The organism is Puniceibacterium sp. IMCC21224, assembly GCF_001038505.1.
Classification (GTDB): domain Bacteria; phylum Pseudomonadota; class Alphaproteobacteria; order Rhodobacterales; family Rhodobacteraceae; genus Puniceibacterium.
Window position 1 is genome coordinate 3,564,201 of record NZ_LDPY01000001.1, and the last position, 54,382, is coordinate 3,618,582.

The 54,382-nt window shown below is 59.9% G+C and carries 63 protein-coding genes, 1 tRNA gene and 1 other RNA gene (1 of these 65 running past the window's edge); 43 read left to right on the forward strand and 22 right to left on the reverse strand.

The genetic code is table 11. The features are described from left to right. Positions 1–6: 6 nt before the first annotated feature. From IMCC21224_RS16585 to IMCC21224_RS26615, 3 genes are all read right to left on the reverse strand, one after another. The gene (locus IMCC21224_RS16585; RefSeq protein WP_047996287.1) at positions 7–1,122 is read right to left on the reverse strand and encodes a site-specific DNA-methyltransferase; all 1,116 of its coding nucleotides are present in this window, start codon (positions 1,120–1,122) and stop codon (positions 7–9) included. Positions 1,123–1,211: 89 nt separating this feature from the next. Beyond that, positions 1,212–1,844, reverse strand: coding sequence for a ribonuclease HII (locus tag IMCC21224_RS16590; RefSeq protein WP_047996288.1), 633 nt, complete (start codon positions 1,842–1,844; stop codon positions 1,212–1,214). 183 nt (positions 1,845–2,027) lie between these two features. Beyond that, the gene (locus IMCC21224_RS26615; protein WP_053079014.1) at positions 2,028–2,675 is read right to left on the reverse strand and encodes a hypothetical protein; all 648 of its coding nucleotides are present in this window, start codon (positions 2,673–2,675) and stop codon (positions 2,028–2,030) included. Between the two features lie 193 nt (positions 2,676–2,868). Here IMCC21224_RS26615 and IMCC21224_RS16600 point away from each other — a divergent pair, with 193 nt between their 5' ends. The 4 genes from IMCC21224_RS16600 to IMCC21224_RS16615 all read left to right on the forward strand — a co-directional run bounded on the left by IMCC21224_RS16600 (position 2,869) and on the right by IMCC21224_RS16615 (position 5,325). Then, positions 2,869–3,156, forward strand: a complete 288-nt coding sequence (locus tag IMCC21224_RS16600) for a hypothetical protein (RefSeq protein ID WP_047996289.1) — start codon at positions 2,869–2,871, stop codon at positions 3,154–3,156. Then, positions 3,128–3,844, forward strand: coding sequence for a histidine kinase (locus tag IMCC21224_RS16605; RefSeq protein WP_047996290.1), 717 nt, complete (start codon positions 3,128–3,130; stop codon positions 3,842–3,844). The genes IMCC21224_RS16600 and IMCC21224_RS16605 overlap by 29 nt, the downstream gene beginning before the upstream one ends. Positions 3,845–3,968: 124 nt before the next feature. Then, positions 3,969–4,808, forward strand: a complete 840-nt coding sequence (locus IMCC21224_RS16610; protein ID WP_047996291.1) for a neutral zinc metallopeptidase — start codon at positions 3,969–3,971, stop codon at positions 4,806–4,808. A gap of 4 nt (positions 4,809–4,812) precedes the next feature. Continuing rightward, on the forward strand, positions 4,813–5,325 hold the full coding sequence (locus IMCC21224_RS16615; protein ID WP_047996292.1) for a protein-tyrosine phosphatase family protein: 513 nt from the start codon (positions 4,813–4,815) through the stop codon (positions 5,323–5,325). 717 nt (positions 5,326–6,042) lie between these two features. Here IMCC21224_RS16615 and IMCC21224_RS16620 read toward each other — a convergent pair. From IMCC21224_RS16620 to IMCC21224_RS16665, 10 genes are all read right to left on the reverse strand, one after another. Beyond that, complete coding sequence (locus tag IMCC21224_RS16620) at positions 6,043–6,519, reverse strand: NYN domain-containing protein (RefSeq protein ID WP_053079015.1); 477 nt, start codon at positions 6,517–6,519, stop codon at positions 6,043–6,045. A 192-nt stretch (positions 6,520–6,711) separates the two neighbouring features. Further along, on the reverse strand, positions 6,712–7,503 hold the full coding sequence (locus IMCC21224_RS16625) for a crotonase/enoyl-CoA hydratase family protein (RefSeq protein WP_047996293.1): 792 nt from the start codon (positions 7,501–7,503) through the stop codon (positions 6,712–6,714). Beyond that, complete coding sequence (locus IMCC21224_RS16630; protein WP_047996294.1) at positions 7,493–8,377, reverse strand: hydroxymethylglutaryl-CoA lyase; 885 nt, start codon at positions 8,375–8,377, stop codon at positions 7,493–7,495. The genes IMCC21224_RS16625 and IMCC21224_RS16630 overlap by 11 nt, the downstream gene beginning before the upstream one ends. Positions 8,378–8,387: 10 nt before the next feature. Continuing rightward, the gene (locus IMCC21224_RS16635) at positions 8,388–10,382 is read right to left on the reverse strand and encodes a biotin carboxylase N-terminal domain-containing protein (RefSeq protein WP_047996295.1); all 1,995 of its coding nucleotides are present in this window, start codon (positions 10,380–10,382) and stop codon (positions 8,388–8,390) included. A 2-nt stretch (positions 10,383–10,384) separates the two neighbouring features. Further along, entirely contained in the window at positions 10,385–11,992 is a 1,608-nt protein-coding gene (locus IMCC21224_RS16640) for a carboxyl transferase domain-containing protein (RefSeq protein WP_047996296.1), read from the reverse strand. Between the two features lie 78 nt (positions 11,993–12,070). After that, positions 12,071–13,360 carry a TRAP transporter large permease gene (locus IMCC21224_RS16645; RefSeq protein WP_047996297.1) on the reverse strand — a complete coding sequence of 430 codons (1,290 nt, stop codon included), beginning with the start codon at positions 13,358–13,360 and terminating at the stop codon, positions 12,071–12,073. Positions 13,361–13,436: 76 nt separating this feature from the next. After that, the gene (dctP, locus tag IMCC21224_RS16650; protein WP_082135247.1) at positions 13,437–14,438 is read right to left on the reverse strand and encodes a TRAP transporter substrate-binding protein DctP; all 1,002 of its coding nucleotides are present in this window, start codon (positions 14,436–14,438) and stop codon (positions 13,437–13,439) included. A gap of 26 nt (positions 14,439–14,464) precedes the next feature. Further along, positions 14,465–14,956, reverse strand: coding sequence for a TRAP transporter small permease (locus IMCC21224_RS16655; RefSeq protein WP_231582109.1), 492 nt, complete (start codon positions 14,954–14,956; stop codon positions 14,465–14,467). Positions 14,957–14,990: 34 nt separating this feature from the next. Then, positions 14,991–16,127 (reverse strand): MaoC family dehydratase N-terminal domain-containing protein, encoded by a 1,137-nt coding sequence (locus IMCC21224_RS16660; protein ID WP_156178312.1) that lies wholly within the window; start codon positions 16,125–16,127, stop codon positions 14,991–14,993. Between the two features lie 36 nt (positions 16,128–16,163). Further along, a complete protein-coding gene (locus IMCC21224_RS16665) occupies positions 16,164–17,723 on the reverse strand; it encodes an acyl-CoA synthetase (protein WP_047996300.1) in 1,560 nt (519 codons plus the stop codon). Positions 17,724–17,871: 148 nt separating this feature from the next. Here IMCC21224_RS16665 and IMCC21224_RS16670 point away from each other — a divergent pair, with 148 nt between their 5' ends. The 3 genes from IMCC21224_RS16670 to IMCC21224_RS16680 are packed head-to-tail and all read left to right on the forward strand — an operon-like array spanning position 17,872 to position 20,309. Continuing rightward, entirely contained in the window at positions 17,872–18,657 is a 786-nt protein-coding gene (locus tag IMCC21224_RS16670) for an IclR family transcriptional regulator (protein ID WP_047996301.1), read from the forward strand. Positions 18,658–18,660: 3 nt separating this feature from the next. Next, positions 18,661–19,089, forward strand: a complete 429-nt coding sequence (locus IMCC21224_RS16675) for a PaaI family thioesterase (protein ID WP_047996302.1) — start codon at positions 18,661–18,663, stop codon at positions 19,087–19,089. Then, positions 19,086–20,309, forward strand: a complete 1,224-nt coding sequence (locus tag IMCC21224_RS16680; RefSeq protein ID WP_047996303.1) for a CaiB/BaiF CoA-transferase family protein — start codon at positions 19,086–19,088, stop codon at positions 20,307–20,309. The genes IMCC21224_RS16675 and IMCC21224_RS16680 overlap by 4 nt, the downstream gene beginning before the upstream one ends. 86 nt (positions 20,310–20,395) lie before the next feature. Here the strand turns inward: IMCC21224_RS16680 and IMCC21224_RS16685 are convergent, their stop codons facing one another. From IMCC21224_RS16685 to IMCC21224_RS16695, 3 genes are all read right to left on the reverse strand, one after another. Then, positions 20,396–21,565, reverse strand: coding sequence for a type III PLP-dependent enzyme (locus IMCC21224_RS16685; RefSeq protein WP_047997218.1), 1,170 nt, complete (start codon positions 21,563–21,565; stop codon positions 20,396–20,398). Between the two features lie 409 nt (positions 21,566–21,974). Next, a complete protein-coding gene (gene rimO, locus IMCC21224_RS16690) occupies positions 21,975–23,360 on the reverse strand; it encodes a 30S ribosomal protein S12 methylthiotransferase RimO (RefSeq protein ID WP_047996304.1) in 1,386 nt (461 codons plus the stop codon). A gap of 114 nt (positions 23,361–23,474) precedes the next feature. Further along, positions 23,475–24,074 carry a GcrA family cell cycle regulator gene (locus IMCC21224_RS16695; protein ID WP_047996305.1) on the reverse strand — a complete coding sequence of 200 codons (600 nt, stop codon included), beginning with the start codon at positions 24,072–24,074 and terminating at the stop codon, positions 23,475–23,477. 122 nt (positions 24,075–24,196) lie between these two features. On the opposite strand from IMCC21224_RS16695, the gene IMCC21224_RS16700 reads away from it, so the two are divergent. Next, entirely contained in the window at positions 24,197–25,006 is an 810-nt protein-coding gene (locus IMCC21224_RS16700; protein WP_047996306.1) for an ABC transporter permease, read from the forward strand. A 34-nt stretch (positions 25,007–25,040) separates the two neighbouring features. On the opposite strand, the gene IMCC21224_RS16705 is transcribed toward IMCC21224_RS16700, so the two are convergent. The 3 genes from IMCC21224_RS16705 to dapF all read right to left on the reverse strand — a co-directional run bounded on the left by IMCC21224_RS16705 (position 25,041) and on the right by dapF (position 27,989). Then, positions 25,041–25,745, reverse strand: a complete 705-nt coding sequence (locus IMCC21224_RS16705; protein ID WP_047997219.1) for a phosphatidylcholine/phosphatidylserine synthase — start codon at positions 25,743–25,745, stop codon at positions 25,041–25,043. Between the two features lie 160 nt (positions 25,746–25,905). Beyond that, the gene (mtaB, locus tag IMCC21224_RS16710; protein ID WP_047996307.1) at positions 25,906–27,159 is read right to left on the reverse strand and encodes a tRNA (N(6)-L-threonylcarbamoyladenosine(37)-C(2))-methylthiotransferase MtaB; all 1,254 of its coding nucleotides are present in this window, start codon (positions 27,157–27,159) and stop codon (positions 25,906–25,908) included. Beyond that, complete coding sequence (gene dapF / locus IMCC21224_RS16715; RefSeq protein ID WP_047996308.1) at positions 27,156–27,989, reverse strand: diaminopimelate epimerase; 834 nt, start codon at positions 27,987–27,989, stop codon at positions 27,156–27,158. The genes mtaB and dapF overlap by 4 nt, the downstream gene beginning before the upstream one ends. A gap of 140 nt (positions 27,990–28,129) precedes the next feature. Between dapF and IMCC21224_RS16720 the strand changes: the two genes are divergently transcribed. Next, positions 28,130–28,205, forward strand: a tRNA-Lys gene (locus tag IMCC21224_RS16720). A gap of 576 nt (positions 28,206–28,781) precedes the next feature. Here the strand turns inward: IMCC21224_RS16720 and IMCC21224_RS16725 are convergent. The 3 genes from IMCC21224_RS16725 to IMCC21224_RS16735 are packed head-to-tail and all read right to left on the reverse strand — an operon-like array spanning position 28,782 to position 30,781. Further along, positions 28,782–29,630: a DNA adenine methylase gene (locus IMCC21224_RS16725; protein ID WP_047996309.1), complete on the reverse strand. Its 849-nt coding sequence runs from the start codon at positions 29,628–29,630 to the stop codon at positions 28,782–28,784. Positions 29,631–29,678: 48 nt separating this feature from the next. Continuing rightward, positions 29,679–30,077: a hypothetical protein gene (locus IMCC21224_RS16730; RefSeq protein WP_047996310.1), complete on the reverse strand. Its 399-nt coding sequence runs from the start codon at positions 30,075–30,077 to the stop codon at positions 29,679–29,681. Then, positions 30,077–30,781 (reverse strand): S24 family peptidase, encoded by a 705-nt coding sequence (locus tag IMCC21224_RS16735; RefSeq protein WP_231582110.1) that lies wholly within the window; start codon positions 30,779–30,781, stop codon positions 30,077–30,079. Before IMCC21224_RS16735 ends, IMCC21224_RS16730 begins: the two co-directional genes overlap by 1 nt. Before the next feature lie 210 nt (positions 30,782–30,991). Between IMCC21224_RS16735 and IMCC21224_RS16740 the strand changes: the two genes are divergently transcribed. The 34 genes from IMCC21224_RS16740 to IMCC21224_RS16900 all read left to right on the forward strand — a co-directional run. Continuing rightward, the gene (locus IMCC21224_RS16740) at positions 30,992–31,306 is read left to right on the forward strand and encodes a helix-turn-helix domain-containing protein (RefSeq protein ID WP_047997221.1); all 315 of its coding nucleotides are present in this window, start codon (positions 30,992–30,994) and stop codon (positions 31,304–31,306) included. After that, positions 31,303–31,704 (forward strand): hypothetical protein, encoded by a 402-nt coding sequence (locus tag IMCC21224_RS16745; RefSeq protein ID WP_047996311.1) that lies wholly within the window; start codon positions 31,303–31,305, stop codon positions 31,702–31,704. Before IMCC21224_RS16740 ends, IMCC21224_RS16745 begins: the two co-directional genes overlap by 4 nt. Further along, positions 31,704–32,045: a hypothetical protein gene (locus IMCC21224_RS16750; RefSeq protein WP_156178314.1), complete on the forward strand. Its 342-nt coding sequence runs from the start codon at positions 31,704–31,706 to the stop codon at positions 32,043–32,045. The genes IMCC21224_RS16745 and IMCC21224_RS16750 overlap by 1 nt, the downstream gene beginning before the upstream one ends. A gap of 68 nt (positions 32,046–32,113) precedes the next feature. Then, entirely contained in the window at positions 32,114–32,953 is an 840-nt protein-coding gene (locus IMCC21224_RS16755; protein WP_047996313.1) for a ParB/RepB/Spo0J family partition protein, read from the forward strand. 2 nt (positions 32,954–32,955) lie between these two features. Then, positions 32,956–33,423 (forward strand): hypothetical protein, encoded by a 468-nt coding sequence (locus tag IMCC21224_RS16760; RefSeq protein WP_047996314.1) that lies wholly within the window; start codon positions 32,956–32,958, stop codon positions 33,421–33,423. Next, positions 33,420–35,687 carry a Mu transposase C-terminal domain-containing protein gene (locus tag IMCC21224_RS16765; RefSeq protein WP_047996315.1) on the forward strand — a complete coding sequence of 756 codons (2,268 nt, stop codon included), beginning with the start codon at positions 33,420–33,422 and terminating at the stop codon, positions 35,685–35,687. The genes IMCC21224_RS16760 and IMCC21224_RS16765 overlap by 4 nt, the downstream gene beginning before the upstream one ends. A gap of 39 nt (positions 35,688–35,726) precedes the next feature. Further along, entirely contained in the window at positions 35,727–36,497 is a 771-nt protein-coding gene (locus tag IMCC21224_RS16770; protein ID WP_047996316.1) for an AAA family ATPase, read from the forward strand. Beyond that, positions 36,497–37,084, forward strand: a complete 588-nt coding sequence (locus tag IMCC21224_RS28240) for a hypothetical protein (RefSeq protein WP_053079017.1) — start codon at positions 36,497–36,499, stop codon at positions 37,082–37,084. Before IMCC21224_RS16770 ends, IMCC21224_RS28240 begins: the two co-directional genes overlap by 1 nt. Next, positions 37,072–37,458: a helix-turn-helix transcriptional regulator gene (locus IMCC21224_RS28245; protein ID WP_053079018.1), complete on the forward strand. Its 387-nt coding sequence runs from the start codon at positions 37,072–37,074 to the stop codon at positions 37,456–37,458. Before IMCC21224_RS28240 ends, IMCC21224_RS28245 begins: the two co-directional genes overlap by 13 nt. Further along, on the forward strand, positions 37,455–38,084 hold the full coding sequence (locus tag IMCC21224_RS28250) for a DUF3164 family protein (RefSeq protein WP_047996317.1): 630 nt from the start codon (positions 37,455–37,457) through the stop codon (positions 38,082–38,084). The genes IMCC21224_RS28245 and IMCC21224_RS28250 overlap by 4 nt, the downstream gene beginning before the upstream one ends. 8 nt (positions 38,085–38,092) lie before the next feature. Continuing rightward, positions 38,093–38,695, forward strand: a complete 603-nt coding sequence (locus IMCC21224_RS26620) for a hypothetical protein (protein ID WP_053079019.1) — start codon at positions 38,093–38,095, stop codon at positions 38,693–38,695. 52 nt (positions 38,696–38,747) lie between these two features. Further along, positions 38,748–39,023, forward strand: a complete 276-nt coding sequence (locus tag IMCC21224_RS16795) for an HU family DNA-binding protein (protein ID WP_047996318.1) — start codon at positions 38,748–38,750, stop codon at positions 39,021–39,023. Positions 39,024–39,029: 6 nt separating this feature from the next. Then, an RNA gene (locus IMCC21224_RS27220) (hammerhead ribozyme type II) lies at positions 39,030–39,099 on the forward strand. Between the two features lie 9 nt (positions 39,100–39,108). Continuing rightward, positions 39,109–39,309, forward strand: coding sequence for a hypothetical protein (locus tag IMCC21224_RS16800; RefSeq protein ID WP_156178316.1), 201 nt, complete (start codon positions 39,109–39,111; stop codon positions 39,307–39,309). Then, positions 39,302–40,117 (forward strand): hypothetical protein, encoded by an 816-nt coding sequence (locus tag IMCC21224_RS16805; RefSeq protein WP_047996320.1) that lies wholly within the window; start codon positions 39,302–39,304, stop codon positions 40,115–40,117. The genes IMCC21224_RS16800 and IMCC21224_RS16805 overlap by 8 nt, the downstream gene beginning before the upstream one ends. 9 nt (positions 40,118–40,126) lie before the next feature. Continuing rightward, positions 40,127–40,549, forward strand: coding sequence for a regulatory protein GemA (locus IMCC21224_RS16810; RefSeq protein ID WP_047996321.1), 423 nt, complete (start codon positions 40,127–40,129; stop codon positions 40,547–40,549). After that, entirely contained in the window at positions 40,546–41,157 is a 612-nt protein-coding gene (locus IMCC21224_RS16815; RefSeq protein WP_047996322.1) for an MT-A70 family methyltransferase, read from the forward strand. The genes IMCC21224_RS16810 and IMCC21224_RS16815 overlap by 4 nt, the downstream gene beginning before the upstream one ends. Further along, positions 41,150–41,545 (forward strand): helix-turn-helix domain-containing protein, encoded by a 396-nt coding sequence (locus IMCC21224_RS16820; RefSeq protein ID WP_047996323.1) that lies wholly within the window; start codon positions 41,150–41,152, stop codon positions 41,543–41,545. The genes IMCC21224_RS16815 and IMCC21224_RS16820 overlap by 8 nt, the downstream gene beginning before the upstream one ends. Positions 41,546–41,628: 83 nt before the next feature. Beyond that, positions 41,629–42,660, forward strand: a complete 1,032-nt coding sequence (locus IMCC21224_RS16825) for a peptidoglycan-binding domain-containing protein (protein WP_053079020.1) — start codon at positions 41,629–41,631, stop codon at positions 42,658–42,660. Between the two features lie 111 nt (positions 42,661–42,771). Further along, positions 42,772–43,269: a DUF1804 family protein gene (locus IMCC21224_RS16830; protein ID WP_047996324.1), complete on the forward strand. Its 498-nt coding sequence runs from the start codon at positions 42,772–42,774 to the stop codon at positions 43,267–43,269. Further along, entirely contained in the window at positions 43,266–44,918 is a 1,653-nt protein-coding gene (gene terL / locus IMCC21224_RS16835; RefSeq protein ID WP_047996325.1) for a phage terminase large subunit, read from the forward strand. Before IMCC21224_RS16830 ends, terL begins: the two co-directional genes overlap by 4 nt. Then, positions 44,915–47,833, forward strand: a complete 2,919-nt coding sequence (locus IMCC21224_RS27225; protein ID WP_082135252.1) for a DUF935 family protein — start codon at positions 44,915–44,917, stop codon at positions 47,831–47,833. The genes terL and IMCC21224_RS27225 overlap by 4 nt, the downstream gene beginning before the upstream one ends. A gap of 109 nt (positions 47,834–47,942) precedes the next feature. Beyond that, positions 47,943–48,530, forward strand: coding sequence for a phage virion morphogenesis protein (locus tag IMCC21224_RS16850; protein WP_047996326.1), 588 nt, complete (start codon positions 47,943–47,945; stop codon positions 48,528–48,530). A 261-nt stretch (positions 48,531–48,791) separates the two neighbouring features. Then, entirely contained in the window at positions 48,792–49,925 is a 1,134-nt protein-coding gene (locus tag IMCC21224_RS16855; protein WP_047997228.1) for a hypothetical protein, read from the forward strand. A 14-nt stretch (positions 49,926–49,939) separates the two neighbouring features. After that, positions 49,940–50,284 (forward strand): capsid cement protein, encoded by a 345-nt coding sequence (locus IMCC21224_RS16860; RefSeq protein WP_047996327.1) that lies wholly within the window; start codon positions 49,940–49,942, stop codon positions 50,282–50,284. 12 nt (positions 50,285–50,296) lie between these two features. Beyond that, on the forward strand, positions 50,297–51,256 hold the full coding sequence (locus tag IMCC21224_RS16865; protein ID WP_047996328.1) for a major capsid protein: 960 nt from the start codon (positions 50,297–50,299) through the stop codon (positions 51,254–51,256). Continuing rightward, positions 51,256–51,777, forward strand: coding sequence for a hypothetical protein (locus IMCC21224_RS16870; protein ID WP_047996329.1), 522 nt, complete (start codon positions 51,256–51,258; stop codon positions 51,775–51,777). Before IMCC21224_RS16865 ends, IMCC21224_RS16870 begins: the two co-directional genes overlap by 1 nt. Positions 51,778–51,860: 83 nt before the next feature. Further along, positions 51,861–52,184, forward strand: coding sequence for a hypothetical protein (locus IMCC21224_RS16875; RefSeq protein WP_047996330.1), 324 nt, complete (start codon positions 51,861–51,863; stop codon positions 52,182–52,184). Between the two features lie 92 nt (positions 52,185–52,276). After that, positions 52,277–52,459, forward strand: a complete 183-nt coding sequence (locus IMCC21224_RS16880; protein ID WP_047996331.1) for a hypothetical protein — start codon at positions 52,277–52,279, stop codon at positions 52,457–52,459. Continuing rightward, positions 52,456–52,704 (forward strand): hypothetical protein, encoded by a 249-nt coding sequence (locus tag IMCC21224_RS16885; RefSeq protein WP_082135253.1) that lies wholly within the window; start codon positions 52,456–52,458, stop codon positions 52,702–52,704. Before IMCC21224_RS16880 ends, IMCC21224_RS16885 begins: the two co-directional genes overlap by 4 nt. Positions 52,705–52,708: 4 nt before the next feature. Continuing rightward, positions 52,709–53,128: a gp436 family protein gene (locus IMCC21224_RS16890; RefSeq protein ID WP_047996332.1), complete on the forward strand. Its 420-nt coding sequence runs from the start codon at positions 52,709–52,711 to the stop codon at positions 53,126–53,128. After that, the gene (locus IMCC21224_RS16895; RefSeq protein WP_047996333.1) at positions 53,125–53,547 is read left to right on the forward strand and encodes a hypothetical protein; all 423 of its coding nucleotides are present in this window, start codon (positions 53,125–53,127) and stop codon (positions 53,545–53,547) included. The genes IMCC21224_RS16890 and IMCC21224_RS16895 overlap by 4 nt, the downstream gene beginning before the upstream one ends. Before the next feature lie 2 nt (positions 53,548–53,549). Further along, positions 53,550–53,711: a hypothetical protein gene (locus IMCC21224_RS28255; protein WP_197089217.1), complete on the forward strand. Its 162-nt coding sequence runs from the start codon at positions 53,550–53,552 to the stop codon at positions 53,709–53,711. A 2-nt stretch (positions 53,712–53,713) separates the two neighbouring features. After that, positions 53,714–54,382, forward strand: partial view of a phage tail tube protein gene (locus IMCC21224_RS16900; protein WP_047996334.1) — the 5' portion only. 258 nt of this gene lie beyond the right edge of the window; the window shows 669 of its 927 coding nt (coding positions 1–669); its start codon is at positions 53,714–53,716; its stop codon lies off the right edge, out of view.

Here is a 54,382-nt window from a genome sequence, read left to right on the forward strand (position 1 = left end):
GAAACCTTAGTGCGGGCGCTCGACCATCTCGGCCCGGATCTGCTGGCGCAGTACGTCGATCGGCACCACTTTGCCGTCTCGCTTGAAGTGCCAATAGGTCCAACCGTTGCAGCTGGGCGCGCCCTCAAGATGCGCACCTACCTGGTGAATCGACCCTTTTACGTCGTTGCCGATCAGCGTTCCATCGGCGCGTACTTTGGCCTTGTGGCGATCACCGATGGAAAACAGCTCTTCTCCCGGGCGCAGCATCCCGCGTTCAACCAACTGGCCAAACGGCACACGCGGTTCGGCGCGTTTCGAGGTGCTGACCTCAAGCGCAGCCTTGTCAAAGCGCCGCACGTCAGCAATCCGCCGTGTTGCCACGTCGCGATACGCCGCCTCGCGTTCAATCCCGATCCAATCGCGGCCCAGCATCTTGGCCACGGCACCCGTGGTTCCGGTGCCAAAGAACGGATCCAGCACCACATCGCCGGGATTGGTCGACCCAACCAGCACGCGATGTAGCAGCCCCATCGGCTTTTGCGTCGGATGCGCCTTGTCGCCATTGGCATCCTTGATCCGCTCTCCGCCATTGCAGATCGGCAGAACCCAGTCGCTGCGCATCTGGATGCCTTCGTTCAGCGCCTTCAGTGCCTCGTAATTAAAGGTGTATTTGCCGCCCTCAGCCTTGGAGGCCCAGATCATCGTCTCATGCGCATTGGTAAACCGTTTGCCGCGAAAGTTTGGCATCGGGTTGGCCTTGCGCCAGACCACATCATTCAGGATCCAGTAGCCCGCATCCTGCAATGCCGTGCCAACGCGGAATATGTTGTGATAGCTGCCGATCACCCAGATCGCCCCATCCGGTTTCAGCAGCCGGCGCGCCGCCTTGAGCCAGTCCTTGGTGAAGCTGTCATAGGCGGCAAAGCTCGAAAACTGGTCCCAATGGTCATCCACCGCATCGACGCGCGAATTGTCCGGCCGGTGCAGGTCGCCCTTGAGTTGGAGGTTGTAAGGCGGATCGGCAAAGATCAGGTCGACCGACGCCTCGGGCAGACTGTTCATCACCTCGATGCAGTCGCCATCCAGAATCGTATTGAGGGGGAGCGCTGTCGCGCCCTTTGTCTTGGTCATCGTCGTCATTCTCTGCCTCTGTCCCCGGCGCTTTGTGCGCTCATTTGGTTGAGTACAGGATGATTCAAACGTGATTCGCGGTCAATTTCTTTATTGAATCAGTCACTTACGATTTTATCTTGATACAAGATATTGTGCACTGGCTTGAACGAACGTCTATGGTGAGGGGTCACACCAAGATTTGTCAGCGCCATTATGTGGCTTTTTGACGGATATCCCATGTTCGTTTCCCAGCCATATCCGGGGCAGTGTTGCGCTAAATCCCACATGATACGATCACGCCGAATTTTCGCGACGATTGAGGCCGCCGCAATCGACAAAGACCGTCCGTCGCCTTTGATCACCGCCGTGGCGGGCAGCTCCAGATCGCGGGGAATCAAGTTGCCATCGACCAGTACATGGTCCGGCACGACATCCAATCCGGCAATCGCGCGACACATCGCGAGATGACTGGCGCGCAGGATGTTGATGTCGTCGATCTCTTCGACGCTGGCCTCACCCACCGCAACCCGGGCACAGGACCAGAGCGCATCAGACAGCGCCTGTCGGCGCGGCGCGCTCAGTTTTTTAGAATCGTTTAGTCCCGCCGGAATCTGCGCGGGATCTAGAATCACCGCCGCAGCCAGAACCGGACCCGCCAGAGGCCCGCGCCCAACCTCGTCCACCCCTGCCACAAGGCCCGAGCCCTGTGCATACAGTTGCTCTTCGAAAGAGAAATCCGGTCCAGTCATATCACTGTCAGAACCGATCCGTGCGCGGATCACAAGGAGTATCGGGCGTCACGGACCAGCGGCAGGGCGTTGAACCGTGGCGCAGAGAGATCAGAGCAAGACCCGCAAGGGATGTCATGGATCCCACGCGGGTCTCGCTGCAATGCGATCCCCCGCTGTCAGGGCATTGCACTGCGGACGCAATCAATACCGAGCGATCCGATAGCCGCGATTCTTGAGGCAAGATACGTTATAAGCGGTACTGCGACCGCGGGGGGTGCTAATCGTGGTGCGGCAGGCATTGGGCAGACGGTTCGCCTGAGAATAGTTCCGGCCAAGACAGTTTGCCCCGAACACCGAGCCTCGGCTGTTCTGCCGCCCACGCTGATCAATCAGGCAAGAGGACGGCAGCGGCGCGAGTTGACGTGACCAGCTCGGGCGTTTGTCCCAGCTCTTGCCTTTGTCGTTACCCTTTCCTTTGTCGTCGCCCTTCCCCTTGTTGTTGTGGCCCCGGTCATCTTTGTGTCCTTTGTCGTCGTGGCGGCCCCGGTTGTTATCGTCGCAGCGGTTGTTATGGCCGCCACGATCGTTGCCGCGACAATTGTCGTCGCGGTGATCGCGATTGTCATAGCGCCCCCCCTGGTACCCATGATCGCGCACGATCACCTTGGACTTTGACCTTTCGTCATCCTGGCGGGCATTCTGGATCGCCGACCCGATGACAAAGAGCGTCGCCGCCGCACCCAGCACTGCGGCAATGTCCCTGGTCTCGGCCGCGCGGACGGGTGCTGCGGTAAAGCTTGTGATGGTCAATGCTGTCGCCAGCACGGTTGCGATGAATTTACCTGACATTGGGTCTCTCCTATAGGCGTTTCTTGGTCGGTCGGATTGTGTCGGTCCCGTGCCGATCTATGGCTGGGACCATGTAACCAACCATCGCCCCACCGCCCCAAGTCAGGCAATATCGCCACCTTGTTATCGGATAACGGTGCGCCAAACCCCCACGGATATTGAATATCCCGCCGGGTCGGCGCATCGTGACGGTATGAGACATATTTCCCTTTTCCCTCTTGTCATTGTCGCGTTTCTGCTGCCCGCTGCGGCGCACGCAGCCTGCTACGCCGACTACAAGGCCAAGCAAGACAGCCCCTTGCGTCTGCACTATGGTGTGGCGCAGATATCCGGCAACTGTTCGGCGAAATCCGCCAAGGCCGAGCTGGCCCCTCGTCTTGCGGCGCAAGGCTGGACATTACTTAATGTGGTCTCAACCTTTGACGAGGCCGGACTCGACAAAAGGAAGGCCAGTGCCGGATCCTACTACCTCCGTTTCTGAACTTGTGGCCGACAGCCGTCGATCGGGCACACGCATCGTCACCGCCGGGATCGCCGCAATTGTGGCGCTGCTGCTGGCGGCGGGAGGTGTGCTGTTGCTGGCCCTGCCCGACGCCGGTGCCTTTAACGCGCGGGTCGAACGGCTGTTTATCGAAAACAATGATCTGACCGCCCAGGCCGAGATCAAACTGCTTGAGATCCTCGCCCAATCCGGCACCTCGTTTGCCGAAACGCTGGCCAGTTACCGCATGGTGATCTTTGTGCTTCTGATTTTCGCGACGGCATTAATGGTCGCGGCGCTGGTGTTTCTGGTGATGCTGATCACCCTGAACCGCAGGATCGCCCAGATCGAACGCGCGGGCATTCAGGTCAGTTCACTGATTCTGTCGCGCGAGGAAAACACCGTCTACCTGAACACCATGGGCTTTAAACTGACCAAAGCGATGATGGAAACGCTTGCCGTTCTGGCCGAGGCCCGGATGGATGACGAAATGCTGACCGGCGCGCAGATCGAAGCGGTGATTTCGGGCCGCCCCGAACCCGATTGCGACGAAGCAGCAGGTGCCACCCGCATCAAGCGCCTGCGCGACGGGCTGGGCAATCAACTGGTGTCGGAATTGCTGGTCAAGAACATCGCGCGCAAAGGGTATATGCTGGCCATCGACAAAGCGGTGATCGAGGTGATCTGACACCGTCGGGTCCTGCTGTCACACCCCCGCAGTGCCGGGACCCCAGAGACGTTAACAGATTTCACTTAACCCCTCGGGGCGGATGTGTATCATCGGACCAGTCAGGGCAGAGTGAGGGCAGAATATGCGGCTGAGAGGTGTCAAGCGCAGCGGCAACGTCGAGGACCGGCGAAGATCGCGCGGCGGCGGGGCCAAGGCCGGAATCGGCGGTGTCGGATTGCTGGTTGTGCTGGCCATCGGCTATTTCACCGGGATCGATGTCACCCCTCTGCTTGAACAAGCTGCGCCGCAACAGTCCTCTGCCCCGCGCGAATTCAGCCCGCAGGAGGAACAGGCCGCCGCCTTTGCGTCGCGGGTGCTGGCCACCACCGAAACCGTCTGGGGCAATGTCTTTCCTGAGCAGCTGGGCGTCGAATACGCGCCGCCGGTGCTTGTACTCTATTCCGGCGTCACACAATCGCCCTGTGGTGGGGCAAGCGGCGCGACCGGGCCATTCTACTGCCCGGCGGATGCCAAAGCCTATCTGGACACCGAATTCTTTGCCACACTTGAACAGGAATTGGGCGCCCGGGGGGACTTTGCTGCCGCCTATGTCATCGCGCATGAGGTGGCCCATCATGTGCAGAACGAACTTGGTATTCTGGGTCAGGTCAACGAACATCGGCAGGCGGCCTCAGACACGCAGGCCAATGCACTGACCGTGCGGCTGGAATTGCAGGCGGACTGCCTGTCCGGCGTCTGGGCGCGCGAAGTCGACGGGCTGCTGGACCCCGGTGACATCGACGAGGCGCTGAACGCCGCCAGAAGAATCGGCGACGATTACCTGCAAAAGCGGGCCGGACGAGTACCCCAGCCGCATACATTTACGCATGGCACCAGCAAACAGCGGTCGGACTGGTTCGCGCGGGGGTATCAGAGCGGACAGATACGCGATTGCGATACCTTCGGCGCAAGGAGCCTGTAGCCCGATGACGGTGATCCACGCCCTGCCCGTGGCGGGGGGCATTCTGGCGATTGCGCCGCTTCCGGGCAGCGATGGCGATTACGCCGGCGACCTGGAGCATATCCACGGCTGGGCCCCCGCGCTGGTCATCTCATTGACGACAGATGTCGAAATGCTGGCGGGCGGCGCGCAAAACCTTGGCGCGCAGCTACAGGATCAGGGAACCCGCTGGGCGCACCTTCCAATCGCAGATTTTGGCGCGCCGGATGCCGGGTTTGCCGACAAATGGACTGGCATCAGTGGTCAAGCCCTGCAAGCGCTTGCCGGGCGCGGCCGGGTGCTGGTGCATTGCCGGGGCGGCTGTGGTCGTTCGGGTATGGTGGCGCTGCGGCTGATGATCGAAGCAGGCGAAGCCGCCGACGAGGCGCTGGAGCGGCTGCGTACCGTGCGCCCCTGCGCCATAGAAACCGACGCACAGATGGAGTGGGCCCTGGCCGCACCGCGCGGGGCCGCATTGTTTCTGCGTCATCCACAATAACGCCAATACGTTAACTTTATCCAAGCGTCAGGATGGTCCAGGCTCGTACACGAGGCAGCCAGAAGCCACTCGGGTTAACGAGATTCAGCATACAGTTAATCGACATTTTCACATCCGTTTGGCGTTATTGCGTAGCTCACGCTTGGGACACGACAGCCCCGTTCCCCGCCGTTATCAGGCAACAGGAACGACCTTGGCCGTTCCGAGATCCAGGAAGCGTTTGATCAGTGCGCCTATAATACTCAGCCGTCGTACCGGGTGGCGCGCAGGGGGTCGGTACGGGTGCTAGCTGCCGGGCGGCACACTTTGCGCGGTCGCCCATTCTTGCAGATGGGGATGTTCGCGGTGTCGTGCCGGACGATGATCGCCCTATGACGGTGGGCGGGTGTCGGCTTGCTCATGCAACCTGGCAAACCGCATGGAATCCCCAAGTGCCCCCTAAATTCAGAGTCGTGCAACAATGCCTGACGAGACTGGCCCAACTGGATAGTTGCCGCCGCTATCGTGGCGTTGTCAGGCGAATGCGTTCCTGAGGTACAAAACGGACCATTGCATCGGGGCTTTTGGGATCAAGATGGTAAAGATCTGGTGACGCCTCAAGATAGCTACGCCATCTCTGGCCGATGTATTGGGTGAACCTCTTACCAAAGGTAACATGCATCTTTTGCCCAAGGTCCGAAATGCGCATGCCTTGGCCCTTCTGACTGTGAGTGGCGATCATGTTGCAAATCTCACGGTCAAGTTCGTCGCGATCCGAACGCGACTCGAACGCGACTCGATATCCCGAAAGGCGGAGCAGGCAGCACGAAAGGGTTCCGGGGTTTTGGATTCACCCATCCCCAGAACGTGATGACCGCGTTCACGCAACCGCGTCGCCAGATGCTTGTAATCGCCATCAGATGCGGCCAGAATAAATTTGTCTATCCCGACGACAAGCGCCAATTCCATCGTACCAATGCACAGCAGCACGTCGGTTGCGTTTTTGCCGGTACCCGAATGGACCAGGCGAAAGCCAGGCGCAGACAACCAATCCGAATTGCGATTGGCATTCATGTAGACCCGCGCGATATCGACGCGACCCAGTGTGTTGGCCCTGACCATAATTCGGTCGGCATATGCCGGACTGACATTGTCACCGTCAATCAGCGCCGCGACGCGGGCAATCGTATTGATCTCAATAACTTCGGGTTTCATGCGAGGTTTTTTGCACTGCGTTTCTGACAAACTGTGGCGCGTTAGAATCTTTTGATTCCCCAATTCCTCAAAAAGTTATTCAGTGGGTTTTCCCGCATACGGATTATTCAAACCCATGGATATCCGAACATATGGTCGGTTCAGGACCCGACGCAGAGTATCAAGTCTATATCGCGTACTTGACGGTCATTCTCAACTCGACTGACGCCAGGACGGTGTCTCTTTGGCAAAGAAGGCGGCGATGCCTTCCTGCGTTTCCGCCGTTTCCCAGCAGTCCGCCAGCGCATTTGCGGTCAGTTCCGCAGAATCTGCCGGGTTCGCTCCGGCCAGCGCACGGCACAATGCTTTGGCGGCAGCCACAGCACCGGGGGCGCAATTGAGAATTGCCGCGATTTCGTCTTCGACGGCGGCATCAAGATCAGTCGCAGCGCAAGACCGAGCAACAAGTCCCGCGCGGATCAGGAACGCCGCATCAAACGGTTTGGCGGTGAAGAACACCTGCCGGGCAAACGCTTCTCCCATGCGACTGACGACAAAGGGACCAATGGTGGCCGGGATCAGCCCCAGCCGCGTTTCGGTCAAGGCAAAGCGGGTGTTCTCTTCGGCAATGACGATGTCGCAAACCGCGATCAGCCCGATCCCACCACCATAAGCCGCACCGTGGACGCGCCCAATCACCGGCTTGGGCATGACATTCCACAGCCCCAGCATCGTGGCGAGCGATCCGGCCTCCTGCATTTTACCGGCGCGATCCTTTTGCGCCTGTTCCTGCATCCAGCCCAGATCGCCACCGGCGCAGAAACTGCGGCCCTCACCGGACAGAACCACCGCGCGCACTGCAGGGTCACTGGCCAGCGCGCGGGCGACGTCGCTCAGTTCGGCGATCATCTGCGCATTCATAGCATTATGTTTCTCGGGACGTTTCAACGTGACCGCAGCAACGCCCCGTGCATCTGTGACCAAACCGATCTTTTCAAACGTCATGTTGCGGCCCCGTGGTTGTGTTTTGAGGGGCAAGGGAGGCCACCAGAGCCTCGGCCTTGGCCAGCAGAACTTGATCAATCCCTGTGTGAAACCCGCGCTGTTCTAACATGGTGACAAGCGCGGTTGTCGACAGGTTCCCCTTGGCCCCCGGTGCATAAGGACAGCCGCCAAGGCCTCCTACCGCGCTGTCGAACGTGCGTACCCCCAGGTCGACCGCGACCGCGACATTGGCCAGTGCCTGCCCGCCGGTGTCATGAAAATGGCACGCCAAACGCGCCGCGGGGATATCCGCCAGCACCACCGCAAGCATCCGTTGAACCGCTTCGGGCGTTGCCCTACCGATGGTGTCGCTTGGCACGATCTCGTAGCAGCCCATGTCCGATAGGGCGCCTGCGACACGGGCGACAGCTGCGGGATCGACCATGCCGGAATACGGGCAGTCCACGGCACAGGAGACATAACCCCGTACCCGTAGTCCGGCCTGATGCGCGGCCTCCATCACCGGCGCAAACCTTTGCAGGCTTTCGGTGATCGAACAATTGATGTTCTTTTGACTGAACGCCTCAGAGGCTGAGGCAAAGACTGCGACCTCGTTTGCGCCCGAGGCCAAGGCAGCCTCGAACCCTCTCAGGTTCGGCGTCAGCACGGAATAATCCGTGCCGTCACGTCGATCAATGCCCGCCATGACTTCGGCAGCATCCGCCAATTGTGGTACCCATTTCGGGGACACAAAACTGGTCGCTTCGATCTTTTCAAACCCTGCCCGCGACAGCAGGTTGATCAGCGCGATCTTATCTTTGGTCGGGATCAACGCCTTTTCGTTTTGCAAACCGTCGCGCGGACCCACTTCGTAGACTCGGACATGATCCGTCATCGCGTCACCCTCACTCTGCGGCCAATTCTTCGAACCGGATCAGAACAGAACCGCCTTCGACTGCATCGCCGACAGCGCAACTGACCTCTGACACCGTCCCGGCGCGCGGGGCCAGCATCGTGGTTTCCATCTTCATCGCCTCCATCACACCCAGTTTTGCACCCTCTTGCACCTGATCCCCGACGGCGACATTCAGGCCGACAATCGTGCCGGTCATGGGGGCTACGACAACATCCCCCAGATCGGCGGTGGTGACGCGCCCCGACCGCGGGTCAGGACGTGTCAGATCACGCACCACACCGCCGCAAAGCACCGAAATCAGCAATTCGGCATTGCGACGGGCCAAATGCACCTGCGCCGCAACCTGCGCATTGGTCACGCCAATGCGGGCTGTCATGGTTGCGCCGTCCACGGTCAGGTTTTGCAGGCTCAGTGGCTCTGTCTCTGCGCCGGATATGACGATGGTTCCGGTCTCGTGCAGGGTTAACTGGCGCTCGATCAGCTCACTATCGTAGATGAGCCGCAGGCTATGTTGCGCCGGGGACCACAGGCGAAAGCCAAAACCGCGCGCGGCTGGATCAAGGTTCAACGCAGCGATGGCGGCAAAGGCAATATGCACCTCGCTCAGCGGCTCGCCTGTTGTCAGTGCCGTCAGATCGCGTTCGATGACCCCGGTATCAAAGGTTTCGTTTACGAACCCGTCGTGCCGGGCCAATGCCGCCAGAAACTCGGCATTTGTGGCGGTGCCGACAACGTGAGTTTGCGCCAAAGCCGCCAACAATCCGTCCAGCGCGTCCGCACGTGTGGCGGCGTGGGTGATGACCTTGGCAATCATCGGGTCATAAAACGGGCTGATACTGTCACCGCTGCGCACGCCGGAATCATTGCGCGCCATAGGGCTGAACGACAGATGTTCCAATTTGCCCGTCGCCGGCAGGAATCCCTTGGTCGGATCCTCAGCGTACAGGCGCGCCTCGAATGCGTGGCCGTTGATGTGCAGATCGTCCTGGGTCAGTGGCAACTGCGCACCCGCGGCAACCAGCAGCTGCCATTCGACCAGATCAACGCCGGTTATCGCCTCGGTCACGGGGTGTTCGACTTGCAGTCTGGTGTTCATTTCCATGAACCAAAACCTGTCTCCGCGCAGCGGGCCAGAACCGTCGACGATGAATTCGATTGTGCCCGCGCCGCTATAACTGATTGCGCGGGCGGCAGCGACTGCGGCACCGGTCATGGCATCGCGCACAGCGTCAGTCATGCCGGGGGCGGGTGCCTCTTCGATGACCTTCTGGTGACGCCGCTGGAGCGAGCAGTCGCGTTCAAACAGATGTACCGCGCCGCCGTGGTTGTCGCCAAACACCTGCACTTCGATATGACGCGGCGAGGTGATGAACTTTTCCACCAGCACATGCGGATCACCGAACGACGCCTGCCCTTCGCGCTGCGCCGAGGCCAGCGCCTCGTGGAATGCAGCCGCGTCGTCGACCTTGCGCATACCTTTGCCGCCACCGCCGGCGCGCGCCTTAATCAGAACCGGGTAGCCTATCTGCGCCGCCTGATCGGCTAGGAAATCCGCGTCTTGATTTGCGCCCTGATAGCCGGGCACAACCGGCACGCCAGCCTTGGTCATCAGATCCTTAGCGGCATCTTTCAGTCCCATCGCGCGGATCGCATCGGATGAGGGACCGACAAACGTTAGGCCCGCAGCGGTCACGGCGTCGACAAAGTCCGGGTTCTCCGACAGGAAACCATAGCCCGGATGGATTGCCTCTGCCCCGGTTTGCAGGGCCGCATCTATGATGCGCTGGCCGACCAGGTAGCTTTCGGAGGCGGGGGATGCACCGATATGCACCGCCTCGTCCGCCAATGCGACATGCATGGCGGCGGCATCCGCATCGGAATAAACCGCAACCGTGGCCACCCCCATGCGCCGGGCAGTTCGGATGACGCGGCAGGCAATTTCACCCCGGTTGGCAATCAGTATCTTTGAAAAGGGCTTTTTCATCATCACATCCTGAACAGGCCAAATTTCGTGTCTTCAATCGGTGCGTTCAGCGCGGCCCGAAAAGATAACGAGACAACTTCGCGGGTTTTTCGCGGGTCGATGATCCCGTCATCCCACAGCCTTGCCGAGGCGTATAGCGGCTGTGACTGACGTTCGAACATGTCGATCGTCGGCTGTTTGAATGCCGCCTCTTCCTCGGTTGACCAGGTGCCGCCCTTGGCCTCGATCGCGGCGCGGCGCACATCAGCGAGGACGCCTGACGCCTGCGCACCGCCCATGACGGAGATCCGCGCATTCGGCCACATCCACACGAACCGCGGGCCAAACGCGCGTCCGCACATGCCATAGTTGCCAGCACCATACGAGCCACCGATGATCACAGTCACTTTGGGCACCGACGCGGTCGACACCGCAGTCACCAGCTTGGCCCCATCCTTGGCGATGCCCCCGGCCTCGTATTTGGAACCGACCATGAAACCAGTGATGTTTTGCAGGAACAACAGCGGGATCTTGCGCTGACAACACAGTTCGATGAAATGCGCCCCCTTGGTCGAGCTTTCGGAAAACAGCACGCCGTTGTTGGCGATGATCCCGACCGGCACACCGTCGATATGGGCAAAACCCGTGATCAGCGTGGTGCCGTAGCGCGGCTTGAATTCGGCAAAATCCGAACCATCGACAAGCCGGGCAATAATCTCACGCGCGTCATAGGGGGTTTTGTCGTTGGCGGGCACCACGCCCATGACGTCCTCGGGCGGATAGAGCGGGGCAGCGGCATCCTTAAACTCGATATGCGGGCGTGTGACCGGGCCAAGATGGCTGACAATTTCGCGGGCGATGGCCAGCGCATGTCGATCATCATCCGCAAGGTAATCCGCCACGCCGGACAGCCGCGTATGGGTGTCACCGCCCCCCAGCGTTTCAGCGTCGATCACTTCACCCGTCGCCACCTTGACCAGTGGCGGCCCGGCCAGAAAGATGGTGCCCTGTTCGCGCACGATGATGGTCTGGTCGCTCATCGCTGGCACGTAGGCGCCACCCGCCGTGCAGGACCCCATAACAACAGCGATCTGTGCGATGCCCTTGGCTGACATCCGCGCCTGATTATAGAAAATGCGGCCAAAGTGGTCACGGTCGGGGAACACTTCGTCCTGGTTGTTCAGGTTGGCACCACCGGAATCGACCAGGTAGATGCAGGGCAGATTGTTTTCTTCGGCGATCTCTTGCGCGCGCAGATGCTTTTTCACTGTCATCGGAAAATAGGTGCCACCTTTGACGGTCGCATCGTTGCACAGGATCATGCAATCGCGCCCCTCGACCCGACCAATCCCGGCGATGGCACCAGCCGATGGCACCTCGTCATTATATAACCCGGACGCGGCGAACAGACCCACCTCAAGAAACGGCGATCCGGGGTCCAGCAGCCCGGCGATCCGGTCACGCGGCAACAGTTTTCCCCGCGCGACATGGCGTTGGCGTGAAGACTCGGACCCGCCCGCAACGATCCGCGCCGCTTCGTTCGCAATCTTGGCGTATTGCGTCTCCATCGCGGCTGCATTCTCGGTGAACTCTGCCGAAGTCGTCGAAAGAGTGCTTTGCAAAATCGTCATTTAACTTTCTTCTCCGTTCCTGCCCGTACCGCACATTACACCCTGTGCCAGTTTGGCCAGTATTTGTTTTCTCATACTTCAGCGTGTCATGAGATCCGGCAACAACAGGGTGATTTGCGGGAACGACACCAACAGAATGAGGACAATCACCTCCATCCCCAGAAAGGGCAGAATCCCGCGGAAAATCGTTCCAAGCGGAACCTTGGTCTGCGCCGCCGCGACATAGGCGTTTAACCCAAGCGGCGGCGTCAGCAGGCCGATCTCGACTGTCTTGGTCACGACGATCCCAAACCAGACAGGGTCGTAATCCAGCGCCATTGCAGTCGGGAACGCCAAAGGCATCGCCAGCGACAGAATGGCAAGCTGATCCATGAACATACCCATCACCAGCAGTGCCAGAATGATGATACCCATGATGACCTCGCGCGGCATGTCCGTCGTCGACACAAATTCCAGCAGGCTGTGGGTGATGCGCGTGAAGGCCAGATAATTCGAAAAGATTGCCGAACAGGCAACGATTGTGACGATCATCACGGTCGCCCGGATCGCCCCGCTGACCGAACGATTGAACTGCACAAACGTCAACGTGCGCTGCGCCAGCACAATCAGCAGCGATCCCATAACCCCAAGGGCTGCTGCCTCGGACGGCGACGCGATACCGCCGTAGATCGCGCCGATCACCGCGACCATCAACAATACCATCGGAATGATGTGACGGCTGTCCCTGACCGCCTTTTTCAATACAAAGGGCTCGCCCTTGGGCGCTTGATCCGTGGTTTGGGCGATGATCTTGATGACGACGGCCAGACCTGTCGCCGTCAAAAGCCCCGGAACAATCCCGGCAATGAACAGTTTGCCGATCGAAGTTTCCGTCAGGACCCCGTAAACCACCAGCACAATTGAAGGCGGCACAACCACCGCCAGCGTACCGCCGACGCAGACCACTGCGGCGGCCAGACGGTCGGAATAGTTGTGTCTGCGCATCTCGGGAAAGGCCGACGACGCCATCGCTGCGGTAGATGCCGTTGAACTGCCGACCAAAGCGGCAAGCAGGACCGACGCCGCTACTGTCGCCATGGCCAACCCCCCTTTGACGTGGCCGATCCATGACTGGCAGGCGATGATCGCCCGGCGCGTCACGTCGCCCGCCGTCAACAATTCGGCCATCAGGATGAACAGTGGGATCGCAACCAGAATGAATGAGGCGGAGGTATCAAAAAAGGTCCGTTCCAACACGGCCAGAGCGGGTTTAAACCCAAGCTGAGCCGCAAGGCCCAGCGTCCCTGTGATCCCCATCGCAAACGCAATCGGGACACGCGCCGCCATCAGGACAGCAAGCAAGAGGAGTATGGCTATGAATGTAAGCATTGGTCGGACTTGCGCTCCGTGAGTGACAGGCGGCCGCGTTTGCGACCGCCGCAGTGCGTTGTTTCGGAACCTGAATTTATTCGCTGGTCAGCGAACGATACAATTCGAGGACAGCGTTGGCCTGGTCGATTTCCAGACGCTCGGCCCAGTCCACGCTGACGGCACCCAAAGCGTCGGTGACAGTCGCAAGTTCTTCGGCGGTGAACTGATAGGTGTCGATACCCTGAGCTGTCCATTCATCAATCAAGCCAGAAACCGAGGCATCCTGCGCCTGTGCGACGTGAACGGCGGTTTCACCACCAAGCCGCAGCATATTTGCGCGCACGTCGTCAGAAAAGCTGTCGAACAGATCGGTCCGCACAACCATGATAAAGCTGTAGCCGCCAAAGGATCCGTTTGTTGAAATATGGCTGACAACCTCGTTCAGCTTGTACCCTGGCACCGATGCCAGCGGAAACAGGACGGCATCCAGACGGCCACGCTCAACCGCCGTGTAAACCTCGGGTCCGGGGATCGAGATGCCGACAGCGCCAAGGGCGCGGGCTGTCATTGCCTGCGTTGACCCCGAGGTGCGAACATCCAGCGCATCCCAGTCAGTCGGCATCCCAAGGCGGGATTTGGCCAGCACCTGATACGGCGGCAGCACAAAGCCGAAGATCGGCGTGACCCCAGCCGCGAGAATTTCGTCCCGCAGCGGACCATCGGCGAGCATGGTCTGCAAGGCAACAGTGCCCTGCTCGGCAGTGCCATAGAAGCCTGGCAACCCAACCACAGAGTTCAGCGGTAAAGCATCAGCGTGATAGGATGCCCCCAGCAATGCGGCGTCTAGGATGCCATTGTTCACGGCATCAAGCTGCGCTTTGGATTTCGCCGCCTGTTGGGACGGGAAATGCTCGAACGTGATGGCGCCATCGGTGGCCTCTTCGACTGCGGTCATCCACTTGGACGTGCCTTCGACCGAAACGATATGGCTGGTGGACTGAAAATCGCCCAGACGCAGCGTTTCCGCCTGAACCGCCATGCCGCCAAACGCAAAGGTGCCGACAACCGCCGCCAGAATTGTATGTACATGTTTCATTTTTATGTTCCTCCCTTTGATGTGTGTCAGGTCTTTTCCGCGTCGCCCTGTAGCAAGGCGTCGTGGAGTAGCCGCAAAACCAATACGCCGCATCCCAGCGGAATGACGGTGTAGGCCCACCCAAGCGGCCAATCGACTGCCCCGTATTCGACATCCCCCCGGATGAACGCATGGAGCGCAAACTTTCCGGACATCCACGTGACCGCCGCAAAAAACACCGCAGGCAACAGCAGCCGCAACTTGGCGATCAGCAGCCCCAATAGTCCGGGTAGGTGTTCTGGCGTAATTTCCAGCGCCAAGTGCCCGCCATCGCGAAAAACCCGCGACAGGGACAACGTGGCCAGTGCTGGCATCAGGTAGAGTTCGGTCAGTTCGAATTGAATCTGCACCGGCCTGTTAAAGAAAAGCCGGAGCAGGATATCGGCATTGATCAACGCCGCCACCCCGACGAGGCCGAGGCACCCTCCGATATGGAGGGTGTCCTCTAATTTGGTCAGAAGTTTTCCCAAAGTTTTCAACCTTGCCTCCCTAGCGGTTGATCCATGGTCTGCCTCAGCGTTTGGGCAGTTCCACGATTGCAGAGCCAACAGCGGACATTTCGCCGTCCTGCTGTTCCGCGCGCTGCTGGATTTCAACCAGATAACGCCCGCTTTCCTCGTATTTGCGCGTCACGGTGCTGTTGATCAGGATGATGTCGCCTTCGGGGTTGTGCCGACGGACCTGACATTTTGCCTGCGCCAGAAAGCCGTCATCCCCCATCCAGTTGGTGATCTGATGAGTCAGCCAGGATGTCCGTTCGGGACCGTAGTCATAGGCACCCGGTGCGCCAACTTCCAGCGCGAATTCCTCTTCCCAATGCACCCGCTCGGGGCAATCGGGAATGCCGAATTTGTTCTTGATGCCGGCGCTGGGGTGTTTCTGCTGCAACTGCCACGCCAGCTTGTTCGCGCGGATATACAGACCGCCCCAACCCTGCGCATAGGCAATGAACCCGGTGGCCGTCATCGGGCCCTTGACCATTGTCGGCAGTTCGTCGCCTTCGTTCACGTCGTCCCAATACCGGGTCTCGGCACCGCGGATCGTTTCCTGCTCGTAATACTTATAGTACTCATCCAGTTCGGCCTGCGTATAGACACGGCGTCCCTTGGCCTTGGCCTCGGTATATTTGGTGCCGTTTTCGCGTGCCTGATCGCGGTCGGTGCGGAAACACCAGCTATCGGCCTCGGCCAGCATCTCGCCGGTGTTCGCGTCATAGAAATCAACGTGATAAATCTGCTGCACTGCTTTGCCGGCAAAGCGGGTGTCATGCTCGACCAGATCCTTGAGGTAGGCTTCGGTGCGGAATTCGGTGTTGCGCAGGATCGGTTTATGCCACGTCCAGTCCGCACCCGACCACATCGCGTGCACACCCGGCAGGCCGCCAACATAGCCCGAAATGATCCGGCTGGTTGCGAACAGAAAGCTGGGAAGCGCCAGAACATCACCATATTTCGTGGTCTTGGCATACTCCGGATCGCACCACAGCGGATTGTCGTCGCCGATACCGTGGGCATAGTGGCGGATGTTGTCGCGGGTGGCCTCATAGCACCACGGCTCGACAGTTCTTTCGATCTTTACACCAACCCGCTTGCGCAGATCGTCCAGCCCTTCCTGCGTAATCTTTGGGAATTTCCGTGTCATGTCGTTCATTTCATTCTCCTTGAATGGGGTCATGGCTGTTGTGGATTATTCCGCAGCAGCCAGTTTTTCTGCTTGCTGATCGCGCAGGATCTTTCTGTTCACCTTGCCTGCCGGCGTCTTGGGCAGGTCGGTGACAAATTCGATCTGGCGGGGGTATTCATGACGCGCCAGCCGGGCCCGCACATGATCCTGAATGCTCTTGGTCAGGCCGTCAGTTTCCGAGTCCTTGAGGATAACAAACGCCTTGACCACCAGCCCGCGCAGCTCGTCCGGTGCACCGATCACAGCGCATTCCGCGACGGCTGAATGACTTAGAACGGCGTCTTCAACCTCGACCGCTCCGATGGTCCAGCCGGCTGAAATGATCACGTCATCCGCGCGACCGCCGTGGTAAAAATAGCCATCCGCATCAACCCGGCCCAGATCCTTGGTCGGGAACCATTCGCCGCGTTTCTTGACCATCAGCTCACCGGTTTCATCCGGATCAGCGGGCGTTCCATCAGCGCGCTGCACTTCGACTTCGACGCCCGGCACGGCCTTGCCCATTGCGCCATCGCGGACCTCAAGGTCCTGCGCGCCGGGGTAGTTGGCAATAATCACGCCAATTTCGGTGGTGCCGTACATTGAGCGGACTTTGGTGCCAAAGATCCGTTCGACGTAATTGGCCGTTTCGGAATCGATCGGCTCGCCGGTAAATGACAGCTTGTCAAAGCAATAGGTGAAAGTCTCGGCTTCGCCCGAATTGCGCATCATCCTGTAGTGCGTCGCCGCAGCTGTCAGATTGGTGATCTGAAAATCGTGCAGCCCTTTCAGCAGGCGCACGGCATCGAATTTGCCGCTGAACGTCCCTGTCGACACCCCCATGGCCAGCGGCGCAAGGGTGCCGTGCCACAACCCGTGCCCCCATGCGGGGGACGACGGGCAAAAAAACCGGTCGCCGGGGCGAATGCCGGTCGCGTAAAGCGCGGCAACCATCAGCGTCACGATCGACTGGTGGCTGTGTTTGACAGCCGCAGGCAGCGCCCGTGTGGTGCCCGAAGTATATTGCAGCACCGCCAGATCACGGCCCGAGGTGTTCCAATCATACTGCGCGGACAGATCATTCAACCCGTCGAGGAAGTCGTGATCGACAACCGTCACATTCTTGGCCCCACCCGCAATCGCATCCGGCGCCTTCTCAGAATTGGTAAAAAACACCTTCGGCTTGCAATCACCCACCCGCAGCCGAATACCATCCGGCCCGAACAGCGAAAACATCGGCACTGCGACGGCGCCGCTTTTGATCACACCGAACATGGCGCTGTAGAATGCCAGCGACGGCTCTATCATGACGGCGACGCGGTCACCTTTCTTGATCCCTTGGCGATCCAGATAATGCGCGATCTGCGACGACCGGCGCGCGATCTCTTCGAAACTGATCACTTCATCAGCGCCATCCGAATGAGCGATCCGCAGCGCGACATTTTCACCGTCTACGTGCCGGTCAATGCATTCATGTGCGATGTTGAACCGCTCTCGGTCGCCATCAAACAGCTCCCACAGCTTTTCTTTCGCATAGTGCTTTTGAGCGTCCCCATAGGACGTGAATTCCGTCAAGCGGGTCATTCCCGTCTCCTCCCTCAAAATTCCGTTTGGCCACCCGAAAGGTCTGCCCCGGCTCGTTGACAAGGGTAGAGATTATAGCGAAGTATTGTCAATATGGTTATTTCATTGTACATGTACAACAATCTTCAACCAACCAGCGGAACCGAAAATGACCGATGCCAACCAAAAACAGACAACAAAGCGGCAGGTGCCAGCGGTCACCAGAGCCCTTGCAATACTAAGATTTCTGGCGCGTTCGCCCGAACCAAAAGGCGTCAATCCGATAGCGAGAGAGCTGGGCCTGATCCCCAGCACCTGCCTGCACATTCTGCGCGTACTGCAGGACGAAGGGCTGGTCGATTTTGATTCGAACACCAAACTTTATTCAATCGGCATTGGCATACTGCCGCTCGCAAGATCAGCCCTGCTGCGCAACACGTTCTCGACGCTGATCCAGCCCAGATTGTCAGACCTGTCGGTGAAATTCGGGGTGACAAGTATCGCCACCCAGCTCGCGGAACCGGGGCAGATGGTGGTGGTTGCGTTGTCGCAATCCACATTGCCGTTTCGGCTTCAGGTTGATCTGGGCAGCCGCTTTCCGGCCTTGATCAGCGCCACAGGTCGCCTGTTTGCCGCGTTCAACATGGCCGATTCTGACGCGCTCAGGACGGGGTTCAACAAACTCGTCTGGGACCATCCTCCGTCGTTTGAAAGCTGGACCGAACAAGTCGAAGAGGCCCGCATGCGCGGGTACGCCGTCGATCAGGGCACCTATATTTCCGGGGTGACGGTTGTCGCCGTGCCTGTCTTTGGCACCAGCGGCAAAATGACCCGCTCCATCGTTGCCATCGGCATCTCTGAACGCCTGAAAGACAAACAAATTCCAAAGCTGGTCAAAGAAATGCAGTCCATCCGCGACCGCATCGAAGACATACAAATCGACACCGGGAGCTAAATCGTGACGCACACAGACACCGCGCCAAAAACCTGGCGGGAGTTGAAGATCGACGGTTTTGTCGCGCTGATCGGCCCGCTTCTGCGGTCAACCCGGTTTGAAAGCGACAACACCTACGGGCTTCAGACGCAGGACAAACATAAGAACCAGATCGGGATCGTTCACGGCGGAGTGTTGAGCAGTCTTCTGGATCAAGTCATCGCGATCACAGCCTGGAATGCCGTCGACCGCCAGCCAACGGTCACGGTTCAGATGGATACGCGGTTTTTGGGGGCAGCCATGGCCGGGGATTTTCTGGAAATCCGCGCCACCATCCGCCACGCAACACGATCCCTGGTCTTTGTCGACGCCGATATCACCTGCGGCACCAAAATGATCGCAAGCGCCACCGCTGTCATGAAAATATCAAAACCAACAGGACAAAATACATGAGCGATCCGCAGGAAAATACACCAGCCGGGCCGTTGGCCGGGGTCAAGGTTCTCGACTTTTCGCGCATCTTGTCCGGTCCCTACGCCAGCATGGTTCTGGCCGACCTCGGGGCCGAGATCATCAAGGTCGAACCAATCGAAAGCGGCGATGAAACCCGCAACTTCCCGCCGTTCCAAGGCGGGTTAAGCCATTATTACATTGCACTCAATCGCAGCAAAAAGAGTGTATCTCTCAATCTGAAAACCCCCGAAGGGGTCCAGATCGCCAAAGATCTGGCCCAACAAAGCGACATCGTTCTGGAAAATTTTCGACCCGGTGTCATGGATCGGCTGGGATTGGGATATGACACCTTGCGGGCACTGAATGAACGATTGATCTACTGTTCCATCACAGGTTTTGGCACCAATAGCCCGCATGGCGACAAACCTGCGTTTGATATCGTAGCACAGGCGCTTTCGGGTGTGATGAGCGTCAATCGCGAACCCGGACAGCCCCCAAACAAGCTGGGTCTTCCGTTGGGCGATATGGCTGGCAGCATATTTTCAGTTTTTGGCCTGCTCGCCGCGCTGTTCGAACGCAACAGCACAGGTCGCGGCAAACATATCGAGGTCGCCATGCTCGACAGTTTGATTGCGATGCAGGGGTATCTGTCCCAGATCTATTTCGTCACGGGCCAAAGCCCACAGCCCGTCGGCACCCAGCACCCCAGTATTGTGCCCTACGGATCGTTTCCGACATCAGACGACCATGTTATTGTCGCCTGCCTGACAGAACGATTCTGGCACAATTTCGCCCGCTGCCTGGATCGTGAGGATTTGATAAAGGACCCGCGTTTTGCGCTCTACGCCGAACGGCTGGCCAACCGAGCCGCGCTTGAGCCGATCATCCACGCCCGAATGACACAAGATTCCACCGCCTACTGGCTAGAGCGTCTGGAGCAGTTCGACGTTCCCAGCGCGCCAATTCTTTCGATCGGTGAAGCGCTGGAACAGGATCACGTCGCGCAGCAGGGTCTGATTGAAACGGTCACACATCCGCAAATCGGAGAAATGAAACTTGTGCGCGGCCCGATCCGATTTGACGGCGTCGGTCCTGCCAAAGCGACAGCGCCGTCGCTGTTGGGGGAAAATACTGCGGACGTTCTGATGCACAAATTGGGTTTTGATCCTGACGCGGTCGATAGGTTTGTGACAAAGGGAATTGTCAAAACCATCCCTTGACCCAAGCCGTCCCTGTTTTCGCCGCCTCTAGAATGCGTAAAGGCCGGGGTTGCCCGGCCTTTGCAGCAGATGCGATTTTGGTCGCGTCAGATCACAACCACATCCAGCGGCGGGAAGCCATTGAAACCAACGCTCGAATAGGTCGAGGTGTACGCGCCGCAGTTGCGGATGATCACCTTGTCACCGCATTTCAGCGTCAACGGCAATTCCACAGGGCGCTTTTCATATAGCACATCCGCCGAATCACAGGACGGGCCGGCCAGAACGCAGGGACCAAAGACGTCGTCGTCACGCTCGGTCAGGAACTGGTAGCGGATCGCCTCACCTTCGGTTTCGGCCAGGCCTGAAAAGCGGCCAATGTCGAGGTAAACCCAGCGGTGCAGGTCGTTTTCCGACTTACGCGACACCAGAATCACTTCGGCGGCGATAGCGCCGGCTTCGGCGACCATACCGCGGCCCGGCTCTGCCATGATGTGCGGCACATCACCGAAACGCTCGGTGATCTGGCGCATGACTTCGGCGGCATAGACTGTTGGGGCCTCAATCGCCTCACCGTAGAACGCCGGAAAGCCGCCACCAATATTGAGCAGGGTCAGCTGATGGCCCGCGTCCTTGGCATCCTGCCAGACAGCAGCCACCTGATCGAGTGTGATAGCCCACATTCCGGCGCGACGAGTCTGCGATCCGACGTGGAACGAAAATCCGATCGGATCGAGGCCCAGTGCCTTTGCCATATCCAGCAGCGTCAGCGCCTTGTCGCGGGCGCAGCCGAACTTGCGCGACAGCGGCCAGTCTGCCTCGGACGCGTCGACAATCAGGCGGATATAAACCTGCGTACCGGGGGCATGTTCGGCCAGCTTTTCCAGCTCTTCCTCGGCATCGGCCGAAAACAGGCGGATGCCCGCGCCAAATGCCCAGGCAATGTCGCCGACCTTTTTGATCGTGTTGCCGAACGACACATCCTCGGGTGCGGCACCCTGCGACAGGCACAGCTCAATCTCGCCGCGCGAGGCCGCATCAAAATGCGAGCCAAGGCCCACCAGAGTGTTGATGATTTCCTTGGCCGGGTTCGCCTTGACCGCGTAATGGATCGAGGCGCGTCCCAGCCCCTGCGCGAGCGCGGCGTACTGGCGCGCCACAACTTGCGTGTCCACCACCAGCGTCGGGTGGTCGAAATGGGTATTGCGGATATACGTTTCCACGCGGGAAACAGGCGCAGATGCGCGGGCCGAAAACTCAGCTACGTATGCGTTCATGGTCATCTCCAATAGACCCGGCCATATATGACCGCTCACTTCCAAGGGAGACGTTACCGTCGCTACGTAACCATGGGGGTTGGGCCCTTGGGACAGAGGCGCGTGCGTTGGCGTCTTGAAACCGCATATCGGGCCAATTGCGATTCACATCAAGAGGGTTTTTCACCCGATCCCGAAAAAATTTAACGACCGGATTGAGTGTGGTTGTGCAGACACGCCAAGGGCGGGCGTCCAAGTCGCCCCCGGTCATTGTTCCCCAGCAGACCCAAGCGACATGTGGCATTCCTGCGACGGCGTTGACCCCCAGGAAATTAGCAGCCTCATGCGGCGCTCACCTAAGACGGTCCACCGAGCGCGAGATAGGGAAATCAGGTCAGACCTTTTGAGGTGCGCTGGCGCCATCGCCGGTTTATACCGTACCGTCAGCCTGCGCCCGACGCCCCCAAAGATCGTATTCTCCGGCCTCGTCCACCGTGACGCTGACGATATCGCCGGGCGTCAGATCCGAGAACCCCTCGTCGATAAAGAGGTTTCCATCAATTTCGGGTGCATCCGCCATTGTGCGACAGGTGGCGGCATCACCGTCGACATCGTCGACGATGACCTGAATCGTGCTGCCGACCTTGGCCTCCAGCCTGGCCTCGGAAATCGCCTGGGCCTTGGCCATAAACCGGTCCCAGCGATCCTGCTTGACCTCTTGCGGCACATGATCAGGCAGCGCGTTTGACCTTGCCCCCGCGACATTTTCATACTGAAAACAGCCCACCCGGTCGAGCAGCGCCTCGTCCATCCAATCCAGAAGCGTCTGGAATTCGGCTTCGGTTTCGCCGGGATAGCCAACTATAAAGGTCGAGCGCAGGGTGATGTCCGGGCAGACATTGCGCCAAGCGGCAATCTCATCCAGCGTCCTGGCGGCGGCTGCGGGCCGTGCCATACGTTTCAGCGTGTCCGGATGAGCATGTTGAAACGGGATATCCAGATAGGGCAACACACCGTTGGCCGGATCTGCCATCAGCGGGATCAGGTCGCGCACATGCGGATAGGGATAGACGTAGTGCATCCGTACCCACGCGCCAAGGCTGCCAAGATCACGGGCAAGATTCAGGATCGGCGCCTTGCTGTCGCGGTCTTTCCAGTCGGTGCCATAGGCAGAGGTATCCTGCGAAATCACCAGCAGTTCGCGCACGCCGCTTTCGACCAGCTTTTCCGCCTCACGCAGCACAGCACGATGCGGGCGCGATTGCAGGCGCCCGCGCATGTCGGGGATGATGCAGAACTTGCACTTGTGGTTACAGCCCTCGGAAATTTTGAGATAGCTGTAGTGGCGCGGCGTCAGCTTTACACCCGCAGCCGGCATCAGGTCGATGAATGGATCAGGATCGGGCGGCACCGCCATGTGAACCGCATCCAGCACTTGTTCGTATTGGTGCGGGCCGGTCACGGCCAGAATCCGGGGGTGATGTTCGCGGATGTAATCCGGCTCGGCCCCCAGACAGCCGGTCACGATCACCCGTCCATTTTCAGCCAGCGCCTCACCGATGGCCTCAAGGCTCTCGGCTTTGGCGCTGTCAAGAAATCCGCAGGTGTTGACGATCACTGCATCTGCCCCGGTGTAATCAGGCGAAATGCCATACCCCTCGGCGCGCAGACGGGTGAGGATGCGTTCGCTATCTACCAGCGCCTTTGGGCAACCAAGAGAGACCATGCCAATCGAGGGCTGACCCGCGCGGCGGGTGGCTTCGATGCGGGCGGCGGGCGCGAGGTCAGGGCGCAGATTCGGGGGGTTCTGTGTCATGGCCCCTCTTATCCCCACACCGCGACCGCGAAAAGGGTTTGTTGCACGGGACGTCGGGGCGCAACGCCAACACCGAAAGGTGCGCAACACCTGCGCACCCCACGAGGCGGTCGGTCAGCGGCGGCGGTCGCGGCGGGCCGACATCGGCTGGAACGCGACGCCGACATGCGCCTCGCAATAGGGTTTGCCCTGCTGGACCGGCAGGCCACAGAACCAAAAATCCGGTGTTGCGGGATCACCCACCGGCCATTTGCAGGTCCGTTCGGTCAGCTCCATCAGGGTGATCTTTTTCGCCTTCTTCTCGATCTCGTTGACCTTGGCAAGCGCCTCGGGGCTGATCTCGTTTGCGGACGGCTGCGGCGGCAGCGGCTGGCCTGCAGGAATAATCGCGCGACGGGCGGGCGGCTGCGCGGATTTGGTTTCCAGCACGACCGGCTCTGGGTTGGGATCGCGTGCGGGTTCAGTCCGCGGCTGCGGCTTGGCCTTGACCTCGGGCGTGGCTGGTTTGACCTCGGGTGCGGCTGCCGCGGGTTCAGGTGCCGACGACGCGGGTGCAGGACCCGAGCCTGCGCGGTTCGACAGGCCGAGGCGATGCACCTTTCCGATGACGGCATTTCGGGTGACGCCGCCCAGCTCTTTGGCGATCTGGCTGGCGGACTGGCCTTCGCCCCACATCTTTTTGAGCTGCTCTACGCGTTCATCGGTCCAGGACATGGGCGTTCCTTATGGAAAAAAGCGGCCCCGGCTGAGGGCCGCCTGAAAATTCGGTGTCAGCCCCCTATTCTAATCACTCCACCCCGAGTTACAAGCGGCGCAACAGACAGGAGCGTCGAGTAATGCAGGAATACACCCCTATCCCCCACGGGACGCGCCGGTTTGGCCGGGTCAACTGGCTGGGGCTCTATACCCTTGCGACCCGCGAGATGATGCGGTTCACCAGCGTCTGGACCCAAACCCTGCTGGCACCTCTTGTGACAGCCGGGTTGTTCCTGCTGATATTTTCGTTGGCCATCGGCCCCCAGCGGGGCGACGTGATGGGTGTGCCTTTTACCACATTCATCGCGCCGGGGATCCTGATGATGACGGTGATTCAGAACGCCTTTGCCAATACTTCGTCTTCAATCGTGATCTCGAAAGTGCAGGGCAATATCGTTGACACGCTGATGCCGCCGCTTTCGGTGCTCGAGCTGGTATTGGGCTATTTGGTCGGCGGCGTGATGCGCGGGCTGTTCGTGGCCGTGGCGATCGTGGTGGCGCTGATGCTGTTTCTGGGAATCGTTCCCGCACATCCGCTGGTGGCACTGGGGTTCATCGTGCTGGGGGCGGCGTTCATGTCGGCGTTGGGGATGCTGGCAGGGATCTATGCCAACAAGTTCGACCAGATGGCGGCGATCACCAACTTTCTGGTGACGCCGCTGGCGTTTCTGTCTGGCACGTTTTATTCGGTCGAAGCCCTGCCGCCGGTGCTGCGCGAGATTACCCACCTCAATCCGATCTTCTATCTGATTGACGGCGCCCGATACGGCGTGATTGGCGTGTCTGACACCTCGCCATGGCTGGGGGGATGCGTGGCACTGGTGGCCACGTTCGCGATACTGGTGCTGGCCTGGGGAATGTTTCGAAGCGGATACCGGCTCAAGGCGTGAGGGCGCGCTGTCGGGGCTCGGCTGATCTGCGCCGCTAAAGAGCTGCCTGATCGCGCTCTGGCACGATCTGCTGCACGATTCCGACGGAAATCAGGTAGAGCGACGTCACCACCAGCCCCCAATGCGCCCAACTTTGCGGGTGAAAATCGACCCAGGCCGCCCATCCGGCAAAGACGGTCCAAGCGAGCGCAATTGGCAGCGACAGATTGCGCCAGCGCGTGGTGCGAACCGGATGGATAAATTTGAGCGGCAGGAACATTGCAACTGCGAGTACCGACACCAGCATCAGAATGATCCAGGGTTCGGGATCGAGCGCAAACATCACCAGAACGACCATGTTCCAACAGCCTGGAAAGCCCTGAAACGAATTGTCTGATGTCTTCATCCGGCTGTCACAGAAATACATCGCGCTGGCAAAGGTGATCAGGATGATCGCAGCCCAACCGGGCCAGCCTGGCAGAAGATCCGACTGAAACAGCGCGAACGCCGGGATGAACACGTAGGTCAGGTAATCTATGATCAAGTCCAGCAGCACGCCGTCAAAGCGCGGCGCCATGCCCTTGACGTCATATTTACGCGCCAGCGGGCCGTCGATACCATCCACGGCAAACGCCACCACAAGCCAGAGAAACATGACTGACCACCGCTCCTGAGCGGCGGCGAGTAAGGCAAGCATGGCAAAGACCGCGCCAGTGGCGGTCAGAAGATGGACAAAAAGCGCTTTGTTCTGTGGCGTCATAGGACCGTCATGGCCAATTTTTGCCCGCGTTGCAAACATGATCGAAGACGGTTTCCGGTGGATGCGTCTAGAAGTGCGTATTTTTCAAGAGAAGAAGTCGAGGATTGGAGAGTGGCCTCCTCGCCTTGGTATTCCACCATGGTCGCGAGATACGGTTTTTTCAGACTATCAGCGTGGTGCCGGTTTGGCCGGTGATCCGAGTGGTCACAATCGCGCCTTCGGTCTGGGGTGAGGCAAAGCGCACTTCGGTGAATTGTTCGGTTCGGCCCATATCAGGCGATTCCATCAAGATGGAATGCGTTCTGCCAACCTGCCCCGCGAGGTGCTTTTGGACTTGCGCCGCACCGGCCGCGCGCAGGCGGGCAGCGCGATCCCGGATTGCCGGACCTTTGACGGCGGGCATCCGGGCAGCTGGTGTGCCAGGGCGCGGGCTGTAGGGGAAGACATGCAGCCAGGTCAGGTTGCATTCGTCGACCAACTTCAGCGAGTTTTCGAAATGCGCTTCGGTTTCCGTTGGGAAACCAGCGATGATATCGGCGCCGAATGTCATCTCCGGGCGCAGTTTACGTGCCTCTTCGGCAAAGCGAATTGCATCGTCGCGCAGGTGACGACGTTTCATGCGCTTGAGGATCAGATCGTCGCCATGCTGCAACGACAGGTGCAGATGCGGCATCAGCCTCGCTTCGGTCGCGATGGCGGCCAGCAGATTGTCGTCCACTTCGATGCTATCGATGCTGCTAATCCGCAGGCGCGGCAAATCCGGCACGAGTTTAAGGATCCGCATTACCAGATCGCCCAGTTTGGGCTGTGCGGGCAGGTCCGCCCCCCAAGAGGTCAGGTCAACGCCGGTCAGGACAACTTCGTTGTAGCCCTTGTCCACCAGACGCTTGATCTGGTCGACGACGACGCCGACGGGAACCGAGCGGGAGTTGCCGCGTCCATAAGGAATAATACAAAAGGTGCAGCGATGATCGCAACCGTTCTGAACCTGGACATAGGCGCGACTGCGCGTGCCGAACCCGTCGATCAGGTGGCCCGCCGTTTCAGTCACCGACATGATGTCGTCGACCATAACGGCCTCGGTCTCACCGATGAAATCGGCGGCCAGGGTTTTCCAGGTCTGTGGTGTCATCTTTTCGGTATTGCCAATGACGGCGTCGACCTCGGGCATGGCTGAAAAGGTCTGCGGTTCGGTCTGTGCGGCGCATCCGGTCACGATCAGTCGCGCCTGCGGGTTTTCGCGCCGCAGACGACGGATTTCCTGACGGGCCTTGCGCACCGCCTCTGAGGTCACGGCACAAGTGTTGACAACCACGGCACCCGAAAGTCCGGCCTCATTGGCCAGCGCCTTCATCGCCTCGGTCTCATACGCGTTGAGACGGCAGCCAAGCGTTGTGAACAGTGGCGCGGTCATACCGACGCCAGCCATTGCGCGGTCAGAACACCCGAGGCCACGTGCATCGTCGCACCCGTCACCCAGACGCCGTCGTCACGCCAGTCCACGGTCAGGGTCCCGCCATCCAGGTCGATCCGCACCGTGCGCCCGGTCAACCCGCGCCGCGACGCCGCCACCGCCGTCGCACAGGAGGAAGATCCCGACGCCAGGGTGATACCGACACCACGTTCCCAAACCCGCATCCGCAGATGGTCAGGACCGACGACAGAGGCCACCTGCACATTGGTGCGTTGGGGAAAGAGCGGATGATGCTCGTAACGTGCGCCGAACTGGTCGAGAGGAACCGCAGTGGCATCCTGTACAAAGAAGGTGCAGTGCGGGTTACCCATGCCGGTTGCGGTCGGGCCACCCTCGATTGGCAATTCCAGTGTTTGCATCGCCTCAGCCAGCGGAATGTCCTGCCAGTCAACCTGCGGATGCCCCATGTTGACCGAAGTCAACCCCTGCCCAGCGTCCACAGCCTGCAATGCTCCGCGATCAGTTGTCAGCGTTAGCGCGGCTTGGCCAGTCTCATTCATGATGTGGCGCGCGATACAGCGCGTGGCATTACCGCAGGCGGCAGACGTTGATCCATCAGCGTTGTAAAAGGTAAGATGCGCATCCGCCCCCTGCCCCGCCGTGATCAGCGCCAACTGATCAAAGCCTATCCCGCGATGCCTGTCGGCCAATGCTATGGCAAGCGCCGGTGTCACTTCGAGTCTTTGCGCGCGCGCATCCAATACGACAAAGTCGTTGCCAAGCCCGTGCATTTTCATGAAGGGCAGCGAAGAGTCCAGTTTGCTGTACATCCGCGGGCATATACGCGTTGTCCGCGATGCTTTCCAGAGGCCCGTTGATGCTGACGCGCATGAGAGTTGCCTAGTTGACGTAAAAACCCGATTTTTGGGGGTTGACCCCGCACTGACCTCTTTCTAGACAGCGCACCAGTGGGCCTGTAGCTCAGTTGGTAGAGCAACTGACTTTTAATCAGTAGGTCTCGGGTTCGGATCCCGACGGGCTCACCAATTTTATCAATAGCTTACATAAAAAAACCATCGCCCTCGTTCGGAGCGGGTAAGCGCGGGGTAAGCTTTGCGGAGAATTTCTTTGCTTTTTTGTTTGGGCTGCTTCAGCCTGATGTAGGGGGACACTAGCTTTGGCCAAAAGACGAGGTTGAGGTAGTGAAGGGTTAAGGTATTGAGCAGACGTAGGAAAAGGCGTCTGGAACGGGTGCGGTGACCGATCTCACCATGGACGGTGTTGGCCGAAAGTGGCGGCGAAAACCAGCGTTCTGATGCAATAAAAGTGCATTGTGAACACGCTCTGGATGCAATGTGTTGCGTACCAGTGCACTCAGAAAAGGTTTTGAGACAAAGGACTTAGCTGACCTAGAAGGCTGGTAGTGCTTCCTGCAAGACGCTCGATGGAAGAGTGGCAAGGTGGGAACTGGAGTGCCCACCTTGAGTTGGCAGTTCCCACCTTGAAAATACACCTAGATATCAAATGTTTACGCCCGGTGGGGTTAAGCGATCCGTCTTGCCAAGGTGGGAACGTCAGAAAAGTCGGTTTTGGCGAGTTTCCTGACGGCCAAGAACCGAACCTCAGTCCGAGAAACCGAAATTGTTGACCAGAAGTTCCGCCCGATCGGAGCCGCGTGACGCGCGACCAACGGTATATGTGGTCAACAATTCTGCCATGGTGAATCCGGCGAAAGTCGTGCGGATCTCGGGCGTGTCGTTGATCGACAGGATGAACCGACCGTTGATCCCGGCGAGCTGGTCGGCCAGAGCGGCAAAGTCTGCACGGCTGAACATTTCCTTGCCGTAGTCCGTCTCCGATCCGAAGTAGGGCGGATCAAGATAGAACAGAGTGCCTGGCTTGTCATAGCGGGTGATGAAGGCCGCATAATCCAAGCACTCGATCACAACGCCGGATAGGCGGGAGTGCAAATCCTCAAGCATCGGCTCAAGAGTGGTTAGGTTGAAACGGCCCGGTCGATCCGCTGCAACGCCGAAGTTGCGGCCCGATACCCTGCCACCGAACGCGGTACGCTGGAGGTAAAGGAAGCGCGCTGCGCGTTCGAGGTCGGTCAGGGTGTCGGGCGGCGTGTCGACCAAGCGGTTGAACTCTGCCCTCACGGTCAGTTGAAACCGCAGCACATCGAGGAATTGCGGATAGTGCCGCTGCAGGATTCGAAAGAGGTTGGCAATGTCGCGCCCGAAGTCGTTGATCACTTCAGCTTTGGGTCGCATAGTGCGGCGCAGAAAGATCCCGCCCATGCCGACAAAAGGTTCAGCGTAGACGGTGTGCGGCGTGGTGTCGATCAGCGCGCAGATGCGTTTGGCGAGAACGCGCTTGCCGCCCAGCCAGGGGGCGACGGGGCGGATGGGCGAGACGGGTTCGAGCGTGCGGGTCACAGGCAGGTTCCTTGATGCTGAAGTCTGGAACATATCAGGAACACAAAGCGCCGTCTTGCCCGGATTTGGGCACGGAACGTGTTAGTCAGCAGCGATGATCTCGATCCCCATCTTCTGACATTCTCTAGATAGAATTGCATCAAAATCGGCGTTTTCAGACAATTGAGGAGCAATCAGATCGTTGTCCTCAGCGTCGTAAATCGCAATGAAAACCCTGAACCCAACCCATTCCCCAAAGTCGTTTTTACCATCCATCGTCCCACATATTGGCAACAAAGGCTCGCCCGCTTGAGGTGCAGCCAAAATCTGACCAAACCTGAACGTGTCAGGTGCTCCTATCCAACGGTCAAAGGCTGACGCAATTTCAGCAACTCTTTGAGGTGATAGTTGAGAAGTTCCGCCGTCTTTCGATTGGGCCTGCGCGTTGACCACCGGCGAGAAGCCCCACAAAATACCAAAGCATAGTAAAATCCGTTTCATTAAGGCTCCCTGCAAAGATAGACCACCCTGCCGATTACGCGGAGCTGCGCAACGCGGTCGGCGGCGACGGTTTCGATTGGGTATCGGTTGTTGTCAGAAACCAGCTCGATAGTGTCATCCAGGCGGCGCCGAACGCGCTTGACCAAAAGATCACCGCCAATGTTTAGCACATAGATGCAGCCGTTTTTTACGGCAGACTGACTGTGATCAACAATCACAAGACAGCCGTCTGGAATCGTCGGCTCCATACTGTCGCCCTTGGCCCAAATCGCTGAGCATTGGTCGGGCGTGGCGCCAAGGTTGCGCAAGAATGACGCCTCGAAAGAGACGACGCCCGCGACTTGTTCTGCATCAGGCAATGCGCCGGGACCTGCGGACGCTTCAATGTCGTACTGCGGGATGCGGATGAAATCATCGGTACGTCTTGCAACCTTTCGATTCATCGGAAGATCGGCCACCGGAATCCCTGTCGCTGCCGACAGTGCGAGATCCCGAGATGTCCTCTCACTTGGCGGCATCACCAGATCTTCAGGGATATATCCATTTCTGTCGTCGGCCATACCGGAAAGCAACCAAGATAGATTTGTACTGGTTACACGCGATATTTCGAGTAGCACCGAGGCGCGTGGCTCCGACTTTCCGCTGACATAATCTGAAAGCGTACGGCGTTTTGTGTCCGTTAGCAGGTCGGTGAGCTTGTCCAATCCTCCGACGCGCTCAGCGGCCTCTCTTATTCTATCACCAAGTCCACCCATGCTTATATCGCAGAAATCCGCCTTACAGCAGAATTCTGCTTGTAAGGAGGCAGAAATCTGCTATCCCTTATATACAGGCCAGAATAAGCGGCCTTGTTTCCGACTTCACATCTTAAAAGACGCCAGCGTTGCAGCGCTGGTGCCCCCTTGGAGAGTCCCATGGCTAAGCACGACCCGACCAGAGCCCCGAAAATGGACTGGGAGGCCATCAAGGCCCAAGTCCACCGCCAAGGCATGACCTTTACCGAGCTGTCCAAACGTGCTGGCGTTCACAAGGACGCCTGTGGACAACTCAAGACCCGCCCGAATTACGATGCCCAAACGGCCGTCGCTAAATTCATCGGCGAAAAGCCCGAAGATCTGTGGCCGAGTCGCTATCCGCAGAAGCGTCCCCGTATCCTCAATATCAACAAATACACGCCGGTGGACAGTCAAAAAGGCGTCCGGGCCGCTGACAGGATTGCGGCAGAATGAGCGTGCTGGTGTCAAAAACCCCGCAGGACATGGACAGCTCGTCCGGTCTGGCCGAAATGCCGATCCTGCCCGCCCCTGCCGCCTGCGCCGAGCTGCGCTATGCCCGTGGCATTCTGAAGGCGGCGTATTGTCACCCTGACGATCTGTTGCGCGCGGCAGCGGTCCATCTGCGGGATCACGGCGACTGGATGGACGTGCAGTCGGCCACGCAGATGCTGCGCCAACTGGAAGAGCGCGCGGCGGAGGCCAGGATCGAGGTTGCGCTCATTCATCCAGACACTGCCGAGTCCATTGCGGCAGATATCGACCGGGTCTCGCTCCCGCCGCTGTGGATGTGTCTGGCGTTCCTGATCTGGGCGGTGGGTTTCGCCTGGATGCTTGCGTTGTTGGTGCTGTGATGTCAGTTGCCAGAAATCTCACTGAGCTTGCGGTAATTATGCCCTTCGAAGGCATAGAACCCGCCGAAGCAGCGGTGCATGAACGGTATCTTCAGTCTTTCGCTGCTGTCGAAACTTCCGGTTGCGTCGAGGGCGTCATTGGCTGTCTTGGACTCAAACTGAAATCGGTTGAACCGGCACTGTCGGAAGAGGGTTTTTCAGTCATTCGAATCGTCTCCAATTGGTTGTTGCAGTTGGTGATGAAGGAGCCGGGAGGTGGTTCGAACACCTTCCGGTTCTGCTGGTGTAGCACAAAATCTGCCAAGTTTCCACTTTGGCATGCGCAGATGTTGCGGCCCTAAGCACGGCACTCGCTGCAGGCGATCAACGCTCATCGCCTGCGGATCCCCACGTTTGAAACAGGCATATCATGACAGAACAGATGCTCGATCTGGCTCTTGCCGAGATCGCAATCCCTGACACCCGCGCCCGCGCGCTTGACCCCATCTGGGCCGAAGGTCTTGCCCAGATCATCGCGGAACAGGGCCTGACCAACCCGATCACCGTTCGGCAGACCGAAGACGGGTTTCGCCTGGTCACGGGCCTTCACCGACTTCATGCGGTATTCCTGCTTGATTGGAGCCACATCCCCGCCCGCCTGTCCCAGGCCAGCAGCGACGATGAGGCGCGGCTGGAAGAGGTCATGGAAAACCTTGGTCGGCACGAGCTGACCGCGCTGGACCGCTGCCATCACATGTTTGAGCTGCAGCAGGTCTATGAGCGGCTGCACCCGGAGACGAAGCACGGGGCCGCGTCACCAAAGACGCAAAATTTGCGTCTTTCCCAAAACACTGAGGAAACAGTCGAAATCTTCGGTTTTGCCGAGGCGACGGCCAAGGCCATTGGCCTGTCCAAGCGGTCAATCCAGCTCTCCGTCAAGATCTGGAAGGACCTGATCCCCAGCTCGCGTTTGCGTCTGATCGGAACGAAGCTGGCCAGCAAACAGACCGAGCTGAAGCTGCTGTCCGAGCAGTCTTCCAAGACGCAGGTCAAGGTGCTGGATCTGATCCTTGACCCCGAGGTTGCGGTTGACGGCGTGCAGCCTGCTCTGGACCTGATCACACATTCCCGTCCGACCAGCGACATCGAGCGTCAGACCAAGGCGGTCAGCGCCACGATCGGCAGGCTGGACGACGCGGTTCTGGATGGGGTTGTCCAGGCGCATGCGGACCGGCTGATCGCAGCACTCAAGCGGATGGGGCGCCTCTGATCATGGCGCGGTACCGCGATCCCCTGACCAAAGATCTGTTTGCCTACGAGCCGCCTCAGGTGGCCGTCGGATACAGTTCTGATGTGGCAGGGCGCGGACCGATGGACAACCGAATTGCCCGGCTGGTGGCACGGGCCTTGCGGGATGCCCGCGATGATCGCGACAAAAGCCGCAGGGATGTGGCCGACGACATGACGGTCTTTTTGGGTCGTTCGATTTCCGAAGCGATGCTGCACAAGTGGGCATCGGAAGCATCAGTCGATCACCGTCTCCCGCTGGATGCTTTTGTGGCGCTGGTACATGCCACGGGCGCGATGGAGCTGCTGGGCTTTGTGCCGGGCGAGTTTGGTCTGACGGTGATCGAGACGGAATATGCCGATGTGATCGAGGAGCGGCTGCTCGACGATCACATGGAAGAGATGGAGGCGCGCCGTCAGCTGTTGCGCAGCCGTCGGAGGGCCAAAAGATGAAGCAACAGTTTTTCACCGCACAAGAGCTGGCCGATCTGGCAAGGGATCTGCGCATCGGGTCGTTTCCGCAGACCAAACGCGGCGTCAACACTCTGGCCAAGCGGGAAGGTTGGAACGATTTTCCGGTTAGTTCCTGCCGTAAATGTGCAGGCCAGCAGGGCGGTGGTGGTCGAGAATATCACATCAACCTCCTATCGGAGGACTTTCGGACAGCGATCCAGGTGCGGTTTGCTCTGTCAGGTCAGTCGCGTGAGATCGTGAAATCCGAAGCGCAGCGCAGTGAGGTTCTGGCCAGGACGGGCGTCGTCAACCTGAAAGCCCGTCAGAGAATTGTCATGGAGAGCCGGTCCGGGGTCCTGTTGGCGCTGCGAGGGTACCGGATTGCGCATGGTCTTTCCATGGCCAGCGGTGTCCGCGCCTTCATGGCTGCGCAAGATGAACTTGCCGCCTTTTGTGCTGCCGAACAGGTGCGCGACACCGGCGGGAACCTAAATCTCGACCAGGTGGCATTGCTGGGCCGGGAGCCAGTTCTCCTTGCGCCGCTCTCCGAAGGCTTCGGCCTGACCGCCAAAACGCTGGCACAAGCCAATGATCGAAGAGACGGATCTCCGGTCGTCAGCGACCGGACGATACGCCGTTGGTCGAAGATCTATGCCGAACAGGGTGTTGCCGGTCTGGCGCCTGCGGTGACCAAAGCGGTTGAGCCGCTGCCAGTCGGGTTTGAAACCTTTCTGAATTACTACGCCCGTCCCACAAAGCCCTGCATGACCGAGGCGCTGAAAGATTATCACGACAATCTGACAGAGCCGTCGCAGGCGCTCACCCTGAAACAGGTGCGTCATACGCTGAAGGTGAAACTCAACGACATTGAACGCAATGTGGGCCGTGAGGGCCTGCTGACCCTGCGGTCGCGGATGGCTTTTGTCCGCCGCTCCACTGATAACTTGTTGCCGACAACAGTTTATACGGCGGACGGCAAGACGTTCGACGCCGAGATCGCCGACTGGAAAACCCACCAGGCGATGAAACCAGAGATCACATCGATCCTGGATGTGGCCACCCGAAAATGTGTCGGTTTTGCACTTTCGCGCAAGGAAGACACCCGCGCTGTCACTGAGGCTTTGCGCAATTCCTGTGTGGATCACGGCATCCCGGCGATCTTCTACACGGATCGCGGATCTGGTTACAAAAACAAGGCGATGGATGACACGACGATTGGCCTGATGGGGCGGTTGTCGATCACCAAGATGCATGCTTTGCCCTATAACTCACAGGCAAAGGGCATCATTGAGCGGTTCAACCGGACGGTCTGGAACCCTCTGGCTCAAAAACTGCCCTCATATCTGGGTGCAGGTATGGACAAAGAGGCCAAGCATCGCTTCCACAAGGCCACCCGCGCCGATCTGAAGGAATTCGGCCAGAGTCGCCTGCTGACGCCATGGGCGGATTTCCTGACAATGTGCCAAGAAGCGGTGGCGCGGTACAACGACAGGCCCCACGACGGTCTTCCACGTTATCAGGATCCGGCAACCGGCACTTTCCGGCACCTCTCGCCAAACGAGGCCTGGGCGCAGCATGTGACGGATGGGTTCGAACCGGTTCCGGTCGACGAAGACATCCAGGACGATCTGTTCCGGCCTTACGAGATCCGGGTGGCGCGCCGCGCCGAGGTCCAGTGGAACACCAACACCTATTTCCACCTCGCGCTTGAGGCATACCACGGCGAACAGGTGCTGGTTGGGTATGACCATAGCGATGCCAAGCGGGTCTGGGTCCGGGAGCTGGACCGCACATTGGACCAGCCGGGCAAACTGATCTGCGTTGCAAGGTTCGCTGGAAACCGCACCGATTACATTCCGCGCACGGCACAGCGCGCCGCCGAAGAAGGTCGTGCAAAAGGTCGGATGGCCCGTATTGGCAACAAGATTCGCGACATCGATGCCGAGCTGAACAGGCCGTACCTGGTTGAACAGGTGGACCCGTTGTCGGTGCCCCTGACGAATGCACCAGTCCGGGAACCGGTCAGCCTGAAGGTGGTGGGAGCCGAAGATACGCCCGCCCTTCCTCAACCCGCCCGTCGGCGCACCTTCGCAAGCGACGAGGAGCTGGCAGCATGGGTTCTGATCAATCCCGAAGAAATGACCTCGAAACAGGCTGATTTGTTGAGGGGATGTCTGCGCCGCGAGTCGGCGCGTGAAGTGTTTCGAATGTCAGGCATTGACGTGGAGGCGCTTCGAACCCTCCTCCGTACCGCCGTTGCCTGACATCCGAAACGTAAGTCGAGAACTAGAGGAGAGCATAACATGAAAACAGGATTTGTCGAGACGAGCAACGTCCGCAAGTTCATGACCGCATTGTCCGCCGTCGAAGAACGCGGCGCGGTCGAAGCCAGCATGGTGGTTGTGGACGGGGAACCAGGCCTCGGAAAGACCACGATGGTCTCGCGCTGGGTTGCGCAGACGGGCAGCATCTACCTGCGGGCGGATGAGGGCTGGAACTACAGCTTCCTGATCAAGGAACTGCTCAACGAGTTGTCCATCAAGAACCCGCACCGGACCAAATACGACCGGCACTTGCAGGTCAAGGATGCTCTGAACGAACGGATCAACGAAAACGAGATCGCCGGAAAGCAGTTCGGAGTGGTGATCGACGAATGCGATCTGGTGTCCAGCCGTAAGGAAATCATGGAAACCCTGCGCGGTTTGTCCGACCGGCACGAAATCCCGGTGATCCTCGTTGGCATGGGGCGACTGCGGGACAACCTGCGCCGGTTTCCCCAGATTGAAAGCCGCGCTCCGCGCAAGGTGCGGTTCCTGCCTGCGTCGATCGAGGACACCAAGGCACTCATTGCTGGACGTTGTGAAGTCCCTGTGGCGGACGATCTGGCGCGGTTTGTGTGCAAGGTCAGCCGAGGCTTCAACCGGGAAATCCTTGAGGCCATCGCTCATATCGAGCGGTTTGGTCTCAGGTCCGACTTTGGGCCAGACGGCGTAACGCTTGCCGACATGCAGGGCCAGATTGTCATGAGCGACCGTAATTCCGGCAATGCCATCGTGGTACCGGAGGCGGCGTGATGTCGGAGGCCGCTCCCAATATCAGCAAGGCCACGTGGCTGCTGCGTCAGTTTTCTGACGCATCGGTGCGCGGCACGGCGGACCTGGCCGAGTCCCTGGGCATCACCACCAAGTCAGTATCTGACACCGCTGCAGTCCTGGTCCGCCGTGGATATCTGGTTCGCAACAAGCCGGGCGAGTATCAGCTTAGTCTTCACGGGCGCGAGGCGCTGGACAGCAACAGGGTCATCACCTCCGGGCCGAACGGGCCGCTGAAGTCCACCCGCAAACACCGAAACAGCTTTCGTGCCCGTGCGTGGCGCGCAATGCGTGTCCGGCGGGTCTTCACCATGGCGGATCTGATCAGCGACGCCGAGGATGGCAACGGTCGCCATGAAAGCAACCTTTCCCGCTATCTCGGGGTGCTGAAACAGGCAGGCTATGTGGTTGAACTGGCCCGTCGCACCCCGGGATCTGCAACCACCAGCAACGGCTACAAGCGCTTTCGCCTTGTCCGGGACACCGGCCCGATCGCGCCGGTGCATGTGGCAAAGACTGAAGTGCTGCACGACTTCAATCTGGAGGAGGGCGTGCCATGCAAGGTCTGACCGGACTGACCCTCGAAGATCCGGAGTGGCTGGAGCTGCTCAAGGCCCAGGTCGCTCAGGGGCGCACGATCACCGAAGTGGCCATGGATATCGGCATGTCGCGGCCCTCACTTTCCATGCTGATCAGCGGGACTTATCCGGCTCGGCTGGACAAGGTCGAGGCGAAGTATGCCAGCGTCATCCTGTCCAGATTCAAGGATCAGGTGTTTTGCCCGCACCTTCACACAGGCCTGCCGCGTGTCATCTGCGCCCGCCACGCCGGAGCCGAGCGCCCCGCCAGTGCCGAACGCATGCGCCATTGGCGCGCCTGCCAGGGCTGCGCTCAGAACCCGAAAATTCACGTTCCCGAAACCCCGAAAGGAAAAGACCAATGAACGATCCCCAAGAACCCGCCTGGTGGGAAAACTCCCAGGGTCACCGCGTGCCCGTCGACCGGGTGAAACCCGAAGACAAGATGAAGGACGAGCTGGCCCGCCGCCTGATGGCCGGGGCAGAAGGCGTGCAGGAGGTGATCCGGCAGTTCAAGAAGACCGCATTCGAGGAAACTTTGGCTGCTCAGCAACTGATTTTCGACCAATACGGCGCCAAGGTAGGTGGTGCGGGCGGCAATATCAGCTTCCGTAGCTATGACGGCTCAATCGAAGTGCGGGTGGCGGTCAACAAAACCACCGGTTTCGGCCCTGAGCTGGGTGCCGCCAAGGCTTTGATCGACGAGTGCATCGAGTCGTGGTCAGAAGGCAGCAACGACAATGTGCGCGCCCTGATTAACCACGCGTTTCAGGTGGAAAAAGGCAATATCGATACGGCCCGCGTCTTAGGTTTGCGTCAGCTCGATATGAAGGACGAGGACGGCAATCCGGATGCACGCTGGAAGCGGGCGATGGATGCGATCGGCAATGCGGTGATCGTTAAAGGCAGCGCGACCTATGTGCGCTTTTACAAACGCGAGCCAGGCACCGACAAGTTGATCGGCGTCCCGCTCGACATCGCCAAGCTGTGAGCGGAATCATGGGTATTCCGTTTCACACGACGCAGGGCACCATCGACCTGACGGCTCTGAGGTCAAGCGACGTGCGCGCCGATGTGGTTGCGGACGGTCTTTCCAAGATCAACAGGTTCAACGGGCGCACACCCGAGCCATGGTCTGTTGCGGCGCATTCGGTGCTGGTTTCGCAGCTCTGCCCGCCGGAGCTCGCAGCCTGGGGGCTCTTGCACGATGCGCATGAGGTGTTCCTGGGTGATCTCACAACTCCCGCCGTGCGGCTTCTGAAGTTCCCGATGGTTCCTGTTTCGGCAGAAACCATCGCCTATGCCGTGCGTCGGGCCAAGATCGATCTTGATCGCCAGATCGCGCGATTCTGGGGCGTCGAAAAAGCGGCGTTCGAGGACCAGCTCCTTCTGGCCGACAGGGCCGCTTTGGACGCCGAGCTGTATGTCTTCCTGAACGTGCCCTTTCAGACGACTGACCGGGATCATGCCGATCTGGTCAGCCGTGCCACCCGCATGATCTACGAAAGGCCGTCCCTCACCACATGGCAGAATGCCCGCGCCTATTGGCTGGAAGCCGCAGAAACCCTCTCTCACAGCGGCCAGCTGCGACTGCCCGCCTGACTTTACCCCATGCCCCGCATGGTGCGGGGCGAACCAACGCTCGGAGGATACCATGAGCAAAACGACCAAAGCAGACCTGATCGACGTAATTGCGACTGAGTGCGAGATCAACAAAACCAAAACAACGCAAGTTATCGACTGCCTGATTTCTTTCATTCAGGTCCGAGCCGCTGCTGGTGACAAGGTGGCCCTTCCAGGCTTCGGCCAGTTCGAGATGCGCAGCCGCGCCGCGCGCCAGGGCCGCAATCCGGCGACCGGCGAGCCCATCCAGATCCCCGAAAGTCGCGGCATCGTCTTCAAGGCCAGCAAACCCGTCAGGAAATCCTGACGCCTGACGCGAAACCGGCCCCGATAATGGGCCGGTCGATGGGGCGTTGTGGCCCTGTCCTGATGAGCAGCTTGGGAGACCAGACATGACGACATCAATGCCAAAGGCGACGCCTCGCGAACACGCCCAGGTGATGCTGAAATCCGGGGCCATCGTTTCGGCCCTGGTCATCAACCGGACGCGCGACGGGGAGCTGACCGTGATGTACGGCGGCATGTTCCCCTTCAAGACGTTCGGACTGTCACAACAGGAAATCCTGCAGATTGAGGAGCAGAACCATGAATGACCTACTTATTTCGAAAGGCACATCCGGCGAAGTTGTCGTCGAACGGATCGTGCGTGAACGGCTCGGATCGTTTCAGAACAGGATCCACGCTGAACTCTTCGCGGATGCCTTGCGCAAGGCTGCCATGCCGACCGCTGATCTCCTCGCGCCCGTGCAGGGCAACGCAGACGAGACATCTGCAGTCTGCAACCTCGCCAAGATCTCCGCCGATTGCGCGGACCGGTCAGAAGCCGCTACGGCGGAGATCTCTAGGTGTCCGGCCAGTGCGGCATTTGCCGCCTTAGATGTTCCCAAAATCAACGGTTATATTTCTGCTCGACCCGAGGCCCCGGCACCGGAGGTAGTCAAGCCCAAACCGACGCCGCCGGTACCGTCTGAGACAGCAAAACCCGAACCCGCTCTTGAGAGCGCAGCAAAGACGGATGGGCGCTCGAAACCCGTCAAGCCGGTGTCGTTGAAGCCTGCCCCCGAACCGCTACCCAAAATGACACGGGCCGAGGAATTCGGATCTGTCGCTCAGGCAGTTCAGTCACCGACGCGCGTCCAGAGCGCCCCCAAGGCATCTAAAAACAACGGCGAGCCTGACCTCGCTGAAGCGTTCTCACGGATACGCGCGGGAGAAACGGTTAAGGATGTGGCCGACGACATGGGCTTTGCCTTCCCATCGCTTCGGGGAAAATGGGCCAATCAAAAACGACATAACTCGGTCGAGGTCTCCCCGGAACTTGAAGCCTGCTCGCTGTGCGACAAGCTTTTCAAGCCTTCGACGTCCAGCCCGGACAAATGCTCGCGCTGTGCAAAAGGCTAAGGCGGGTCCATGAACCACAACGCCATCATCAACATCGCCAAGGCTCAGCTCGGCCTTGACGAGGACGATTACCGGGCGATGCTGGAACGGGTGACCGGGAAGGCATCGCTGCGACTGATGTCCGACGGGCAGAAGGGCAAGGTCCTTGCCGAGCTGAAGCGGATGGGTTTTCGCGTCAAGGCTGGCGGCAAGCGCCTTGCACCCTCACATCGGCTCTATATCCGCAAGCTCTGGGCTGTCTGGAAATCCTGTCATCGCCTGGGCGTGATCAAGAACGGGTCGCGTGAGGCGTTACGGGCGTTCTGTAAACGCTTTGTCGCGCCAAACGATCCGGACGTTGCGGTCGATCCCGATCTGCTGACCGAAGAGCAGGCCCGCCCCGTTATTGAAGCCCTTAAGGCCATGGAGCGGCGCGGGAAGGCCGCGTCGTGACCGACTGGCCCTTCGACACGCTGACACCTTTCCGGTACGGGGCCATCCTGGCAGACCCGCCCTGGGCCTATGCCATGCGGTCGAAAAAGGGCCATGCCAAAAGTCCCGAGGCGCATTACGAGACAATGGACCTGGACGAAATCAAGGCCTTGCCAGTCGCTCAGCTGGCTGGACCGGATTGCTATCTCTTCCTGTGGTCGACCTGGCCGCATGTGAAACAGGCTCTTGAGGTGCTGGAGGCGTGGTCGTTCACCTATGTGACCGGTGGCGCGTGGCTCAAGCGCAGCACCACAGGCAAGGTTGCCATGGGCACTGGCTACGTGCTGCGATCGGCCAGTGAGCCCTACCTCGTCGGCAAGATCGGACGACCGCAAGTTGGATCCCGCAGCGAGCGCAATGTGATCCTTGCGCCCGAAGCCATCCCCGATCAGATCGACTCCCTGCGCCGTGAACATTCCCGCAAGCCGCCCGAAATGCGTCAGATGATCGAGCGCCTGCGTCCGCGCAGCTATTACGCCGAGCTGTTTGGACGCGAAGCATGGGACGGCCATGACGTCTGGGGCAATCAGGCAGATCGGTTCGACACCGAGGTTCGGGCGAATGTCTGAAAACCTTCCCGTCCGGCTCGAAGATATCCCGCGATCGCTGATCGACGTGGCCGAGACCCTCGGCATGCCGCTGGCGCTTGAGCTGATGTCACATTTCGGCGGGCAGCAGCTGGATTTTCCGAAGGCACCAAAGCCGGATCACAAGATACTTGTTGCCATCGGCGAAGAGCGCGGGCGCGCGCTGTGCCAGTTTCTTCGTGGCGAAAAAATCTACATTCCCCATGCGCGCAGTCAGTCGGTTCCGCTCCAGATCGCCGAATTGTCCGGCGCGGGCCTCACAAGAAACGAGATTGCACAGCAACTCGGGATCTCCGAGCGGCACGTCCGCAGGGTCGCCAACCGCAAGGGCCGGTCGGACCGCAGACAACTCAGTTTCTTCGAGGACTGACCTACCGGACATAGGTCCGGCCCAGCCGGTTTCACATGTCGGGTAGACCTCCAGCAGGCAAAACCCTGACCCGAGGAATCCGCATGTCCTACACCTTCACCAAACCGAACCGCCGTGTGACCCGTGTGTTCATTCACTGTTCGGCGTCCGACAATCCCGATCATGACAATGCTGCAACCATCGACCGCTGGCACAAGGCAAACGGCTGGTCTGGAATCGGCTACCACATCTTCGGACGCAAGGCGGGGGTCTTTGAGACTGGGCGTGATATCGAAAAGGTGCCGGCCGCGCAGGGTGGCAACAACCTGAACACGATTGCGATCTGCCTGCACGGCCTGGCAGTCGATCTCTTTACCCAGGACCAGTTCGACGCGCTGAGGGATCTCTGCGACCAGATCAATCGGGCCTATGGCGGCGGTATCACCTTTCACGGCCATTGCGAGGTGGCGAACAAGACCTGTCCGGTGTTCGATTACCGCGCGGTTCTCGGCCTTGACGCAAAAGGTCGCATGACGATCCCGATCCGGCCTATGGGTGCCATCTCGCCGCCCGCTCAGCATCGGGATTTTGGTTTACCGGAACTGCCTGGGCGCATGCTGAAGCTCGGCGATCGCGGTGAGGATGTGAAATTACTGCAACGGCAGCTGACTGACCTTGGCTATCTGCCTGGCACCTGCGACGGGATTTTCGGAAAACTGACGCGATCTGCGGTGCTGGCGCTTCAGGCCGACAACAATCTGGTGACGGATGGCCTGGTCGGACCGGTGACGGCGGAATTGCTGGCCACGCCAGCCAAGCGGGAACAAGCGCCCGAGCGGGGCTCCGCCTCACTTCTGTCTCTCGCAGGCAGCGGCAGTCGCATTGCCGCGGCTTCGCTTTCGACCGGCGTGGCGGGGCTGACCCTGACCGGCGGCGGCGTTCTGGCATTGATCGAGCAGCTGACCGGAGCGGTGGACGAAGCGGGCGGTATCGCGACCCCGGCGCAGGACCTTCTGGCGACCCATGGCCCTGTCGTCGGCGGAGTGGCAATTGCGCTCGGCCTGTTTACCGCCTGGCAGAGCGCCCGTGCGGGCATGGCCCGCGTCGCGGACCACCGCTCCGGAAAGACGCTCTGAACAACCAGATGAAAAGGGGGCGCCTGATGCCCGGTCCATCCCGAAGCCTGGCATCTGTACCCCGCCCCGCTGCCCACCGGGCGGGGTCTTTGACGTGGAAAGGATTCGCGTATGGCCAATGACGACAAGCGCCGCAAGGCCCGGTCCGACTATGTCTACCGGCGGATGAACGGCGTCACGATCGCCCTGGCGCACGGCATCCATCCCGCGACCTTTGCGCGCTGGAAGAAAAAGGCGCTGGCGAATGGCGACAACTGGGATATCGCACGCTCTGCCTCGATCATCGCGGGCGAAGGCGTCGAGACGGTTGTTTCCTCGGTGGTCGAAGATTTCATGATGATGGCCCAGACGCTGCTGGAGGATATCAAGCACGGCGACGGCACCACGGAACTGAAGGTCAAACACTTGGTCTCGCTGGCCGATGCGATGACCAAGATGACCTCGGCCGCAGGCAAACTGGCCCCGAAAATTTCCGAGCTGGGTGTTGCACAGCATGTGCTTCAGGAGTTGCTGCGCTTTGTGCAGGAAAACTATCCGCAACACGCCTCGGCCATCATCGAGATCATCGAGCCGTTCGGTGATCGCCTGACAGAGCTGTACGCCACATGATCAAGCAACCCCGTCTCAAGGCTGCGATCAGTGCCAAGGACTTTCGCGAGTCGCTGGCCAATATGGCAGAAGGCTTTGCCCGCTGGATCGATCTGTCGGTGTCAGCCTTTCCCGCCGATGCCTCGGCACGGGCAGAGCGTCAGAAATCCGTCGCGGATCGGGACACCGGCTTCCAGTTTTTCATGGAGACCTATCTTCCGCACTACGTAAAGGGCGAACACAGCCTGTTTCACCAGCACGTCTTTGCCCGTGTGCCTGAGATCCTTGCCAGCGACAGAGGTGTGCGGGATCTGTTCATCGCGCCGCGTGGCTCGTCAAAATCGACCCACCTCAGTCTGGGGTTCGCGCTCTATTGCATCGTGACGGGCCGCAAGAAGTACATTCTTGAGGTCTGTGACGTCTATGAGCAGGCAGCGCTGCTGCTGGAAGCCATCAAGGCCGAGCTGACCAGCAACGCCCGCCTGAAGTACGATTTCGAGAATGCCTGCGGTCCGGGGCGGGTCTGGCGGGAAGGTGAAATCGTAACGCGCAACGGCATCCGCGTCGAAGGCCTTGGTGCGGCGAAGAAGATCCGGGGCCGTCGGCATGGTCCGTTTCGTCCCGACTTGATGTTCTTTGACGATCTGGAAAACGACGAGAACGTGCGCTCGCCCGAACAACGCAAGAAGCTGGAAAGCTGGATCGCGCGTGCCGCATTGAAGGTCGGACCGCCAGACGGGTCGATGGATGTGATCTGGGTCGGGACCGTTCTGCACTTTGATGCTGTCCTGGTCCGGGCGGCAAAGTCGCCTGTCTGGAAGGTGACCGAGTTTCAGGCGATCGTCAGCTGGCCCGACCGGATGGACCTCTGGGACCTGTTCGAGGAGGTCTACAACAACGACGGCGAAGATGCCGCCCGTGCCTTCTACGAGAAGGCCCACATCCAGATGGACGCCGGTGCCGTCGTGAATTGGCCAGCGGTGCAGCCGCTGATCTTCCTGATGCTGGAGCGCGCGGCATCCCACGATGCCTTCCAGAGCGAATACCAGAACAAGCCGCTCTCCGACGGCAATCCGTTTACCAAGCTGATCTATTGGTCTGCCAGAAAGCCGGATCTGGTCTTCTTCGGCGCGGTCGATCCCTCGCTTGGCAAGGCGGGCAAGGGCCGTGACCCTTCGGCCATATTGGTCGGTGGATTCGATCGCCTGACCGGGCGGCTGGATGTGATTGAGGCGTCGATCCGCCGCCGTCTGCCCGATATCATCGTTTCGGACACCATCGCCATGCAGCGCGACTACCGCTGTCTTTTGTGGTTCATCGAAGCGGTGCAGTTTCAGGAGTTCCTGCGGACCACTCTGATGACCGAGGCCGCAAAGCAGGGAATCGGGATCTCTGCCATTCCGATCATTCCGCACACCGACAAGAACCTGCGCATTGAGCGCCTGCAGCCGCCGGTCGCGGCTGGGCTGATCCGTTTCAACATGGGCCACACGACGCTGATCGATCAGCTCCAGCAATGGCCGAATGCCGATCATGATGACGGGCCGGACTGTCTCGACATGCTCTGGCAGAACGCACTGCACTATTCGGGTGGCGTCGCAGGTGGCGGTGGCGGGATCATGACATCGCAGTCGGGCGGCTCCGGCAAGCTGGGAGACTACAGGCTATGAAGGTCAAGAACGACAAGCTGAAAAAATCCGGGCGCAAGAATCTGCCGTCTCAGGCTGGCATGCTGATCGCCAATGCCCGCAACGACATCACTATCCCGTTCTTCAGCACCACGCTGCAGCCGATCGATGATACACTCCTGGCGCGTGGCGGCGGCAAGGGCCTCAAGCTCTATGACGAGATTGAACGGGACACCCACGCGTTTGCCATGCTGCAGAAGCGCAAGAAGACACTGGTGGCGCGGACCTGGGAGGTTGAGCCTGCCTCGGACGCCAATCTGGACGTCGAAGCGGCCGAGGTGGTGCGCGAGTTTCTTGACGCTCTGCCGTTTGATCGGATTTGCGAGGATCTTCTGGACGCCACCCTGAAAGGATTCGCGATCAGCGAAGTGGTCTGGGCGCGCGACGGCAATCGGATCCGGCCCGTCGACGTTGTGCCCCACGACCAGCGCCGCTTTGCGTTTGGCGAGGACTGGCGCCCGCGTCTGCTGACCCATACCAACATCCTGCACGGCGAGGAGTTGCCGGACCGCAAGTTCCTCGTTCACCGCTTCGGCGTGAAGGGCAACAATCCCTACGGTCTCGGGCTTGGCACCCGCCTGTTCTGGCCGGTGTTTTTCAAGCGCGAGGGCATCTCCTTCTGGCTGCACTTCCTCGAAAAGTTCGCGGGCCCGACCGCCGTGGCCGAGATGCCTTACGGCCAGGACAGCGCCGAGCAGCGCCGGATGCTCAACACCCTCGATCAGATCCGGACCGCGTCCTCGATCGTCTTGCCGATCGGCAGCGACGTCAAATTCCTCGAAGCGACACGGTCAGGCACCGTCACGTATCAGGATTTCCTGACGTACTGGGACAAGCAGATCTCGATCTGTGTGAATGGCGAGACGCTGACCACGGATTTAGGAAAATCCGGGTCCAGAGCAGCATCGCAGACCCATGAGCAGATGCTGGAGAACCTGGTCGACAGCGACGGGGATCTTCTGTCGGACAGCCTGCGCGAGCAACTGTTGACGTGGATTGTGGATTACAACGTGCCGGGTGCCGCCGTGCCGCGCATCTGGCGCATCCGGGCAAAGAACGAAACCGACGCCGCCAACACCCGCAAGGCGAAGGCCGACGCGGCAAAGAATGTTGACGCGGCCCTGACCAAAGTTGTGTCCTCCTCAGCCAGATTCGACAATGATGACGATGCACGCGAATACATTACGTCGTTCGAGCTGACCGACGGGTTGTCGGAGCGCGTCATTGATCAGCTGGTTGCGACCCGGTCGAATCCGCTGCCGTCGCAGGATCCGATCGTCCTTGATCCGGCGCAGCCACGTGATCCGGAGTTCTCGGATTCCTCCGACCCGCTCAAAAAAAAAGCCCTGAGCCACGTCTGCCTGGCCGAAGATGAAGGGTCTGTGGCGCGGATTGCTGGGCAGCTCGCCGCGCTTTCCCGACCGCATGTCGAGCGCCGTCTTCGGGCGATCCGCACTGCAGTAAATGAAGCCGATCCGGCGCAGGTGATGCGCAACCTGCTGGCCCTTGCCGCGCGCTGGACGCCGGACGCGCAGGCCCGGTTGATTGGCGACGCACTTGAGCTCGCGGCGTGGGAAGGCCGCGACGCCGTGTTCCGGGACGCGGAAGGCACCGGTTTCGCCACAGAGGTCAGCGGCCAGCCATTTCAGGAGCAGATCGACTTCCTGCGTCAGAAACGCATTGCCCCGTCGAAGGTCTGGACGGATACCCTGCGCGGCCACCACGACCGCAAGTTCGTGGTGGCCGGTGCCACCGATCTGGCGCTGGTCGAGGATTTCAAGAACGCGGTGGCCCAGGCGATCGATACCTGGGATGAAAAGGCATTTGCCCGCGACTTCGACCAGATCGTCGAAAAACATGGTTGGTCGTATAATGGCGGGCGGGAATGGCGCATCCGCACGATCTTTGCCACCAACATCCGGACAAGCTTCATGGCTGGTCGTCTGCGCCAGATGCGCGATCCGGACGTGGTTCGGCTGCGGCCCTACTGGCAGTACCGGCATGGCGACGCGGGCACCCCGATCACGCCGCGCCCGCAGCATCTGGCCTGGGACAAGCTTGTGCTGATGTGGGATGATCCGTTCTGGGAGACGCATTTTCCGCCCAACGACTGGCTCTGCAGCTGCGGTGTGCGCACTTTGTCCAAAGGCGATCTAAAGCGTCTGGGCAAGGACGGGCCGGACAAATCGCCCGAGATTGTCATGGAGCCGATCCTGGACAAGACCAGCGGCCAACCATCGGAAAAGCCCAAAGGTGTAGGCTATGGCTGGGACTATCAGCCGGGCAATCACTGGGAACAGGGGCTTGTCCCATCCCAACTGATTGACGAGGTCGACGGCCTTACTCTGGTCAATCCGAAAATGGTCGTGGAGATAGACAAGCCCGAGCCGCTGGACGATCTGTTGGCGGCATCTGTGCCGTTCACCTCGCAAGCCATGGCAGAAGGGCTGGCGGACGAGGATTACGTCCGTGGCTTCCTGCGCCCGTTCGGGGCTGACATCGGAAGAGCCGTTCTGTTCGAGGACAATGCAGGTGGGCGAATTCCGGTTTCCGACGAATTGTTCCGCAATGCCCAGGGCAACTGGAAAGTCGGCAAGCGCGACCGGGCTACCCTGACGCCGCTGCTGGCCGAAGCTCTTATGGATCCTGACGAGATCTGGCTTGGCGTGACCCGGCGCCCGGATCCTGCCGACAAGGAACATGAGGAGCTTATCGTTGATCGCCGCTATATTCGAACCGACAGCGCTACCGGTCTTCTGATCGTCTACCAGGTCGGCCAGCGCTTTTGGGAGGCGATCACCGCGTTCAACCTGACGACCAGAAACGGCAAGCCGGATCTGCGCGCCCTGGACAAGCGGCGTGGCGGAAAACTTTTGTGGAAGAGGCCCAAGAAATGACGGGCCGGGGTGATCCGGCCCGCGTGCCAGAGCACTTCGCTGGACCATCACCGGTCGTCATCGCGCGTCTGACATCACGAACATGCGCTCAACTGAAGGAAAATTCAAGATGACCGGGATCAGTGTCACAGTCGAGATCGACGACGCCGAACTTCGCGCGAAGTTGCAGGACATGATCGGACGGATGGACAGGCCGGTGGGCTTTTTCAAGAATGTTGGCGAGCACCTGCTGAATTCGACCCGCGACAACTTTGAATCCGAAAGCTCGCCGGACGGCGTGCCCTGGGCACAACTCAAGCCCGCGACGGTCCGGGCGCGCCAGAAGCGCAAACAAACCCCGATCAAGATCCTTCAGGCCACCAAGAACACTGGATTGATGGCATCGATCAACCATCGGACCATGGAGGTGGGCGACGGCCAGGTCAGCATCGGCTCGCCCAAGGTCTACGCCGCGATTCACCAGCTGGGCGGCACGATCAAGAAGGCGGCGCGTCAGGCAACGATCTACCAGAATTACGACAAGCGGACTGATACCTTCGATCCGACTTTTCGCAGGAAGTCGAAATCGAACTTCGCCAGCGAGGTGACCATTCCCGCCCATGAGATCACCATTCCCGCGCGGCCCTATCTCGGGGTCTCGGCCGAGGATCAGGAGATCATCATAGAAATAGCCGATGCCTGGCTGAACGAGCCCTGAAAACCGTCTCCTGAAAATGGCCCGCTGAGCGCTATCTCGCCGTGACCCGCCCAAGTCCCCCGGCGAAGTCGAGAACCCCCGTTAAGGTGCCGTTATAAACGCTCTGAGCCCCAATCTCACGGCATGGGGTCCAGCCGCAGCGCACGGACGGATCCGGTTCGCTGCCAGTCGTCCCGATTGTCCGGACCGGACATAGGTCCGGTTAACCCACGTTCCCGCGCCTGCCATGGTCCCACCAGCACCTCAGCCTGGATGGATACAATGCCCGACGCAACGCCCGCCACCGCCCGTATCGAAGTCTTCCGCCCAGGCACCTTCACGCCGATGGGTGGTGGGGCATTGACCTATTCGGCGGCGGATCTTGCGGCGATCGCGGATATCTACGATTTCGACACGGCACCGGCGCCAGTCGTGGTTGGGCACCCAGCCACCGATGCGCCGGCCTTCGGCTGGATCACCGGCTTCGAGTTCGACGCCACCGATGGACGGCTCTTTGCCACGCTGGGCGAGATCGATCCGGCGTTTTCCGAGGCAGTCAAGGCCGGTCGCTACAAGAAGGTCTCGATGTCGTTCTTCCGGCCCGACCAGGAAGCCAACCCGGTGCCCGGCACCTGGTATCCCAAGCACGTTGGATTTCTGGGGGGCGCAGCACCGGCTGTATCGGGCCTGAAGAACGTCAAATTTTCCGTCACGACCACCGAAGCTGCGACCTTCACCGCCGCCTTTGGCGAGCGCGGGTTTCAGGAAACTGCCAGCCTGCTGCGCGGCCTGCGTGACTTCATCATCGATAAATTCGGCATGGAAGACGCCGACAAGGCCCTGCCGACCTACGCGATCGAATGGCTCGACGACATGGAAATCGATGCCAACCGCACCCGGTTCAGCGCGCCTGCCCCAATCACCACCATCCCTGCCATCGACCCCGAAAAGGATCCCGCCGTGACCACCACGCCCAATCCCGACTTCGCCACCCGCGAAGCCGATCTGAACACCCGCGACGCCGCACTGAAGGCGCGTGAGGACAAGCAGCGCCACACGGACCACGTCGCTTTTGCCGACAGCCTGGTGGCGGATGGAAAGATTCTGCCCGCCTCGAAGGACAAGGTCGTCGCGCTTCTCGACACGCTGCCGTCCGAGGCGTCGGTCTCCTTCGCGGAAGGCGGTGCCAAGATCAGTCCGGCCGATGCGATCCGTCAGGTCCTGTCCGAACAGCCCAAGGCCGTCTCCTTCGGTCGTCAGGACCTTGGTGGCGATCCGCAGACTTCCAATGCCAGCTTTGCGTCGGACGGAAAGCAGGTCGATGGCGAGCAACTTGAGCTGCACACCAAGGCCACCGCCTACCAGCGCCAGCATCCCGGTACCGAATATCTCGCCGCCGTGCGCGCCGTTTCCTGAAAGGACCCCACGCCATGATGACCTATAAGAGCGTCCTCAACCTGACAGTCACCGCCACCAGCGTGTTTGCAGCCGGTGACTTGATCAGCTTTGCGGGCGCAAAGATCACGGCAGACGATGCTGCTGTGTTCGGCGTTGCCCTAAACCCCTGCACCGAAATCGGCCAGGACATCGCCGTCCTGGTGATGGGCACGATCCGGGTCAAGGCGACCGGCGCGGTGACGGTCGGCGCCAAGCTGATTTCCTCGTCCGGTGGCGGCGTTGAAGTCGCCGTGGCCGATCCCGCCTCGGCCAACGTCTTCGCCACCGCGCTGACCGCTGCGGCGGACGGTGCCTATCTCGATATCCTCATCCGCTAAGGACCCCAGACCATGAACCAGACCGTTCTCAACACGCGCACCGCCGGGGTCATCGATCCGATCCTCTCGACCCACGCGCGCGGCTATCGCAATCTCGAATTCATCTCGCAGTTGCTGTTTCCGCGTGTGCCGATCCCGAACCGCGCGATGCGTGTTCTGAAGTTCGGCAAGGAAAGCTTCCGTATGGTGAATACCCGCCGTGCGCCGGGTGCCGACAAGAAGCGCATCCAGTACGGCTACGCCTCCGATCCGGTGTCGCTTGTCCAGGATGCTCTGGAGGCGCTGGTTCCGGTCGAGCATCAGGAAGAGGCTCAGAGCATTCCGGGCATCGATCTCAGTGCGAACGCCGTCAGCATGGTGCTCGATGTTCTCGATCTCGGGCTGGAATTCGAATGTGCCAACATGGCGCGCACTGCCGCCAGCTATGATGGTAACCACAAGCTGGCGCTGACGGGCACTGACCGGTGGACGGCTTCGGCCAGCACACCCTTTGCAGATGTGCGTGACGCGAACGAAGCGATCAGAGGCTCCATCGGTCGTTATGGCAATACGCTGGCGCTCAGTCCCAGTGCGTTCAACGGCCTCTGCGATCACCCGGATATCAGGGACGCGTTCAAGTACACCTCGAAGGATTCGATTACAGTCGAGATGCTGGCAGCGTATTTCCGGATCCCGAAGGTGATCGTTGGCAAGGCAGTCTATCTGCCCGAGACGGCCGCCGAATCGGAGATGGCGACGGACGTCTGGGGCGACGATGCTATCCTGGCATACGTGCCGATGACCGGCGACAACTTTATGGTCCCGGCCTACGGCTACACCTACGAACTGCGCGGCTATCCACAGGTCCAGACCGGCTACTTCGAGAACTCGAACGATAGCTGGATCTACCCGACCAAGGTCGAGCGCCGCCCCTACATCGTCGGCATCGAAGGCGGGTTTCTGTTTCAGAACGCAGGGGCAGCGGCATCGTGATGGACACTCCCGCAAAACCCGCAAAATTCGAAGTCACCCTGATCGCCCCCGCCAAGATCGACGGCGTGCGGGAACCGAAAGGCAAGGCGGTCTGGGTGACGCCGATGGTTGCGTCGCAGCTCTTTGACGCTGGCGCCGTTCCCGGAGTTGAAGGGGAAGTGCAGATTGGCGACGAAGTCGATGTGGCATTCGAAGCCCTGGTTAGTGCCCGTGCCGAAGAAATCGCCAATGCAATCGTCGCAGCGGCTGTCGAAACCGCACTGGCCGGTCTGACGGCGGAAAAGGACAAAGCGCTCGCTCAGGCGGAAGCGGCGAATGCCCGCGCCGAAGAGGCAGATCAACGTTCGCATGGCTTCGCCCAGGCGGCAGAAAACGCGGATGTCCGGATCAAGGCTCTGGAAGCCGAATTGGCCCAGGTCAGGACAGCCGCCGGTGCCGAGACGCAGACCGAGCAGGATACCCCCCCGATCGTAGGCGCGAAGACCACCCGTAAGGGTGCAGCGCAACCCAAGAAGAGCTGATCCACAGCTTCAGGTCATTCGTGACCCTCGGGCGGGGCGGCAATGCCGTCGCCCCGCTTTCAACCCCAGCAGATGGAAACCCCATGACGCGCATTTTCTCCACTCTCTCACTGATCGCCGCAGTCGGCGTGGCGGGCCTGCTGTCCGCTTGCGACGATACGGCCCCGGCTGGCCTCGATATCCTCTCGGTCTCCGAAGCCGATACGATGCCAACGCTCCTGGTCGCACCTGAAATCGCGACCGCTCAGGCCCTGATCCCCGCCGACTCGGCGCTCCTTTTCGCCGAAGTCTCGGCCGAGATCGATTTGGCGTCTCTCCCCCCGGCCACCGGGGAACTGCCCGTCCCCCGGTATCTCTGGCTTTCGCCCTTCCTGACGCCCGACCCGCGCGCACCGGACAAGGTTTGATCGGCCTGATTTGAACGCACCGCGAGAGCGGACAGACCAAAGCGCCGGGGCGGGAGTCCAAACCGGCGCATCTTCCAGAGGATAGTTCCAATATGACCACATCTGTAATTGTTCGGGCGAAGCATGGCTGGGCCGTCGATGTCACAAGCGTCGATACAGCAACGCGCAACCCGGAATGGACGCAGCAGGTTGCGGCTGGGGAAGAGCGCGAGTTTCACGTTCACAGCGGTTCCGACCTTCTCGTGCATGAAGTCCAGCCGGATCAGACATCATGACCAAAGCTCCGAACACTGGTTTGCCCGTCGCCGGATACCGTCCGCAGACCGACGCGGCCGTTGCCCAGGTGCAGATCAACAAGCATCTCGAAGAGCGCGTGCTGCGGGTTCTCGATGACCTCGCCGCAGATCCCGCCACCGACAAGCGCTGGCTGGCGATAGGCCGCACGCAGATCGAACAGGGCTTCATGGCCGCGAACCGCGCGGTCTTCCAGCCGTCCCGCATCGACCTGCCTGAAGCCTGATCCGATGTCTTACGCCACCCTCACAGACCTGGTCGAGCGCGCCGGTGAAACCGAGATCCTTCAGATTTCTGACCGCGATGGCGATGATGAGGCCGATGCCGACGTGATCGGCGCCGCGCTGGAAGACGCGGACGAAGAGATCAACGGCTATGTCGGGGTGCGCTACAACCTGCCACTGGCGACCACGCCAAGGCTTGTCACCACCTGGGCCGTGTCGATCGCGCGCTACCGGTTGCACCGCGACGGTGCTCCCGAGCACGTGGTCAAGGATTACGATGATGCGATCAAGGCGCTCAAGGATGTCTCGCGCGGCTTGATTGCCATTCCCGACGCAGCCGGTGCTGACCCTGCCACCACGGAAGGCCACCTGTCTTCTTCTCCAGACCAGGTGTTCACACCCTGCGCACTGGGGGGCTGGAGATGATTGCCGAGATCGTTCAGCGCCTGCAGGACGAGGCGACGGCCATGACGGCCGTCCAGGTGGCCGAGGACATCGAGGCGCTGGCCAAGAGCACTGCCGCCGACCACGGCGCCGCCTTTGTCGTGCCCTGGCGCGAGCGGGCGACGCCCAATCCGCTTTCCACCGGCGGGTTCCGTCAGAAGGTGAAAGTTCAGGTCGTGGTCGCCTTTGTGATCCGCCAGCACAACGACGCCAGAGGATCTGAGCGCGCCCTGATGTTCGATGGCTTCAAGTCCTCGATCGAGGGTGCCCTGGCGGGGTGGTCCCCGTTTGAGTCCAGCGACCCTTTCGAGTTGGTGGGTGGCGAAGGCAGCGCGCTTGGAAACAGCGTCACGATTTACGCCCAGACATGGGAAACCAGCCGATTTCTGACAGGAGCCTGACAATGGACAGACCAACGACTGGCGGTCGCTTCACCCGCGATCCGAAGACCAAAAAGCTCAAGCAAGTGCAGCAGGCGACAAAGCCCGCGCCTGCACCTGCTCCCCAAACCGCAACACCGTCCGAAGCCACCGCTACGGCTGACGCGGCCAAGAAGGGCGACTGACCATGGCTGACCGTTTTGAGCGCAAACTGGCGATCCTGCACAAGATCGAAACCACCTATGCCACGGACATCACGCCGGGCACTGTTGATGCGATGATTGCCAGCAACGTCACCTTCTCGCCGATGGAAGGGGAAGACGCACCGCGCGATCTCATTCTGCCGCACCTCGGCTCGCAGGGCATCATCTTGGCCGGCATCTATGCCCGGCTGGAGTTCAACATCGAGATCGCCGGTGCCGGTGCCGCCGGGACCGTGCCGCGTTATGGCTCGCTGCTGCGAATCTGCGGATTTTCCGAAACGGTGACCGCTGCCACCGATGTGACCTATGAGATCATTGAGGACGATGTGGATTCAGGGTCGATCTATTTCGTCATGGACAAGGTCCGGCACGTCCTTCTGGGATCTCGCGGGACCGTCGCCAAGACGTACAACGCCAAAGGCATCCCGCAGTACCGATTCAATCTCATGGGCCTGCTCGGCACGATCAGTGATCAGACCAATCCGGCGGTCAGCGCGGCCGGGCTGATCAAGCCGCTGCCCGTTTCCAAAGCCAACACGGTTCTGACCCTTCACGGCTGGACCTCGGTGGCCGAAAGCCTGTCGATCGATCTTGGCAACACGGTGACCCCGCGCTTCCTCATCGGTGAGGAAGAAATCAAGATCACCAACCGT

What these genes read in the sequence shown, in the direction of transcription:
- IMCC21224_RS16860 (WP_047996327.1), top strand. Translation starts at nt 49,940, where the DNA reads ATGATGACCTATAAGAGCGTCCTCAACCTGACAGTCACCGCCACCAGC.
- IMCC21224_RS16810 (WP_047996321.1), top strand. Translation starts at nt 40,127, where the DNA reads ATGAACCACAACGCCATCATCAACATCGCCAAGGCTCAGCTCGGCCTT.
- IMCC21224_RS16725 (WP_047996309.1), bottom strand. Translation starts at nt 29,630, where the DNA reads ATGTTCCAGACTTCAGCATCAAGGAACCTGCCTGTGACCCGCACGCTC.
- IMCC21224_RS16800 (WP_156178316.1), top strand. Translation starts at nt 39,109, where the DNA reads ATGACGACATCAATGCCAAAGGCGACGCCTCGCGAACACGCCCAGGTG.
- IMCC21224_RS16610 (WP_047996291.1), top strand. Translation starts at nt 3,969, where the DNA reads ATGCGGCTGAGAGGTGTCAAGCGCAGCGGCAACGTCGAGGACCGGCGA.
- mtaB (WP_047996307.1), bottom strand. Translation starts at nt 27,159, where the DNA reads ATGACCGCGCCACTGTTCACAACGCTTGGCTGCCGTCTCAACGCGTAT.
- IMCC21224_RS16870 (WP_047996329.1), top strand. Translation starts at nt 51,256, where the DNA reads ATGGACACTCCCGCAAAACCCGCAAAATTCGAAGTCACCCTGATCGCC.
- IMCC21224_RS26620 (WP_053079019.1), top strand. Translation starts at nt 38,093, where the DNA reads ATGGGTATTCCGTTTCACACGACGCAGGGCACCATCGACCTGACGGCT.
- IMCC21224_RS16830 (WP_047996324.1), top strand. Translation starts at nt 42,772, where the DNA reads ATGGCCAATGACGACAAGCGCCGCAAGGCCCGGTCCGACTATGTCTAC.
- IMCC21224_RS16855 (WP_047997228.1), top strand. Translation starts at nt 48,792, where the DNA reads ATGCCCGACGCAACGCCCGCCACCGCCCGTATCGAAGTCTTCCGCCCA.
- IMCC21224_RS16730 (WP_047996310.1), bottom strand. Translation starts at nt 30,077, where the DNA reads ATGAAACGGATTTTACTATGCTTTGGTATTTTGTGGGGCTTCTCGCCG.
- IMCC21224_RS16865 (WP_047996328.1), top strand. Translation starts at nt 50,297, where the DNA reads ATGAACCAGACCGTTCTCAACACGCGCACCGCCGGGGTCATCGATCCG.
- rimO (WP_047996304.1), bottom strand. Translation starts at nt 23,360, where the DNA reads ATGACACAGAACCCCCCGAATCTGCGCCCTGACCTCGCGCCCGCCGCC.
- IMCC21224_RS16880 (WP_047996331.1), top strand. Translation starts at nt 52,277, where the DNA reads ATGACCACATCTGTAATTGTTCGGGCGAAGCATGGCTGGGCCGTCGAT.
- IMCC21224_RS16620 (WP_053079015.1), bottom strand. Translation starts at nt 6,519, where the DNA reads ATGAAACCCGAAGTTATTGAGATCAATACGATTGCCCGCGTCGCGGCG.
- IMCC21224_RS16850 (WP_047996326.1), top strand. Translation starts at nt 47,943, where the DNA reads ATGACCGGGATCAGTGTCACAGTCGAGATCGACGACGCCGAACTTCGC.
- IMCC21224_RS16770 (WP_047996316.1), top strand. Translation starts at nt 35,727, where the DNA reads ATGAAAACAGGATTTGTCGAGACGAGCAACGTCCGCAAGTTCATGACC.
- IMCC21224_RS16875 (WP_047996330.1), top strand. Translation starts at nt 51,861, where the DNA reads ATGACGCGCATTTTCTCCACTCTCTCACTGATCGCCGCAGTCGGCGTG.
- IMCC21224_RS16895 (WP_047996333.1), top strand. Translation starts at nt 53,125, where the DNA reads ATGATTGCCGAGATCGTTCAGCGCCTGCAGGACGAGGCGACGGCCATG.
- dapF (WP_047996308.1), bottom strand. Translation starts at nt 27,989, where the DNA reads ATGTACAGCAAACTGGACTCTTCGCTGCCCTTCATGAAAATGCACGGG.
- IMCC21224_RS16585 (WP_047996287.1), bottom strand. Translation starts at nt 1,122, where the DNA reads ATGACGACGATGACCAAGACAAAGGGCGCGACAGCGCTCCCCCTCAAT.
- IMCC21224_RS16700 (WP_047996306.1), top strand. Translation starts at nt 24,197, where the DNA reads ATGCAGGAATACACCCCTATCCCCCACGGGACGCGCCGGTTTGGCCGG.
- IMCC21224_RS16755 (WP_047996313.1), top strand. Translation starts at nt 32,114, where the DNA reads ATGACAGAACAGATGCTCGATCTGGCTCTTGCCGAGATCGCAATCCCT.
- IMCC21224_RS16645 (WP_047996297.1), bottom strand. Translation starts at nt 13,360, where the DNA reads ATGCTTACATTCATAGCCATACTCCTCTTGCTTGCTGTCCTGATGGCG.
- IMCC21224_RS16745 (WP_047996311.1), top strand. Translation starts at nt 31,303, where the DNA reads ATGAGCGTGCTGGTGTCAAAAACCCCGCAGGACATGGACAGCTCGTCC.
- IMCC21224_RS28240 (WP_053079017.1), top strand. Translation starts at nt 36,497, where the DNA reads ATGTCGGAGGCCGCTCCCAATATCAGCAAGGCCACGTGGCTGCTGCGT.
- IMCC21224_RS26615 (WP_053079014.1), bottom strand. Translation starts at nt 2,675, where the DNA reads ATGTCAGGTAAATTCATCGCAACCGTGCTGGCGACAGCATTGACCATC.
- IMCC21224_RS16740 (WP_047997221.1), top strand. Translation starts at nt 30,992, where the DNA reads ATGGCTAAGCACGACCCGACCAGAGCCCCGAAAATGGACTGGGAGGCC.
- dctP (WP_082135247.1), bottom strand. Translation starts at nt 14,438, where the DNA reads ATGAAACATGTACATACAATTCTGGCGGCGGTTGTCGGCACCTTTGCG.
- IMCC21224_RS16695 (WP_047996305.1), bottom strand. Translation starts at nt 24,074, where the DNA reads ATGTCCTGGACCGATGAACGCGTAGAGCAGCTCAAAAAGATGTGGGGC.
- IMCC21224_RS16660 (WP_156178312.1), bottom strand. Translation starts at nt 16,127, where the DNA reads ATGAACGACATGACACGGAAATTCCCAAAGATTACGCAGGAAGGGCTG.
- IMCC21224_RS16640 (WP_047996296.1), bottom strand. Translation starts at nt 11,992, where the DNA reads ATGACGATTTTGCAAAGCACTCTTTCGACGACTTCGGCAGAGTTCACC.
- IMCC21224_RS28255 (WP_197089217.1), top strand. Translation starts at nt 53,550, where the DNA reads ATGGACAGACCAACGACTGGCGGTCGCTTCACCCGCGATCCGAAGACC.
- IMCC21224_RS16600 (WP_047996289.1), top strand. Translation starts at nt 2,869, where the DNA reads ATGAGACATATTTCCCTTTTCCCTCTTGTCATTGTCGCGTTTCTGCTG.
- IMCC21224_RS28250 (WP_047996317.1), top strand. Translation starts at nt 37,455, where the DNA reads ATGAACGATCCCCAAGAACCCGCCTGGTGGGAAAACTCCCAGGGTCAC.
- IMCC21224_RS16760 (WP_047996314.1), top strand. Translation starts at nt 32,956, where the DNA reads ATGGCGCGGTACCGCGATCCCCTGACCAAAGATCTGTTTGCCTACGAG.
- IMCC21224_RS16890 (WP_047996332.1), top strand. Translation starts at nt 52,709, where the DNA reads ATGTCTTACGCCACCCTCACAGACCTGGTCGAGCGCGCCGGTGAAACC.
- IMCC21224_RS16705 (WP_047997219.1), bottom strand. Translation starts at nt 25,745, where the DNA reads ATGACGCCACAGAACAAAGCGCTTTTTGTCCATCTTCTGACCGCCACT.
- IMCC21224_RS16625 (WP_047996293.1), bottom strand. Translation starts at nt 7,503, where the DNA reads ATGACGTTTGAAAAGATCGGTTTGGTCACAGATGCACGGGGCGTTGCT.
- IMCC21224_RS16615 (WP_047996292.1), top strand. Translation starts at nt 4,813, where the DNA reads ATGACGGTGATCCACGCCCTGCCCGTGGCGGGGGGCATTCTGGCGATT.
- IMCC21224_RS16885 (WP_082135253.1), top strand. Translation starts at nt 52,456, where the DNA reads ATGACCAAAGCTCCGAACACTGGTTTGCCCGTCGCCGGATACCGTCCG.
- IMCC21224_RS16685 (WP_047997218.1), bottom strand. Translation starts at nt 21,565, where the DNA reads ATGAACGCATACGTAGCTGAGTTTTCGGCCCGCGCATCTGCGCCTGTT.
- IMCC21224_RS16765 (WP_047996315.1), top strand. Translation starts at nt 33,420, where the DNA reads ATGAAGCAACAGTTTTTCACCGCACAAGAGCTGGCCGATCTGGCAAGG.
- IMCC21224_RS16670 (WP_047996301.1), top strand. Translation starts at nt 17,872, where the DNA reads ATGACCGATGCCAACCAAAAACAGACAACAAAGCGGCAGGTGCCAGCG.
- IMCC21224_RS16805 (WP_047996320.1), top strand. Translation starts at nt 39,302, where the DNA reads ATGAATGACCTACTTATTTCGAAAGGCACATCCGGCGAAGTTGTCGTC.
- IMCC21224_RS16665 (WP_047996300.1), bottom strand. Translation starts at nt 17,723, where the DNA reads ATGACCCGCTTGACGGAATTCACGTCCTATGGGGACGCTCAAAAGCAC.
- IMCC21224_RS28245 (WP_053079018.1), top strand. Translation starts at nt 37,072, where the DNA reads ATGCAAGGTCTGACCGGACTGACCCTCGAAGATCCGGAGTGGCTGGAG.
- IMCC21224_RS16825 (WP_053079020.1), top strand. Translation starts at nt 41,629, where the DNA reads ATGTCCTACACCTTCACCAAACCGAACCGCCGTGTGACCCGTGTGTTC.
- IMCC21224_RS27225 (WP_082135252.1), top strand. Translation starts at nt 44,915, where the DNA reads ATGAAGGTCAAGAACGACAAGCTGAAAAAATCCGGGCGCAAGAATCTG.
- IMCC21224_RS16590 (WP_047996288.1), bottom strand. Translation starts at nt 1,844, where the DNA reads ATGACTGGACCGGATTTCTCTTTCGAAGAGCAACTGTATGCACAGGGC.
- IMCC21224_RS16750 (WP_156178314.1), top strand. Translation starts at nt 31,704, where the DNA reads ATGTCAGTTGCCAGAAATCTCACTGAGCTTGCGGTAATTATGCCCTTC.
- terL (WP_047996325.1), top strand. Translation starts at nt 43,266, where the DNA reads ATGATCAAGCAACCCCGTCTCAAGGCTGCGATCAGTGCCAAGGACTTT.
- IMCC21224_RS16820 (WP_047996323.1), top strand. Translation starts at nt 41,150, where the DNA reads ATGTCTGAAAACCTTCCCGTCCGGCTCGAAGATATCCCGCGATCGCTG.
- IMCC21224_RS16795 (WP_047996318.1), top strand. Translation starts at nt 38,748, where the DNA reads ATGAGCAAAACGACCAAAGCAGACCTGATCGACGTAATTGCGACTGAG.
- IMCC21224_RS16680 (WP_047996303.1), top strand. Translation starts at nt 19,086, where the DNA reads ATGAGCGATCCGCAGGAAAATACACCAGCCGGGCCGTTGGCCGGGGTC.
- IMCC21224_RS16630 (WP_047996294.1), bottom strand. Translation starts at nt 8,377, where the DNA reads ATGACGGATCATGTCCGAGTCTACGAAGTGGGTCCGCGCGACGGTTTG.
- IMCC21224_RS16635 (WP_047996295.1), bottom strand. Translation starts at nt 10,382, where the DNA reads ATGAAAAAGCCCTTTTCAAAGATACTGATTGCCAACCGGGGTGAAATT.